53 protein-coding genes and 1 pseudogene (2 of these 54 only partly in view) are annotated in these 57671 nt (G+C 58.7%); 39 read left to right on the forward strand and 15 right to left on the reverse strand.

The features are described from left to right. A protein-coding gene (locus ACYZUD_RS23815; protein WP_462020430.1) for a SulP family inorganic anion transporter crosses the window boundary here: on the forward strand, window positions 1-947 show its 3' portion. 622 nt of this gene lie to the left of the window's left edge; the window shows 947 of its 1569 coding nt (coding positions 623-1569); the start codon falls outside the window, past its left edge; its stop codon occupies window positions 945-947. A gap of 114 nt (window positions 948-1061) precedes the next feature. Here the strand turns inward: ACYZUD_RS23815 and aroE are convergent, their stop codons facing one another. Both aroE and hemF read right to left on the reverse strand, forming a co-directional pair. Beyond that, window positions 1062-1883, reverse strand: coding sequence for a shikimate dehydrogenase (gene aroE / locus ACYZUD_RS23820; protein ID WP_462020431.1), 822 nt, complete (start codon window positions 1881-1883; stop codon window positions 1062-1064). Window positions 1884-1896: 13 nt separating this feature from the next. Beyond that, window positions 1897-2811: an oxygen-dependent coproporphyrinogen oxidase gene (gene hemF, locus ACYZUD_RS23825; RefSeq protein WP_462020432.1), complete on the reverse strand. Its 915-nt coding sequence runs from the start codon at window positions 2809-2811 to the stop codon at window positions 1897-1899. 162 nt (window positions 2812-2973) lie between these two features. Here hemF and ACYZUD_RS23830 point away from each other — a divergent pair, with 162 nt between their 5' ends. Further along, window positions 2974-3951: an NADPH:quinone reductase gene (locus ACYZUD_RS23830; RefSeq protein WP_462020433.1), complete on the forward strand. Its 978-nt coding sequence runs from the start codon at window positions 2974-2976 to the stop codon at window positions 3949-3951. Window positions 3952-4068: 117 nt separating this feature from the next. On the opposite strand, the gene ACYZUD_RS23835 is transcribed toward ACYZUD_RS23830, so the two are convergent. From ACYZUD_RS23835 to ACYZUD_RS23845, 3 genes are all read right to left on the reverse strand, one after another. Then, complete coding sequence (locus tag ACYZUD_RS23835) at window positions 4069-4626, reverse strand: L-threonylcarbamoyladenylate synthase (protein ID WP_462020434.1); 558 nt, start codon at window positions 4624-4626, stop codon at window positions 4069-4071. Between the two features lie 54 nt (window positions 4627-4680). After that, window positions 4681-5781 carry a DNA-processing protein DprA gene (gene dprA, locus ACYZUD_RS23840; RefSeq protein ID WP_462020435.1) on the reverse strand — a complete coding sequence of 367 codons (1101 nt, stop codon included), beginning with the start codon at window positions 5779-5781 and terminating at the stop codon, window positions 4681-4683. Between the two features lie 80 nt (window positions 5782-5861). Next, window positions 5862-6887 carry a LysM peptidoglycan-binding domain-containing protein gene (locus ACYZUD_RS23845; protein ID WP_462020436.1) on the reverse strand — a complete coding sequence of 342 codons (1026 nt, stop codon included), beginning with the start codon at window positions 6885-6887 and terminating at the stop codon, window positions 5862-5864. 170 nt (window positions 6888-7057) lie between these two features. Here ACYZUD_RS23845 and def point away from each other — a divergent pair, with 170 nt between their 5' ends. From def to ACYZUD_RS23870, 5 genes are all read left to right on the forward strand, one after another. Then, a complete protein-coding gene (gene def, locus ACYZUD_RS23850) occupies window positions 7058-7564 on the forward strand; it encodes a peptide deformylase (RefSeq protein ID WP_109627010.1) in 507 nt (168 codons plus the stop codon). Between the two features lie 70 nt (window positions 7565-7634). After that, entirely contained in the window at window positions 7635-8594 is a 960-nt protein-coding gene (gene fmt / locus ACYZUD_RS23855; RefSeq protein ID WP_462020437.1) for a methionyl-tRNA formyltransferase, read from the forward strand. Beyond that, a complete protein-coding gene (gene rsmB / locus ACYZUD_RS23860; protein ID WP_462020438.1) occupies window positions 8591-9901 on the forward strand; it encodes a 16S rRNA (cytosine(967)-C(5))-methyltransferase RsmB in 1311 nt (436 codons plus the stop codon). The genes fmt and rsmB overlap by 4 nt, the downstream gene beginning before the upstream one ends. Before the next feature lie 22 nt (window positions 9902-9923). Beyond that, entirely contained in the window at window positions 9924-11297 is a 1374-nt protein-coding gene (trkA, locus tag ACYZUD_RS23865) for a Trk system potassium transporter TrkA (RefSeq protein ID WP_462020439.1), read from the forward strand. Between the two features lie 179 nt (window positions 11298-11476). After that, window positions 11477-11791: a tetratricopeptide repeat protein gene (locus ACYZUD_RS23870; protein ID WP_462020440.1), complete on the forward strand. Its 315-nt coding sequence runs from the start codon at window positions 11477-11479 to the stop codon at window positions 11789-11791. On the opposite strand, the gene ACYZUD_RS23875 is transcribed toward ACYZUD_RS23870, so the two are convergent. From ACYZUD_RS23875 to tag, 3 genes are all read right to left on the reverse strand, one after another. Beyond that, window positions 11792-12031, reverse strand: a complete 240-nt coding sequence (locus tag ACYZUD_RS23875; RefSeq protein ID WP_462020441.1) for a PilZ domain-containing protein — start codon at window positions 12029-12031, stop codon at window positions 11792-11794. It lies immediately after the preceding gene. A gap of 70 nt (window positions 12032-12101) precedes the next feature. Then, window positions 12102-12989 (reverse strand): lysophospholipid acyltransferase, encoded by an 888-nt coding sequence (locus ACYZUD_RS23880; protein ID WP_462020442.1) that lies wholly within the window; start codon window positions 12987-12989, stop codon window positions 12102-12104. Between the two features lie 40 nt (window positions 12990-13029). Then, entirely contained in the window at window positions 13030-13587 is a 558-nt protein-coding gene (gene tag, locus ACYZUD_RS23885; RefSeq protein ID WP_462020443.1) for a DNA-3-methyladenine glycosylase I, read from the reverse strand. 81 nt (window positions 13588-13668) lie between these two features. On the opposite strand from tag, the gene glyQ reads away from it, so the two are divergent. The 4 genes from glyQ (at window position 13669) to ACYZUD_RS23905 (ending at window position 18076) form a co-directional block, all read left to right on the forward strand. Beyond that, window positions 13669-14622 carry a glycine--tRNA ligase subunit alpha gene (glyQ, locus tag ACYZUD_RS23890; RefSeq protein WP_003213601.1) on the forward strand — a complete coding sequence of 318 codons (954 nt, stop codon included), beginning with the start codon at window positions 13669-13671 and terminating at the stop codon, window positions 14620-14622. Next, window positions 14619-16673 carry a glycine--tRNA ligase subunit beta gene (gene glyS, locus ACYZUD_RS23895; protein WP_462020444.1) on the forward strand — a complete coding sequence of 685 codons (2055 nt, stop codon included), beginning with the start codon at window positions 14619-14621 and terminating at the stop codon, window positions 16671-16673. The genes glyQ and glyS overlap by 4 nt, the downstream gene beginning before the upstream one ends. Before the next feature lie 6 nt (window positions 16674-16679). Next, window positions 16680-17213, forward strand: a complete 534-nt coding sequence (gene gmhB / locus ACYZUD_RS23900) for a D-glycero-beta-D-manno-heptose 1,7-bisphosphate 7-phosphatase (protein ID WP_462020445.1) — start codon at window positions 16680-16682, stop codon at window positions 17211-17213. 83 nt (window positions 17214-17296) lie between these two features. Further along, the gene (locus ACYZUD_RS23905; protein WP_462020446.1) at window positions 17297-18076 is read left to right on the forward strand and encodes a lysophospholipid acyltransferase family protein; all 780 of its coding nucleotides are present in this window, start codon (window positions 17297-17299) and stop codon (window positions 18074-18076) included. Window positions 18077-18363: 287 nt separating this feature from the next. On the opposite strand, the gene gyrB is transcribed toward ACYZUD_RS23905, so the two are convergent. Genes gyrB through dnaA form a run of 4 tightly spaced genes read right to left on the reverse strand, consistent with a single transcriptional unit; the run spans window position 18364 to window position 24574 of the window. Beyond that, on the reverse strand, window positions 18364-20781 hold the full coding sequence (gene gyrB / locus ACYZUD_RS23910) for a DNA topoisomerase (ATP-hydrolyzing) subunit B (protein WP_462020447.1): 2418 nt from the start codon (window positions 20779-20781) through the stop codon (window positions 18364-18366). A gap of 5 nt (window positions 20782-20786) precedes the next feature. Continuing rightward, window positions 20787-21890, reverse strand: a complete 1104-nt coding sequence (gene recF / locus ACYZUD_RS23915) for a DNA replication/repair protein RecF (RefSeq protein WP_462020448.1) — start codon at window positions 21888-21890, stop codon at window positions 20787-20789. A 20-nt stretch (window positions 21891-21910) separates the two neighbouring features. Further along, window positions 21911-23014: a DNA polymerase III subunit beta gene (gene dnaN, locus ACYZUD_RS23920; RefSeq protein ID WP_017341709.1), complete on the reverse strand. Its 1104-nt coding sequence runs from the start codon at window positions 23012-23014 to the stop codon at window positions 21911-21913. Window positions 23015-23053: 39 nt separating this feature from the next. Next, a complete protein-coding gene (dnaA, locus tag ACYZUD_RS23925) occupies window positions 23054-24574 on the reverse strand; it encodes a chromosomal replication initiator protein DnaA (RefSeq protein ID WP_462020449.1) in 1521 nt (506 codons plus the stop codon). Between the two features lie 567 nt (window positions 24575-25141). Between dnaA and rpmH the strand changes: the two genes are divergently transcribed. The 26 genes from rpmH (at window position 25142) to ACYZUD_RS24055 (ending at window position 52659) form a co-directional block, all read left to right on the forward strand. Beyond that, on the forward strand, window positions 25142-25276 hold the full coding sequence (rpmH, locus tag ACYZUD_RS23930) for a 50S ribosomal protein L34 (protein ID WP_003213577.1): 135 nt from the start codon (window positions 25142-25144) through the stop codon (window positions 25274-25276). 16 nt (window positions 25277-25292) lie between these two features. After that, window positions 25293-25694, forward strand: a complete 402-nt coding sequence (rnpA, locus tag ACYZUD_RS23935) for a ribonuclease P protein component (protein ID WP_031319201.1) — start codon at window positions 25293-25295, stop codon at window positions 25692-25694. Further along, complete coding sequence (yidD, locus tag ACYZUD_RS23940) at window positions 25687-25932, forward strand: membrane protein insertion efficiency factor YidD (RefSeq protein WP_010465488.1); 246 nt, start codon at window positions 25687-25689, stop codon at window positions 25930-25932. Before rnpA ends, yidD begins: the two co-directional genes overlap by 8 nt. Before the next feature lie 2 nt (window positions 25933-25934). After that, entirely contained in the window at window positions 25935-27623 is a 1689-nt protein-coding gene (gene yidC / locus ACYZUD_RS23945) for a membrane protein insertase YidC (RefSeq protein WP_462020450.1), read from the forward strand. 79 nt (window positions 27624-27702) lie between these two features. After that, window positions 27703-29073, forward strand: a complete 1371-nt coding sequence (gene mnmE, locus ACYZUD_RS23950; protein ID WP_462020451.1) for a tRNA uridine-5-carboxymethylaminomethyl(34) synthesis GTPase MnmE — start codon at window positions 27703-27705, stop codon at window positions 29071-29073. A 551-nt stretch (window positions 29074-29624) separates the two neighbouring features. Next, window positions 29625-31517 (forward strand): tRNA uridine-5-carboxymethylaminomethyl(34) synthesis enzyme MnmG, encoded by a 1893-nt coding sequence (gene mnmG / locus ACYZUD_RS23955; RefSeq protein WP_462020452.1) that lies wholly within the window; start codon window positions 29625-29627, stop codon window positions 31515-31517. After that, window positions 31514-32158, forward strand: a complete 645-nt coding sequence (gene rsmG, locus ACYZUD_RS23960) for a 16S rRNA (guanine(527)-N(7))-methyltransferase RsmG (protein ID WP_462020453.1) — start codon at window positions 31514-31516, stop codon at window positions 32156-32158. The genes mnmG and rsmG overlap by 4 nt, the downstream gene beginning before the upstream one ends. 18 nt (window positions 32159-32176) lie before the next feature. Then, window positions 32177-32974 carry a ParA family protein gene (locus ACYZUD_RS23965; RefSeq protein WP_027926208.1) on the forward strand — a complete coding sequence of 266 codons (798 nt, stop codon included), beginning with the start codon at window positions 32177-32179 and terminating at the stop codon, window positions 32972-32974. Window positions 32975-32984: 10 nt separating this feature from the next. Continuing rightward, window positions 32985-33857, forward strand: a complete 873-nt coding sequence (locus tag ACYZUD_RS23970; protein WP_462020454.1) for a ParB/RepB/Spo0J family partition protein — start codon at window positions 32985-32987, stop codon at window positions 33855-33857. 148 nt (window positions 33858-34005) lie between these two features. Further along, a complete protein-coding gene (locus ACYZUD_RS23975; protein ID WP_010465473.1) occupies window positions 34006-34413 on the forward strand; it encodes a F0F1 ATP synthase subunit I in 408 nt (135 codons plus the stop codon). Between the two features lie 16 nt (window positions 34414-34429). Next, complete coding sequence (gene atpB, locus ACYZUD_RS23980) at window positions 34430-35299, forward strand: F0F1 ATP synthase subunit A (protein ID WP_010465471.1); 870 nt, start codon at window positions 34430-34432, stop codon at window positions 35297-35299. Window positions 35300-35432: 133 nt separating this feature from the next. After that, window positions 35433-35690 (forward strand): F0F1 ATP synthase subunit C, encoded by a 258-nt coding sequence (gene atpE, locus ACYZUD_RS23985; RefSeq protein ID WP_002555987.1) that lies wholly within the window; start codon window positions 35433-35435, stop codon window positions 35688-35690. A gap of 56 nt (window positions 35691-35746) precedes the next feature. Then, window positions 35747-36217 (forward strand): F0F1 ATP synthase subunit B, encoded by a 471-nt coding sequence (locus tag ACYZUD_RS23990; protein WP_154849492.1) that lies wholly within the window; start codon window positions 35747-35749, stop codon window positions 36215-36217. 12 nt (window positions 36218-36229) lie between these two features. Beyond that, complete coding sequence (locus ACYZUD_RS23995; RefSeq protein ID WP_462020455.1) at window positions 36230-36766, forward strand: F0F1 ATP synthase subunit delta; 537 nt, start codon at window positions 36230-36232, stop codon at window positions 36764-36766. A gap of 21 nt (window positions 36767-36787) precedes the next feature. After that, entirely contained in the window at window positions 36788-38332 is a 1545-nt protein-coding gene (atpA, locus tag ACYZUD_RS24000; RefSeq protein WP_282379785.1) for a F0F1 ATP synthase subunit alpha, read from the forward strand. A gap of 50 nt (window positions 38333-38382) precedes the next feature. Next, a complete protein-coding gene (gene atpG, locus ACYZUD_RS24005; RefSeq protein ID WP_462020456.1) occupies window positions 38383-39243 on the forward strand; it encodes a F0F1 ATP synthase subunit gamma in 861 nt (286 codons plus the stop codon). Between the two features lie 27 nt (window positions 39244-39270). Further along, on the forward strand, window positions 39271-40650 hold the full coding sequence (gene atpD / locus ACYZUD_RS24010) for a F0F1 ATP synthase subunit beta (RefSeq protein WP_008155715.1): 1380 nt from the start codon (window positions 39271-39273) through the stop codon (window positions 40648-40650). Window positions 40651-40695: 45 nt separating this feature from the next. Continuing rightward, window positions 40696-41121, forward strand: coding sequence for a F0F1 ATP synthase subunit epsilon (locus ACYZUD_RS24015; RefSeq protein ID WP_010465460.1), 426 nt, complete (start codon window positions 40696-40698; stop codon window positions 41119-41121). 117 nt (window positions 41122-41238) lie between these two features. Next, entirely contained in the window at window positions 41239-42606 is a 1368-nt protein-coding gene (gene glmU, locus ACYZUD_RS24020) for a bifunctional UDP-N-acetylglucosamine diphosphorylase/glucosamine-1-phosphate N-acetyltransferase GlmU (RefSeq protein ID WP_462020457.1), read from the forward strand. 203 nt (window positions 42607-42809) lie between these two features. Further along, window positions 42810-43586: a DeoR/GlpR family DNA-binding transcription regulator gene (locus ACYZUD_RS24025; RefSeq protein ID WP_462020458.1), complete on the forward strand. Its 777-nt coding sequence runs from the start codon at window positions 42810-42812 to the stop codon at window positions 43584-43586. Between the two features lies 1 nt (window position 43587). Further along, entirely contained in the window at window positions 43588-45420 is a 1833-nt protein-coding gene (gene glmS, locus ACYZUD_RS24030; RefSeq protein ID WP_462020459.1) for a glutamine--fructose-6-phosphate transaminase (isomerizing), read from the forward strand. A gap of 78 nt (window positions 45421-45498) precedes the next feature. Next, window positions 45499-46401, forward strand: coding sequence for a LysR family transcriptional regulator (locus ACYZUD_RS24035; protein WP_462025103.1), 903 nt, complete (start codon window positions 45499-45501; stop codon window positions 46399-46401). A gap of 129 nt (window positions 46402-46530) precedes the next feature. Beyond that, window positions 46531-47157: a glutathione S-transferase family protein gene (locus tag ACYZUD_RS24040; protein ID WP_462020460.1), complete on the forward strand. Its 627-nt coding sequence runs from the start codon at window positions 46531-46533 to the stop codon at window positions 47155-47157. Between the two features lie 63 nt (window positions 47158-47220). Beyond that, on the forward strand, window positions 47221-49251 hold the full coding sequence (locus tag ACYZUD_RS24045; RefSeq protein ID WP_462020461.1) for a pyridoxamine 5'-phosphate oxidase family protein: 2031 nt from the start codon (window positions 47221-47223) through the stop codon (window positions 49249-49251). 110 nt (window positions 49252-49361) lie between these two features. After that, a complete protein-coding gene (locus ACYZUD_RS24050) occupies window positions 49362-50555 on the forward strand; it encodes a DUF3142 domain-containing protein (protein ID WP_462020462.1) in 1194 nt (397 codons plus the stop codon). After that, window positions 50542-52659: a hypothetical protein gene (locus ACYZUD_RS24055; protein ID WP_462020463.1), complete on the forward strand. Its 2118-nt coding sequence runs from the start codon at window positions 50542-50544 to the stop codon at window positions 52657-52659. Before ACYZUD_RS24050 ends, ACYZUD_RS24055 begins: the two co-directional genes overlap by 14 nt. Before the next feature lie 3 nt (window positions 52660-52662). Here the strand turns inward: ACYZUD_RS24055 and ACYZUD_RS24060 are convergent, their stop codons facing one another. After that, the gene (locus ACYZUD_RS24060; protein ID WP_462020464.1) at window positions 52663-53292 is read right to left on the reverse strand and encodes a LysE family translocator; all 630 of its coding nucleotides are present in this window, start codon (window positions 53290-53292) and stop codon (window positions 52663-52665) included. Window positions 53293-53437: 145 nt separating this feature from the next. Here ACYZUD_RS24060 and ACYZUD_RS24065 point away from each other — a divergent pair, with 145 nt between their 5' ends. Next, entirely contained in the window at window positions 53438-53911 is a 474-nt protein-coding gene (locus tag ACYZUD_RS24065; protein WP_462020465.1) for an Lrp/AsnC family transcriptional regulator, read from the forward strand. Between the two features lie 68 nt (window positions 53912-53979). Here ACYZUD_RS24065 and ACYZUD_RS24070 read toward each other — a convergent pair. Together ACYZUD_RS24070 and lpdA are read right to left on the reverse strand one after the other, a co-directional pair. After that, window positions 53980-54941, reverse strand: a pseudogene (locus tag ACYZUD_RS24070) (IS110 family transposase). 251 nt (window positions 54942-55192) lie between these two features. Then, complete coding sequence (lpdA, locus tag ACYZUD_RS24075) at window positions 55193-56593, reverse strand: dihydrolipoyl dehydrogenase (protein ID WP_462020466.1); 1401 nt, start codon at window positions 56591-56593, stop codon at window positions 55193-55195. A gap of 216 nt (window positions 56594-56809) precedes the next feature. Between lpdA and hflK the strand changes: the two genes are divergently transcribed. Next, window positions 56810-57671 carry the 5' end (the start) of a protease modulator HflK gene (hflK, locus tag ACYZUD_RS24080; protein ID WP_462025104.1) on the forward strand. The gene runs 1097 nt beyond the window's last position, so the window shows 862 of its 1959 coding nt (coding positions 1-862); the start codon lies at window positions 56810-56812; the stop codon falls past the right edge of the window.

Genomic DNA, 57671 nt, shown 5'->3' on the forward strand with positions numbered 1-57671 from the left:
CGACGCTATTGATTACGCTGGTCCTGGCCGGGTTGCTGGCCTGGCTCTGGACACCGATGTTCGGCCATGTGGAATTGGTCAACGCGTTTGTCGGGCGGCTGCCACCTTTCAGCCCGCTGCCACTGGATCTGGACCTGATTCTGCGCTTGCTGCCCAGCGCGGTAGCGGTCGGGATGCTCGGGTTGGTGACAAGCCTGTCGATTGCCCGCTCCTTGTCGGCCCGCTCGCAGCAACTGCTCGACGCCAATCAGGAAGTCCGCGCCCAGGGTTTATCGAACATGGTCGGTGCGTTTTTTTCCGGCTCGCTGTCAGCCGGTTCCTTCACCCGCTCGGGCCTGAGCTACGAAGCAGGCGCCTGCTCACCGCTGGCCGGGGTTTTTTCGGCGTTGTGGGTGGCGCTGTTCGCCGTCTTCGGCGCGAATCTGATCGCGCACATTCCGATCCCGGCCATGGCCGGCAGCATTCTGTTGATCGCCTGGGGGCTGGTGGACCATCGAGGCATTCGCGCCTTGTTGCGGGTCAGCCGCGCCGAGTTCCTGGTCATGGCGCTGACCTGTGTCGCCACGTTGCTGCTGGAGTTGCAGACGGCAATTTATGCCGGCGTACTGGCCTCGCTGTTCTTTTACCTCAAACGTACCTCGCAACCGCGGATCCAGCATTGGCGCGACGGCGATGAAGACATTCTGAGGGTGGGGGGGTCGATCTTTTTCGGCGCCAGCCATTATCTGCAAGTGCGCTTGCAACGCCTGCACGGCGCGCGCGTGGTGATCGAGGCGCAGCAGATCAACTTCATCGACTATTCAGGTGTGGAAATGCTGCACCAGGAAGCGCGGCGGTTGCTGAAACAGGATCGCAGCCTGACCTTGCGCCAGGCGCGGCCGCAGGTAGTGGAGGAGTTGAGGAAACTGGAAGGGGCGGAGAAATGCCCGATCCGGTTTGAGGACTGAAACAATGCCCCTGTAGGAGCGAGCTTGCTCGCGAAGGTCGTGAACGATAATGCGTAAACCCAGATGCCCAGCGGCGCTCGTGAGTTTTTCGCGAGCAAGCTCGCTCCTATAGGGTTATGCGGCGAGTTGACGACGAAGTTCGGCCAGCACCGGCGCCGTATCTGGCCGCACACCGCGCCACAGATAAAAGGCTTCCGCCGCCTGTTCGGCCAACATCCCCAAACCATCCATCGCCACTGCCGCGCCATGCTCAGTGGCCCAGCGACAGAACGAGGTCGGCTCCTTGCCGTACATCATGTCGTAGCACACCGTCTTGCCCGGTTCGATCAGGCTGCTGGCAATCGGCGGTACATCGCCTGTCAGGCTCGCAGACGTCGCGTTGATGATCAGGTCTACCGGCTCCCGTAACCAGTCGTAACTGCTGGCCGATACCGGCCCCAGGTCAGCGAATAATTCCGCCAGCAGTTCGGCTTTTTCCACCGTGCGGTTGGCGATGATCACTGAGGCAGGTTGCTCGGCCAGCAATGGCTCCAGCGCACCGCGCACCGCGCCGCCGGCACCGAGTAGCAGGATGCGTTTGCCCTTGAGGCTGAAACCCAGGTTGACCGTCAGGTCCCGCACCAGCCCGGCACCATCGGTGTTGTCGCCCAACAGACTGCCATCGGCCAGTTTGCTCAGGGTGTTCACCGCACCGGCCCGTTGCGCCCGCTCCGTCAGACTGTTCGCCAGGCGATAGGCGTCTTCCTTGAACGGCACCGTCACATTCGCGCCGCGACCTTCGCGGAAAAACGCCTGGGCGCAGCCGGAAAAGTCGTCGAGTGGCGCCAGCAATGTGCTGTAGTCCAGTTTTTGCGCCGTCTGCTCGGCGAACAGACGGTGGATCAGCGGCGACTTGCTGTGGCCAATCGGGTTACCGAATACGACATAACGGTCCATCAGGATTCCTCGTTCAGGCCTCGGCCAACCAATCGCGGTCTTGCAGGAAGTATTCGGTCAGCCGTGCCTCTTCGCTGCCCGGCTCGGCTTTCCAGTCGTAGCTCCAGCGTACTTGCGGCGGCAGGGACATGAGGATCGACTCGGTGCGCCCGCCCGATTGCAGCCCGAACAGCGTACCGCGGTCGTAGACCAGGTTGAATTCGACGTAACGGCCACGGCGGAACTCCTGGAATTCGCGCTGCTTGGCGGTGAACGCATCATTTTTGCGCCGCTGCACAATCGGCAGGTAGGCGTCGATGTACGCATCACCGATGGCGCGCATGAAGGCGAAGCTGGTGTCGAAATCCCACTCGTTCAAGTCATCGAAGAACAGGCCACCGATGCCCCGCGGCTCGTGGCGATGCTTGATGTGGAAGTAGCTGTCGCACCAGGCCTTGTAGCGCGAATAAACGTCGGGACCGAATGGCGCGCAGGCCTGCTCGGCGACGCGGTGCCAGTGCACACAGTCATCGATGTTGCCGTAGTAAGGGGTCAGGTCGAAGCCGCCGCCGAACCACCAGACCGGCTCTTCACCTTCTTTTTCAGCGATGAAAAAGCGCACATTGGCGTGGGAAGTCGGCACATGCGGGTTGTGCGGGTGAATCACCAGTGACACGCCCAGGGCTTCGAAGCCACGGCCGGCCAGTTCTGGCCGATGGGCGCTGGCGGACGGTGGGAGACCGCTGCCGAACACGTGGGAAAAGTTGACGCCGCCCTTTTCGATCACCGCGCCGTTTTCCATCACGCGGGTACGACCGCCACCACCGGCAGGCCGGCTCCAGGCATCTTCGACGAACTGCGTGCCGCCGTCTTCGGCTTCCAGGGCAGCACAAATGCGGTCTTGCAGGTCGAGCAGGTAGGCTTTTACGGCCTCGGTGCGGGTCGTCATGTCATCACCTTGAATCGGGCAAAACTACGCGGCGCTCCATGGGAGCGGGGCCGGCGCAAATGGGCGCGTAGCATAACATCGCAGGCGCACCCGCCGCAGTTGACGAAGATCAAGCTTAGGAGTCCGATAGGGGGCTTCGCAAAAGACCCAAGGAGAAGGCAGATGGCAAAGCGTATCCAGTTCCGTGCTCATGGCGGCCCCGAAGTACTCGAATATGTCGATTACCAGCCCGCCGAGCCCAGCCCGCAGCAAGTGCGCGTGACCAACAAGGCTGTTGGCCTGAACTTCATCGACACCTATTACCGTAGCGGCCTGTATCCGCCACCGGCCTTGCCATCGGGTCTCGGCTCGGAAGGCGCGGGCGTGGTCGAGGCGGTGGGCAGCGAAGTCACCCGGTTCAAGGTCGGCGATCGCGTGGCTTATGGCAGTGGCCCGTTGGGCGCCTACAGCGAAGTTCATGTATTGCCGGAGGCCAATCTGGTTCATCTGCCGGACGCCATCAGCTTCGAACAAGCTGCCGGTGTGATGCTCAAGGGCCTGACCGTGCAGTACCTGTTGCGTCAGACGTATGAACTCAAGGGTGGCGAAACCATCCTGTTTCACGCAGCCGCCGGTGGCGTTGGTTCCCTGGCCTGCCAATGGGCCAAGGCCTTGGGTGTGAAGTTGATCGGCACGGTCAGCTCGGCGGAGAAAGCTGCTTTGGCGAAGGCCAACGGCGCGTGGGCGACCATCGATTACAGCCATGAAAACGTCGCACAACGTGTGCTGGAATTGACTGACGGGAAAAAAGTCCCGGTGGTGTACGACGGCGTAGGAAAGGACACGTGGCTGACGTCGCTTGATAGCGTTTCTCCACGCGGCCTGGTGGTGAGTTTCGGCAATGCTTCTGGCGCGGTGGATGGGGTGAACCTGGGGATTTTATCGGCGAAAGGCTCGTTGTACGTGACCCGGCCGACACTCGCGACTTACGCCAACAACGCTGAAAACCTGCAACGCATGGCGGATGAGCTGTTCGAGATGATCATCAGTGGCAAGCTGAAGGTGGAGATCAGCCAGAAGTATCCATTGGCCGAAGCGGCGAAGGCGCAGACCGAGTTGTCGGCGCGGCGCACGACGGGTTCGACTGTTCTGTTGCCTTGAAGAACGCCATCGCGAGCAGGCTCGCTCCCACACGGGATCGTTGTCGAACACAAAATCTGTGTCCGCTGAAGATCTACTGTGGGAGCGAGCCTGCTCGCGATTGGCAGCGCTGCGGTCTCAATCCGGGCGCAAAACCTTGCCGGTCGCCAGATCTCGGATAACACTCGGATTCCTGCGCCCCCCGAGGTTGCCGCCCAGAATCAGATCCACCTGCCCCCGGAAATACTGCTCCACGCGAATCCGCGTCCGCGCCGCCGGCCGTCCTTGCGGATTAGCCGAGGTAGAAACCAGCGGCCCGACCAACGCACACAAATCCCGCACCTGCGGATGATCGCTGACCCGCAGCGCCACAGTCTCGTGTACGCCAGTGATCCACTGCGGCAACAGATTCTGGTGCGGCACCAGCCAGGTATTCGGCCCCGGCCAAGTGCTGGCCATGCGGTCCATCCACAGTTCCGGAAAGTCTTCGAACAGGAAGTCGAACTGGCGAATGTTGTCGGCCACCAGAATCAGGCCCTTTTCCACAGACCGGCCCTTGATCATCAACAGACGATACACCGCCTCTTCGTCCCACGGATCGCAACCCAGGCCCCAGACCGCTTCGGTTGGATAGGCAATCACTGCCCCTGCGCGAACGGCTTGTGCGGCTTGTTGCACACGCCAACTGTTGACCATGAAAAACTCTCCGGAATAAGGCTCTGCGCAGTTTACCGATCTTCCTTATAAAACCTAGCTCACCCGCGCAAACCAGCGCCCGTTTTCGCAGACGGCCCGGCCGTCCATTTCCAGCTCTGTCAGCGCCGCCAGCACTTTGGGCAAGGCCCAGCCACTGCTGACGGACAATGCTTCACTGGTGTGGGGCGCCGCGTGGAGCAGCTTGAGCAACGGGTGCGTTACCGATGGAGTCTCTGTTGATAACGGCAACCGTTGCCAGCCGCGCAGCGCTTCAAGGATATGTTCAATGGTTTCCACCAGCACTGCGCCGTCGCGGATCAATTGATGACACCCCTTGGCGCCGGGATGATGAATCGATCCCGGAATCGCATACACCTCACGACCTTGCTCCGCCGCCAGCCTCGCGGTGATCAACGAACCGCTGGCGACACTGGCCTCGACCACCAGCACGCCGAGGGACAAACCGCTGATGATCCGGTTGCGGCGCGGGAAGTTACTGGCCGTGGGACCGGCGTCCAGCGGGAACTCCGAAAGCACCGCGCTGCCCGACGCGATCATGGCGTCCGCCAGCTGTCGGTTGCGCTGTGGATAAAACTTTTCAAGTCCCGTGCCAAGTACCCCGACCGTTCGCCCGCCAACATCCAAAGCAGCCTGGTGTGCGGCGGCATCGATGCCCAGGGCCAGACCACTGGTAATCACAAAACCCGCGCTGGCCAAACTGCGAGAAAACGCGGCAGCGGTGTCCATACCCGGCCGGGAAGCGCGTCGGCTGCCGACCATCGCCAACTGCGGTTTTTCCAGAATGCCCGGATCACCTGCGACGAATAACAGCGGTGGTGCATCACTGATCTCCGCCAGCAGTGCCGGGTAATCAGGCTGGTCCCACATCAGTAGATGCTGGTCGGGACGCTCTAACCAGGCCAATGCGTGGCTCGCCCCGTCACGCACTTCACTGCAGCGTCGGGCCTCCGAGCAAGCCATCGGCAAACCCAGCGCACGCCAGGCACTGGCCGGCGCGCTGATGGCTTTGGACGCAGAACCGAAGGCCTCAAGCAATTTCCTGAAACGCGCAGGGCCAAGTTCCGGCAAACGATGCAGACGTAAACGAGCTTCCAGTTCCGCAGGTGAAACCGGTGTAACAGCAGACAGCGACATGGATCATCCTTGATCGTTATGAGCCCCGTTCAAACGGGAATAAGCTGTGGATAACTCTGTTGGTAACTTGTGGAGCAGGCTTACGGATTTCGCACCTTGTCCATCACCGCCAGAGAGCGCGAAGCGTTGAGCACCAGCCCATAGCTGAGCTTGTCGTAAGTGCGGAAAACCATCAGCAAACCAGCGCGCTCATCGGGGATTTTCAGCGGTTGACCGGTGATCCGGTCACGCACGGTTTCGCCGGTTTTCATCACCACCAGCACGTTGCCTTCAGCGAGCCCATCGCGTTGGCCCTTGTTCAGCGTCACCACATCCAGCGCGCCGATCTGGGTCACTCCGCGCGGCACGTCGATGATCAACCCGTTGATCTCGGTTTTTGGTGCACTGGGCATGAAGGTCGAGTTGATCGATCGCTCTTCACCGCTGAACAAGCGATCGCCGAGGCGCACTTCCTGAGTGGTGCGTTGCAGTGCCAACGTGGCGACGTCGCCCTCGATGGCCACGATCTCGCCACCGCCGATATCGTCGGCATTGATCCCCAGAAATTCTTTACTGACCGGATCGGTGTACACCTTACCCTGGCGGAAGATCCCGTAGGCCGGCTGAGCCTGGTCGAAATGGCCGCGGGCGAAGATGCGGTCACCGGTGCCGCTGAGCACTCGTTCGGCATCACCGGCGACGATGTAAGGCGCCTTGTCGAAATCCTCGACCGTGTCGACGATGCGGTTGCTCAGCAGGAAGCTGTTGATCGATTTCAGCGGAATACTCGGGATCGCATCGGCCACCGGCGAGCTACGCACCCGTGGAGAGAGCTTGATGGTGCCCCGGGAAGCGCCGCGATTGAGGGTCAGCCGCGGCTGACCGTTGACGTAGACCAGCGACAGCGAATCGCCGGGGTAGATGAGATTGGGGTTTTCGATCTGTGGATTGGCCTGCCAGAGCTCGAGCCATTTCCACGGCTCACGCAGGAATTTTCCTGATATGTCCCAAAGTGTGTCCCCCGTTACCACTGTGTATTGCTGTGGAAAACCTTCCTTGAGTTGCACTTGCCCGTGCGCCAAACCGGCCGAGGCCAGAAGGAGCAAGGCGAGTAGTGATTTCCTCATGCGGTGAATCCCTTTATTATGTGCATTCGCGTGAAACGCCAGAGCCCTCGTGGCTCGCTCCCGGCTCATTCCTGAAAAGCAGGGAGCTACGTTTCACAACGGTAGCCAGCATCTTCGGACCCGCCAGGCCACCGACCCGACTTTACCTCACACGTGCAGCAATCAAGCTTATGGCCATTTTAGACATCCTCGAATTCCCCGACTCGCGCCTGCGCACTATCGCCAAACCAGTGGCCGTAGTGGACGACGAAGTGCGCCAGTTGGTCGATGACATGTTTGAAACAATGTATGAGGCGCCAGGCATCGGCCTCGCCGCGACCCAGGTCAACGTGCACAAACGTATCGTCGTGATGGACCTCTCCGAAGACCGCAGCGAACCGCGGGTGTTCATCAACCCCGAGTTCGAATCCCTGACCGACGAGATGGAGCAATACCAGGAAGGCTGCCTCTCGGTGCCAGGCTTCTACGAAAATGTCGATCGCCCCCAGAAGGTCAAGGTCAAGGCCCTGGACCGCGACGGCAAGCCCTACGAACTGATCGCCGAAGGCTTGCTCGCCGTGTGCATCCAGCATGAATGCGACCACCTCAACGGCAAATTGTTCGTCGACTACCTGTCCAATCTCAAACGCGACCGAATCAAGAAGAAACTGGAAAAGCTCCATCGCCAGAACGCTTGATGCCCTCCTTTCAAAGGCTTGCCGCGGCAAGCCTTTTTCTTTTGCGACTGCTTTGTAATAGAGAGTTTCCATGACTGAGCCACTGCGCATTGTCTTTGCCGGCACCCCGGAATTCGCCGCCGAACACCTCAAGGCCCTGCTCGACAGCCCCTACGAGATCGTCGCGGTCTACACCCAACCGGACCGTCCGGCGGGCCGTGGGCAAAAGCTGATGCCGAGCCCGGTCAAGCAACTGGCTCTGGAAAACAACATCCCGGTGTTGCAACCGCCGACACTGCGTAACGAAGACGCCCAGGCTGAGCTGGCCGCGTTGAAGCCGGATTTGCTGGTGGTGGTCGCCTACGGCCTGATCCTGCCGCAAGTGGTACTCGATATTCCGCGCCTGGGCTGCATCAACAGCCACGCGTCGTTGCTGCCACGCTGGCGTGGCGCGGCGCCGATCCAGCGTGCCGTCGAAGCGGGCGACAGTGAAAGCGGTGTGACCGTGATGCGCATGGAAGCGGGTCTGGACACCGGGCCGATGCTGCTCAAGGTCATCACGCCGATCACCGGTGAAGACACTGGCGGCAGCCTCCACGACCGTCTGGCGGAAATGGGTCCACCGGCCGTCATCCAGGCGATTGCCGGCCTCGCCGCCGGAACACTGGAAGGCGAAGTGCAGGACGACAGCCTCGCCACTTACGCGCACAAACTGAACAAGGACGAAGCGCGCATCGACTGGGCCCGCCCGGCCATTGAGCTGGAGCGGCGGGTTCGCGCCTTCAACCCGTGGCCGATCACCCACAGCACGCTGAACGGCGAAGCACTGAAAGTGCTGGCCGCAAGCCTCGCCGAAGGGAAGGGTGCACCCGGTGAAATCCTCAGCGCCAGCAAGGACGGCTTGATCGTCGCTTGCGGTGAGCAGGCCCTGTGCCTGACACGTCTGCAATTGCCCGGTGGCAAGGCGCTGAACTTCAGCGACTTGTTCAACAGCCGTCGTGAGAAATTCGCCATCGGCACCGTCCTCGGTCAATCGGCGGACGCTCAATGAATCCACGTCTGGCCGCCGCCAAGGCACTTGCTGCTGTTCTTAACGGAAAAGCCTCACTCAACAGTTCTCTGCCGACACAAATGGACAAGGTCGAAGACCGCGATCGCGGCTTCACCCAAGACCTGGCGTTCGGCACCGCTCGCTGGCAGCCACGTTTGTCGGCGCTGGCGGCCAAGTTGCTGCAGAAGCCGTTCAAGGCTGCAGACGCCGATGTCGAGGCGCTGCTGCTGGTCGGTCTGTATCAATTGCTCTACACCCGCGTCCCTGCCCATGCCGCCATCGGCGAAACCGTCGGCTGCGCCGACAAGCTGAAAAAGCCTTGGGCCAAGGCCTTGCTCAACGCCGTGTTGCGCCGCGCCCAGCGTGAAAGCGAAGCACTGTTGGCCGAGCTGGAACACGACCCGGTGGTGCGCACTGCCCACCCGCGCTGGCTGCAAAAATCCCTGAAAGCTTTCTGGCCTGAGCAGTGGGAAGCCATTTGCGCAGCGAACAACGCGCATCCGCCAATGATTTTGCGGGTCAACCGTCGCCATCACACTCGGGATGCTTACCTAGGATTGCTGACCGACGCCGGCATCGCCGCCACGCCGTGTGTTTACAGTCAGGATGGCATCATCCTCGAAGCCGCCGCCGACGTGCGTAGCCTGCCGGGTTTCGCCGAAGGCTGGATCAGCGTGCAGGACGAAGCGGCGCAACTGGCCGCCGATCTGCTGGACCTGGCGCCAGGCCAACGGGTGCTGGACGCCTGCTGCGCGCCAGGCGGCAAAACCTGCCACATCCTTGAAGCCGAACCAAAACTCGCCGGCGTAGTGGCGGTGGACCTGGAAGCCAAGCGTCTGGTTCGGGTGCGGGAAAACCTCGCACGCCTGGGCCTGAGCGCCGAACTGATCGCCGCCGACGGCCGCGACACCGCGACCTGGTGGGACGGCAAGCCGTTCCAGCGCATCTTGCTGGACGCACCGTGCTCGGCCACCGGCGTGATTCGTCGTCACCCGGACATCAAGCTGACCCGCCAACCCGACGACATCGCCGCACTGGCCGTGCTTCAGGGTGAGTTGCTGGATGCCCTGTGGATAACTCTGGAGGTCGGCGGGATTTTGCTCTACGCCACCTGTTCCACGCTGCCGACCGAGAACACTGAAGTCATCGAAGCCTTCCTCGCCCGCACACCGGGCGCCCGGGAACTGGACATCGCCAGTCAGGCCGGCATCAAGCAGCCGCATGGCCGTCAGTTGCTGGCCCAGGAAGGCGGCCATGACGGGTTCTACTACGCCAAGCTGATCAAGATCGCCGCCGCGCGCGGTTAACCGGTTTTAAGGGAGTGACTGGATGAAAATCATCATCCTCGGCGCAGGACAGGTCGGCGGTTCGCTGGCGGAACACTTGGCCAGCGAGGCCAACGACATCACCGTGGTCGACACCGACGGCGATCGCCTGCGCGACCTCGGCGATCGGCTGGACATCCGCACCGTGCAAGGCCGTGGCTCGCTCCCGACCGTGCTGCGCCAGGCCGGCGCGGATGACGCCGACATGCTGGTGGCCGTGACCAACAGCGACGAAACCAACATGGTGGCGTGCCAGGTCGCCCACACCCTGTTCCACACACCGACCAAGATCGCTCGCGTGCGCGAAGCGGCGTACCTGACCCGTGCCGAACTCTTCGATAACGAAGCGATTCCGGTGGACGTGCTGATCAGCCCGGAGCAAGTGGTCACTAATTACATCAAACGCCTGATTCAACATCCGGGCGCGTTGCAGGTGATCGACTTCGCTGACGGCAAAGCCCAATTGGTGGCCGTTCGGGCGTACTACGGCGGTCCGCTGGTGGGCCATCAATTGCGGCAGTTGCGTGAGCACATGCCGAACGTTGAAACCCGCGTCGCGGCGATTTTCCGTCGTGATCGACCGATTCTGCCCCAGGGCGACACCGTGATCGAGGCGGACGACGAAGTCTTTTTCATCGCGGCCAAGGCGAATATTCGCGCGGTGATGAGCGAAATGCGCCGCCTCGATGAAACCTACAAACGAATCGTCATCGCCGGTGGCGGGCAGATCGGTGAACGCCTGGCCGAAGCCATCGAAAGTCGTTACCAGGTGAAGATCATCGAGATGAACCCGGCGCGCTGCCGCCATCTCTCGGACACTCTCGACAGCACCGTGGTGTTGCAGGGCAGTGCCTCCGATCGCGATTTGCTGATGGAAGAGAACATCGCCGACGCGGATATCTTCCTGGCCCTGACCAACGACGATGAAGCCAACATCATGTCCTCGCTGCTGGCCAAGCGCCTGGGCGCGAAGAAGGTGATGACGATCATCAACAACCCGGCCTACGTCGACCTGATCCAGGGCGGCGACATCGACATCGCCATCAGCCCGCAACTGGCGACCATCGGCACCTTGCTCGCCCACGTGCGCCGCGGCGATATTGTCAGCGTGCACTCATTGCGCCGTGGCGCGGCAGAAGCCATCGAGGCGATTGCCCACGGGGATGAGAAGTCGAGCAAGGTCATCGGCAAGGCTATCGAGAACATTGGTTTGCCGCCGGGCACCACCATTGGCGCGATCATCCGCGACGAAGAGGTAATCATTGCCCACGACGACACCGTGATCGCGGCGGGCGACCATGTGATTCTGTTCCTTGTGGATAAGAAGCATATTCGCGATGTTGAGAAGCTGTTCCATGTTGGGTTGAGTTTCTTCTGATCCGGCGTTTGCGGTGACCGGGCGGGCTCTTCGCGAGCAGGCTCGCTCCCACAGGAGTTCTCGGCTGTACACAACGTTTGTGTTCACTGAAGATCAACTGTGGGAGCGAGCCTGCTCGCGAAGGCAATCTCACTAAAACAGATCCCTCCCTGACACACCTCAACAAGGAATCTACCCCCATGCTCGAATCCCTGGAAAAAATGCTCGCCAAGGGTGTGGATAACTCATTGCTTCGCTTCGGCCTGGGCAAGGGTTATCTGGATCTTGGGGAAAACGCCAAGGCTGCCGAGCATTTCCAGCGCTGCGTCGAGTTTGATCCGAAGTATTCGGCAGCCTGGAAGCTATTAGGCAAGGCTCATCTGGCGCTGGCGAATTTTGCGGCCGCGCGTCAGGCCTGGGAACAAGGCCTGGAAGCCGCCCGCGCCCATGGCGACAAGCAGGCGGAGAAAGAGATGACGGTGTTTCTGAAGAAGCTCGATCGTCAGGCGCACTGATCAGAGGTAACGCAGGCCAATGCCCTCGGCATCCACCAGCACCACTTCCATGCGCACTCGCGGCGCACCTGTGGGCAAGTCCTGCACCTGACCGTAAACCACCGCGCCTTTGGGCAACGCCGACAGGGTCGGGTGCTTGACGTAGACCCCCGTGGTCGAGAGGTTACGGGTCTGGCCCAGGCATACGCCGAAGCTTTCGTGACAGATCTTGATGCGAAACGATTTGCGGTGTTCGGACATCTCTGCGCCCTTGAGTGAACGGTTGTGGATAACCCTAAGTCAACGTTATCCACAGATCATGCCAATCGACTCAATACCAGCGTTCTTCGCCGGGCGGACGCTTCTTGAAGCGCTTCATGCTCCACATGTACTGGCTCGGATACGCCCGCACATAGCGCTCGACCACCTGGCTCATGGCCGCGCAGGACGTCTCGGTATCGGTGCTATACATGGCCTCCGGCGCGGCTTCGAGGATCACTTTGTACCCCGAACCATCCGGCAGGCGCAGGGCATGCAGGAACACGCCGACCGCTTTGCCGCCAGCGAGCATGTTTGGCACGAACTTGCTGGTCAGGGCCTGGGTGGCGAAGAACGGCACGAAGATCCCGGCGGATTCGGACGGTTCCGGGTCAGCGGGAATGCCCACTGCACCACCTTTGCGCACTTCCTTGATGACGCTGAGGATGCCTTCCTTGGTGGACGCGGCAACCTTGTTACCCAGTTGCACCCGCTGTTTGCGCAGCAAATCATCCACCGCCTTCAACTTCGGCGGGCGATAGAAAATGATCGGTTTGCACTGGCTGCAATAGAAGTGATTCAACACTTCCCAGTTACCGAGGTGGCTGGTGATACCGACGACACCTTTGCCAGAGGCAAGGGCGTCCTTCAACACATCGAGACCTTCGACTTCGCGCACCAGATCGATGGAACGCTGAGCCGGCCAGATCCATGCGCAGGCGCTTTCGGTCAGGGACTTGCCGATGTCTTTCAGGCTCTGTCCGACCAGACGCTCGCGCTCGGCCGGGTCCATCTCCGGAAAGCACTTGGCGAGGTTGATCCGCACCACGTCGCGGGAACGGTTGGGGGTTTTCCACATCATCCAGCCGATGGCCGAGCCCACGGCCTGTACTGCCCGCCACGGGAGCAGGGCAAACAGCCGCAGAGCGCCTACCAGCAAGGCGCCTTTCAACTTATCCACAGGTCACTCCTGATCTTGTGCTGTGCGCGAGGTGGCTATTCTAACCGCCGTTCGCAAGAGTCGCGTAGCGATCGCAATCCCGGGTGTGGTCCATGACCATGCCCGAGGCCTGCATCAGCGCGTAGCAAATGGTCGGACCGACGAAGGTGAAGCCGGCCTTTTTCAGGCCTTTGCTCATCTCCACGGCGACCGGCGTAACCGCCGGCACCTCGGTGCGATCCTTGAAATGATTGATCACAGGCTTGCCACCAACGAACGACCAGAGAAACGCCACCGGGTCCTCCAGCGCCAGCCAGGCCTGGGCATTGCGCCGGGCCGCGTTGAGTTTCAGGCGATTGCGAATGATGCCGGGATCGAGCATCAATTCATCGATTTCAGCGTCGCTCATCTGCGCCACGCGCTGTACGTCGAAGCCGAACAGCACCTCGCGATAACGCTCACGTTTGCGCAACACCGTGATCCAGGACAGGCCGGCCTGGAACCCTTCGAGCAAAAGCAACTCGAACAAACCCTGCGCATCGCGTAGCGGCGTGCCCCACTCCTGATCGTGATAAGCCATGTACAGCGGATCTTCGGAACACCAAAAGCAGCGTGGCATAAGGCTCCAGGGGGCGTGCGCAGGACCGAATCGGGTATACTCCCGCTCTTTAAATCGCAGCCCAAGAAACAGGTGAATTTCGTGAGCCAGCCTACGCCAGCCGTGCGTACCTTCCAAGACTTGATCCTCGCCCTCCAGCAATACTGGGCCGAGCAAGGTTGCGTGGTACTTCAGCCCTACGATATGGAAGTAGGCGCCGGGACTTTCCACACTGCCACGTTTCTGCGCGCCATTGGCCCGGAAACCTGGAACGCCGCTTATGTGCAGCCCAGTCGTCGCCCGACTGACGGCCGCTACGGCGAAAACCCGAACCGTCTGCAGCACTACTATCAGTTCCAGGTCGTCCTGAAGCCGAACCCGGACAACTTCCAGGAACTGTACCTGGGCTCCCTCAAGCATGTTGGTCTGGACCCGTTGGTCCACGACATCCGCTTCGTTGAAGACAACTGGGAATCGCCGACGCTGGGCGCCTGGGGTCTCGGCTGGGAAGTCTGGCTGAACGGCATGGAAGTGACGCAGTTCACTTACTTCCAGCAAGCGGGCGGCATCGAGTGCTACCCGGTGACCGGCGAGATCACTTACGGTCTCGAGCGTCTGGCCATGTACCTGCAGGGCGTGGACTCGGTCTACGACCTGGTCTGGGCTGACGGTCCGTTCGGCAAGGTGACCTACGGCGACGTGTTCCACCAGAACGAAGTGGAACAGTCGACCTACAACTTCGAACACGCCAACGTCGAGAAGCTGTTCGAACTGTTCGATTTCTACGAAAGCGAAGCCAAGCGCCTGATCGAACTCGACCAGCCGCTGCCGTTGCCGAGCTACGAAATGGTGTTGAAGGCCTCCCATACTTTCAACCTGCTGGATGCGCGCCGGGCGATCTCGGTGACTGCGCGTCAGCAATACATTCTGCGTGTCCGCACCCTGGCGCGTTCCGTTGCACAAGCCTACCTGCTGGCTCGCGCCAAGCTGGGCTTCCCGATGGCGACCCCGGACCTGCGTGATGAAGTACTGGCCAAGCTGGAGGCTGCACAATGAGTGCTCAAGATTTTCTGGTTGAACTGGGCACCGAAGAACTGCCACCCAAAGCCCTGAACACCCTGGCCGATGCGTTCCTGGCCGGTATCGACAAGGGCCTGCAAGCCGCTGGCCTGAACTACGAGACCAAAACCGTCTACGCCGCGCCACGTCGTCTGGCGGTGCTGATTACCTCGCTGGCTACTCAGCAGCCGGATCGCAGCATCAACCTCGACGGCCCGCCACGTCAGGCCGCCTTCGATGCCGACGGCAACCCGACTCAAGCGGCACTGGGCTTTGCCAAGAAGTGCGGCGTCGACCTGAGCGAAATCGATCAGAGCGGCCCGAAACTGCGCTACAGCCAAAGCATCGCCGGCAAGCCAACCGCGAGCCTGCTGCCGACCATCGTCGAAGATTCCCTGAACGACCTGCCGATTCCCAAGCGCATGCGCTGGGGTGCTCGCAAAGAAGAATTCGTTCGCCCGACGCAGTGGCTGGTGATGCTGCTCGGTGACCAGGTCATCGATTGCACGATCCTCGCCCAGAAGGCCGGCCGCGATTCCCGTGGTCACCGCTTCCATCATCCGGAAAACGTGCGCATCACCTCGCCGGCCAACTACCTGACGGACCTGCGTGCCGCTTACGTACTGGCCGATGCCAACGAGCGTCGCGAGCTGATCAGCAAGCGCACCGAAGAGCTGGCAACGATGCAGGAAGGAACGGCGATCGTGCCACCAGCCCTGCTCGACGAAGTGACTGCACTGGTTGAATGGCCGGTGCCGCTGGTGTGCTCGTTCGAAGAACGTTTCCTCGACGTGCCGCAAGAAGCCCTGATTACCACCATGCAGGACAACCAGAAGTACTTCTGCCTGCTGGATGCCGACGGCAAGTTGCTGCCACGTTTCATTACCGTGGCCAACATCGAAAGCAAAGACCCACAACAGATCATCGCCGGTAACGAGAAAGTGGTTCGCCCGCGCCTGACCGACGCCGAGTTCTTCTTCAAGCAAGACAAGAAGCAGAAACTCGAAGACTTCAACCTGCGTCTGCAAAACGTGGTGTTCCAGGAAAAACTCGGCAGCGTCTACGACAAGGCCGAGCGCGTTTCCAAACTCGCCGCGTTCATCGCTCAGCGCATTGGCGGCAACGCAGCGTGGGCTTCCCGCGCCGGCCTGCTGTCCAAGTGCGACCTGGCGACCGAGATGGTCGGCGAGTTCCCGGAGATGCAAGGTGTCGCCGGTTACTACTACGCCCTCAACGACGGCGAACCGGAAGAAGTCGCCCTGGCGCTCAACGAGCAATACATGCCACGCGGTGCCGGCGCTGAACTGCCGACTACTTTGACCGGTGCGGCCGTGGCCATCGCGGACAAACTCGACACCCTGGTCGGTATTTTCGGCATCGGCATGCTGCCAACCGGTAGCAAAGACCCGTACGCACTGCGCCGTGCTGCACTCGGCGTGTTGCGCATCCTGATCGACAAGAAGCTCGACCTCGACCTGAACGACGCCGTGGCCTTCGCCGTGAATGCGTTCGGTGCCAAGGTCAAGGCCGCCGGCCTGGCCGATTCGGTGCTTGAGTTCGTGTTCGACCGTCTGCGTGCCCGTTACGAAGACGAAGGTGTCGACGTGGCAACCTACCTGTCCGTCCGTGCCCTGAAGCCGGGCTCGGCGCTGGACTTCGACCAGCGCGTACAAGCGGTAGAGGCCTTCCGCAAATTGCCGGAAGCTGCTGCCCTGGCTGCGGTGAACAAGCGTGTTTCGAACCTGTTGAGCAAGGTTGAAGGTTCGGTGCCTTCGGTCGTTGAAGCCAAGTACTTCGACAACGCCAACGAGTTCTCCCTGTACTCAGCGATTCAGCAGGCTGATCAGGCTGTACAGCCGATGGCCGCTGCGCGTCAGTACAGCGAATCGCTGGCGCGTCTGGCTGCCTTGCGCGAGCCGGTGGATGCGTTCTTCGAAGCGGTGATGGTCAACGCTGAAGATGCCAAGGTGCGTGCCAATCGCTATGCGCTGCTGGCGCGTCTGCGTGGCTTGTTCCTTGGCGTCGCCGATATTTCGTTGCTGGGGTAAAACTGTTTGAAACTGCTGATTCTCGATCGAGACGGAGTGATCAATTACGACTCCGACGCTTACATCAAGTCGGTGGAGGAGTGGATTCCGCTCCCGGGTTCGATCGAAGCCATCGCGCAGTTGAGCAAGGCCGGCTGGACGGTAGCAGTCGCTACCAACCAGTCGGGCATCGCTCGCGGCTATTACGACATCGCCACCCTGGACGCCATGCACGAGCGTTTGCGTTGGCTTGTGGCCGAGCAGGGCGGTGAAGTCGGGCTGATCGTCTATTGCCCCCACGGGCCGGACGATGGCTGCGATTGCCGCAAGCCAAAACCCGGGATGTTGAAAACCATCGCCGCCCATTACAACGTATCGCTGACGAATCTATGGTTCGTCGGCGATACTCTCGGTGACCTGGAAGCCGCCAAAGCCGTCGATTCTCAGCCAGTTTTGGTAAAGACCGGGAAAGGCGAAAAGACTCAGGGCAAGACCCTACCGGTAGGCACCTTGATTTTTGACGATCTGGCGGCGATTGCCGCAGAACTTATCCACAATTAGAGTGCTTCGATTTTTTCCTGGCCAAGGATTGATCGGGAGTACGCTTGAATAGGCGGGCAGTGCCCGCAACGGTAAATGTCGCCATGTCGATACTGCAGGCCATCAGATCCTTCCTCTTTTACCTGCTGCTGGGCACCAGCTCATTGCTCTGGTGCAGCCTGAGCTTTTTTATCGCGCCGTTTCTGCCGTTCAAGGCGCGCTATCGTTTTATCAACGTGTATTGGTGCCGTTGCGCCTTGTGGCTGAGCAAGGTATTTCTGGGCATCAGCTACGAAGTGAAGGGCGCCGAGAACGTGCCCGACCAGCCCTGCGTGATCCAGTCGAATCACCAGAGCACTTGGGAAACATTCTTTCTCTCGGCCTACTTCGAGCCATTGAGCCAGGTCCTCAAGCGTGAACTGCTCTACGTTCCGTTTTTCGGTTGGGCCATGGCCATGCTGCGACCGATCGCCATCGACCGCGACAACCCGAAAGCCGCGCTCAAACATGTGGCGAAGAAAGGCGATGAGCTGCTGAAAGATGGCGTCTGGGTACTGATCTTTCCTGAAGGTACGCGGGTTCCTTACGGCACCATCGGAAAATTCTCTCGAGGTGGTACCGCGTTGGCCGTCAACGCGGCACTTCCCGTACTGCCGATTGCACACAATGCCGGCAAATTCTGGCCGAAAACCGGTTGGGCAAAGAAGCAGGGCGTCATCACCGTGATCATCGGCGAGCCAATGTATGCCGAAGGCAGCGGGCCGCGTGCCATCGCCGAGCTGAACGACCGGGTTCAGGCCTGGAACGAACAGATGCAACGGGAAATGGGCTCGCTTCCACCCACACCGCAAGCCCCCGTTGCTACCGATCAAATCGCTGTCTGAGATTCTGTGGATAACCTGTGTACCGTTTTGTTAACATTTGGCGAATTTAGTTTTTATGTTTTTGATTTATATACATATTTCTTAAAAACATAAAATACCGAAAAAGGTGCATAAGTTTTTTTCGGACGTAAAAAAACCGGCTGATATAGCCGGTTTTTTTATGGCTGCGAAAGCGGTGTTTCAGTCGTAGAACATGAGAAGGCTCGATTGGTATCAGCGCACTTACAGGTAATAAAAAAGGCCAACGCTTGAGCGTTGGCCTTTTTTTGTTTGGCAAATCCGAAGGATCAGAAATCCAGGTTGGAAACCGCCAGGGCGTTGCTTTCGATGAAGTCACGGCGAGGTTCGACCGCATCACCCATCAGGGTGTTGAAGATCTGGTCCGCGCCAATGGCGTCTTCGATGGTGACTTTGAGCATCCGGCGCTGGCTTGGGTCCATGGTGGTTTCCCACAGCTGATCCGGGTTCATCTCACCCAGACCTTTGTATCGCTGGATGGTGTGACGCTTGGTGCTTTCGGTCATCAGCCATTCAAGTGCTTCCTTGAACTCGGTGACCGGCTTCTTGCGTTCGCCACGCTGGATGTACGCGCCGTCGTCCAGCAAGGTGCTCAATTGAGCGCCCAGAGAGACAACAGTCTTGTAATCGTTGCTACCGAAGAAGTCGCGGTTGAACGTTACGTAGTTCGACAGGCCGTGGGAGATCAACTCGACCTCTGGCAGCCAGACGTTACGTTCACGGTCTTCACGCAGGCTGGCTTTGTAGACCAGGCCGGACTTCTCGACAGTGCGCAGACGAACTTCGTACTGGGCCATCCAATCCTGCATCGCTGCGTGATCGGACAATTGCTCCAGACTGACGGCTGGCAGGTAAATGAAGTGCTCTGTCAGCTCCTGCGGGTACAGGCGTGACAAACGCTTGAGGGTCTTCATCACCAGACGGAAGTCATTCACCAGACGCTCAAGCGCCTCACCGGAAATGCCAGGAGCTTCTTCGTTCAGGTGCAGGCTCGCGTCTTCCAGGGCCGACTGCGTCATGTACTCTTCCATGGCGTCATCGTCTTTGATGTATTGCTCTTGCTTGCCTTTCTTGACCTTGTACAGCGGTGGCTGAGCGATGTAGATGTAGCCGCGCTCGATCAGCTCCGGCAACTGACGGAAGAAGAAGGTCAGCAGCAGCGTACGGATGTGCGAACCGTCGACGTCAGCATCGGTCATGATGATGATGTTGTGATAACGCAGCTTGTCGATGTTGTATTCGTCGCGGCCAATACCGCAGCCCAGCGCGGTGATCAAGGTGCCCACTTCTTGCGAAGAGATCATCTTGTCGAAGCGCGCCTTCTCGACGTTCAGGATCTTGCCCTTCAACGGCAGGATGGCCTGGGTTCTACGATTGCGTCCCTGCTTGGCGGAGCCGCCAGCAGAGTCACCTTCCACGAGGTACAGTTCGGAGAGGGCAGGGTCTTTTTCCTGGCAGTCAGCCAGCTTGCCCGGCAGACCGGCGATATCCAGTGCGCCTTTGCGACGGGTCATCTCACGGGCTTTACGTGCCGCTTCACGAGCGCGAGCCGCGTCGATCATCTTGCCGACGACCAGCTTGGCTTCGTTCGGGTTTTCCAGCAGGAAGTCGGAGAAGTACTTGCCCATTTCCTGTTCGACCGCGGTCTTCACTTCGGAAGAAACCAGCTTGTCTTTAGTCTGGGAGCTGAACTTCGGATCCGGCACCTTCACCGAGATGATCGCGGTCAGGCCTTCACGGGCGTCATCACCGGTGGTCGCGACTTTGTGCTTCTTCGCCAGACCTTCCGCTTCAATGTAGGTGTTCAGGTTACGTGTCAGTGCGGAGCGGAAACCCACCAAGTGAGTGCCACCGTCGCGTTGCGGAATATTGTTGGTGAAGCACAACAGGTTCTCGTTGAAGCTGTCGTTCCACTGCAGGGCGATTTCCACGCCGATGCCGTCTTCACGCTGGATGTTGAAGTGGAACACCTGGTTGACCGGAGTCTTGTTGGTGTTCAGGTATTCAACGAACGCACGCAGGCCGCCTTCGTACTTGAACAGTTCTTCCTTGCCGCTGCGCTCATCCTTGAGGACGATGCCGACACCGGAGTTGAGGAAGGACAGTTCGCGAATCCGCTTGGCCAGGATGTCCCAGCTGAAGTGGATGTTCTTGAAAGTCAGATCGGACGGCTTGAAGTGAATCTGGGTACCGGTCGTTTCGCTCTCGCCGACGATTTTCATCGGCTCTTTCGGCACACCGTGTATGTAAGTCTGTTCCCAGATCTTACCGCTGCGGCGAACAGTCAAAACCAACTCTTCGGACAGGGCGTTCACAACCGACACACCTACACCGTGCAGACCGCCGGATACTTTGTAGGAGTTGTCGTCGAACTTACCGCCGGCGTGCAGCACGGTCATGATGACCTCGGCCGCCGAGACGCCTTCTTCTTTGTGTACGTCTACCGGGATGCCACGACCGTTGTCGCGAACGGTGATGGATTCGTCCGGGTGGATGATGATACTGATGTCGTCGCAATGGCCGGCCAAAGCTTCGTCGATCGAGTTATCGACCACCTCGAACACCATGTGGTGCAGACCGCTGCCATCGTCGGTGTCACCAATGTACATACCGGGACGTTTGCGTACGGCATCCAGGCCTTTCAGCACTTTAATGCTCGTTGAGTCGTACGTATTTTCTTCGCTCAATGCCTTCACTCCCGATGGTCGTGGGTCTGGGTGATACGGCCCTGTTCCACGTGGAACAGAGCGACTGGCGTTTCCGTCTGCCAGCCTTCCCTCAATAATTCGTGATCTACACAGGTGATAAAGACCTGGCAGCGTAAGTCTTCCAGCAAGCGGCAAAGCGCGCGACGATGGTGCTCGTCCAGTTCGGACGGCAAATCATCCACCAGATAAATACACTGGCCGCGCCGGGCCTGGCTGACCAAATGCCCCTGGGCAATCCGCAGTGCACACACCACCAACTTCTGCTGACCGCGGGACAGAATGTCCGCGGCGTTATGTGCGCCCAATCTAAGACGCAAATCAGCACGTTGTGGTCCAGCCTGGGTATGGCCCATTTGCTGATCCCGCTGAAGGGATCCGGCGAGTACAGCACTCAACTCGCGGTCTTTGTCCCAACCTCGGTAATAGCTGAGCGTTAAGCCCTCAAGCTCAACCAATTCGCTCAAGGTCTGTTCAAAGACTGGTTTCAAGGCTTTGATGTAAGCGCGGCGGTATTCATCGATTTCAGCGCTGGCTTGGCACAGTTCCCTGTCCCAAACCGCTTGCGAAACGGCGTCAAGTGTACCATGCCGCAGCCAAGAGTTTCTCTGGCGCAGGGCCTTCTGCAAGCGCTGCCAAGTGGACATGAATCGCGGTTCCACGTGGAACACACCCCAGTCGAGAAACTGCCGTCGAATCTTCGGCGCGCCTTCCAGCAGACGGAAGCTGTCGGGGTTGATCAACTGCAGTGGCAAGATCTCAGCCAGTTGCGCCGCGCTACGGGCATTCTGACCGTCGATGCGGATCTGGAACTCCCCTTGGCGGTCTCGAGATATCCCCAAGGCACTGTGCCCGCCCTCAGCCAATTCAACTTTGCCAAACACCGTGCACGCCAATTGCTCATACTGAATGACCGGCAACAGGCGGCTGCTACGAAACGAACGGGCAAGCCCCAACAGATGAATGGCTTCCAGAACACTGGTTTTGCCGCTGCCGTTGGCGCCGTAAAGAATGTTGATTCGGGGGGAGGGGGAGAAGGTCACCGGGTGCAGATTGCGCACCGCGGTGACCGAGACGCGACTTAAGGACATCTAGCTTCTGCTGAGCATGATTACAGACGCATCGGCATGACGACGTAGGCCGAGTCGTCGTTGTCGGACTCTTGCACCAGCGCGCTGCTGTTGGAGTCGGACAGGATCAGGCGAACCTGCTCGGTGGTCATCACGCCCAACACGTCGAGCAAGTAGCTCACGTTAAAGCCGATTTCCAGATTGCCGCCGTTGTACTCAACGCCCACTTCTTCTTCCGCTTCTTCCTGTTCCGGGTTGTTCGCCTGGATCTTCAGCTGACCGTTGGCCAGTTGCAAACGAATACCGCGGTACTTCTCGTTGGACAGAATGGCGGTACGGCTAAACGCTTCACGCAGGGCCTGACGGTCGCCGAGTACCAGCTTGTCGCCACCTTTTGGCAGCACGCGCTCGTAGTCCGGGAATTTACCGTCGACCAGTTTCGAGGTGAACGTGAATTCGCCGGTGGTGGCGCGGATGTGGTGTTGACCGAGCACAATGCTGACGATGCCGTCCGGCTCAGTCAGCAGGCGGGCCAGCTCAAGGATACCCTTGCGCGGAACGATGACCTGGTGGCGATCCGGCTGACCGATATCGGCCTGCATCGAGCACATGGCCAGACGGTGACCGTCGGTGGCCACCGCACGGATGATCCCGGCCGAGACTTCCAGCAGCATGCCGTTCAGGTAGTAACGCACGTCCTGCTGGGCCATCGCGAAGCTGGTGCGTTCGATCAGACGACGCAGTTTGCTTTGCTCCAGGCTGCAGGTCAGCGAGCCCGGGCCTTCTTCGACAGTCGGGAAATCGTTGGCCGGCAAGGTCGATAGTGTGAAGCGGCTACGGCCGGCCTTCACGACAAGCTTTTGCTCGTCGACCTTGATGTCGATCAGCGCATCGTTCGGCAAGCTCTTGCAGATGTCCATCAGCTTGCGCGCAGGCACAGTGATGGAACCCGGATCCGCAGGCTCTTCGAGTTGTACACGACCTACCAGCTCGACTTCCAGGTCGGTACCGGTCAGCGACAGTTGCTGGCCTTCGACAACCAGCAGCACGTTGGAGAGCACCGGCAAGGTCTGTCGGCGCTCGACGACGCCTGCGACCAGTTGCAGGGGTTTCAACAGGGCTTCGCGTTGAATGGTGAAATGCATGGTCTAGTCCCTTGCCTTAATAAGCTGCGCTGGAGTTCATCAAGTGGTCAGTGTACGCAGCAGGTTCTTGTAGTCCTCGCGGATGTCCGCGTCGGATTCCTTAAGTTCGTTGATCTTGCGGCAGGCGTGCAAAACAGTCGTGTGGTCGCGGCCGCCAAACACATCGCCGATTTCCGGCAGGCTGTGGTTAGTCAACTCTTTGGACAACGCCATGGCAACCTGACGCGGACGAGCTACCGAGCGCGAACGACGCTTGGACAGCAAGTCGGAGATCTTGATCTTGTAGTACTCGGCGACGGTGCGCTGAATGTTATCCACAGAGACCAGTTTGTCTTGCAGTGCCAACAGGTCTTTCAGGGATTCGCGGATCAGCTCGATGGTGATATCGCGGCCCATGAAGTGCGAGTGGGCGATCACGCGTTTCAACGCGCCTTCCAGCTCACGGACGTTGGAACGAATACGTTGGGCAATGAAGAACGCGGCATCGTGTGGCAGATCGACTTTGGCCTGGTCGGCCTTCTTCATCAGGATCGCTACGCGGGTTTCCAGCTCCGGCGGCTCGACGGCAACCGTCAGGCCCCAGCCGAAACGGGATTTGAGGCGCTCTTCAAGGCCTTCGATTTCTTTCGGGTAGCGGTCACTGGTGAGAATGACCTGCTGGCCACCTTCAAGCAGGGCATTGAAGGTGTGGAAAAACTCTTCCTGGGAACGTTCCTTGCGGGCGAAGAACTGAATGTCATCGATCAGCAACGCATCCACCGAACGGTAGAAGCGCTTGAACTCGTTGATTGCGTTCAGCTGCAACGCCTTGACCATGTCTGCCACGAAACGCTCGGAATGCAGGTATACCACCTTGGCATTCGGATTCTTCTTTAACAGGTGGTTACCCACAGCATGCATCAAGTGGGTTTTACCCAAGCCGACGCCACCATAAAGGAACAACGGGTTGTAACCGTGCTTGGGGTTGTCCGCCACTTGCCAGGCAGCAGCCCGGGCCAGTTGGTTGGACTTGCCTTCTACGAAGTTTTCGAAAGTGAAGGTGCGGTTCAAATAGCTGGTGTGCTTGAGCGCACCTTCAACCTGCACAGTGCGTTGCTCTGAGCGAACCGGGGCCTGTTGCGAGCTGGCACCGGCCATCGGGTCGAAGCTATCACGCGATGGCTCTTCACTGACCTCGACAATTTTTTGCGTCGCACGCTTGGTGTGTGTGGTGGCCGGGGCTGGCGTCGGAGCGCTGATCGGCGCTTGAGCAGCCTGTGCCTGGGACGCAGCAGCGGCCAACGGAGCATTCGGGGCGGCACGCGGTGCCGAACTGCGTTTGCTGCCTATTAATAAGGACAGCACCGGCGCTATACCATTGCCATGCTCATCCAGCAGTTCAAGGACGCGGCCCAGGTACTTTTCATTGACCCAGTCGAGAACAAAACGATTCGGTGCGTAGACACGCAACTCGTCGCCTTCGGCTTCGACCTGTAGTGGACGGATCCAAGTGTTGAATTGTTGGGCAGGCAGCTCATCGCGCAAAAGCTCCACGCACTGCTGCCAAAGTTCCACTGACACGGATATCCCCTAAGTTGAAAGCCGGTGAGGCAAAAACAAGCGGCCATTGTAGCGACCAGACGCCGACTTATCCACACGTAGGTTGATCACTGAGGAAGAAGAATCAACGTTTTATACGCAAAAAAGACGACCAATGGTCTGTGCATAAGCTCTGTGGATAACCGGGTCTAAGGTCGTTGTACAAGTGGGGGCGAAACCCGGTGGGTAACTGGCTTGTGGATAAGTACCCCTTTCACACACAGGTTATCCGACAGCGCAGCACAGGCTGACCACCGTTTTCCACCGTAGTTGTCATTCTCTGTACATCACGGATTATAAGGGCTAAATGCAGTTATCCACAGATGATCGTGACCCTTGCTTTTATAAGCTTTACAGAAAAGCTTTAAATACTTTCCTTCTTTATTTCTATATCTAGCAAAGGTCCTGCCCGCCAGAAAACGTCTGGAGATCTATTTATAAGGAAACGCTGGTTGGAAATTGACCTAGAGGCTTGCTTTCTCTAGAATCCCCGGTCTCTTAAAACGGGGGCCATTCCGGCCCGTTGTGGACGAACCAGGTAACACGACAATGAAACGTACTTTCCAACCAAGCACTATCAAACGCGCTCGTACCCACGGTTTCCGTGCTCGCATGGCTACCAAGAACGGTCGTGCCGTCCTGTCGCGTCGTCGCGCCAAAGGTCGTGCGCGTCTGGCAGTTTGATAATCCGGCACTGGAGGTGAGTCAGGACTTCAGTCGGGAAAAGCGTCTGCTTACTCCCCGGCATTTCAAGGCAGTCTTTGACTCCCCTACCGGCAAGGTTCCGGGGAAAAATCTCTTGCTCCTTGCGCGCAACAACGATCTTGATCACCCCCGTCTCGGGCTGGTTATCGGGAAAAAGAGCGTAAAGCTCTCCGTCGAGCGCAATCGCCTCAAACGTCTGATGCGCGAATCGTTCCGTCTGAACCAGGATTCACTGGCCGGCTGGGACATCGTTATCGTCGCGCGCAAAGGTTTGGGTGACGTAGAAAACCCCGAATTGATTCAGCATTTCGGCAAACTCTGGAAGCGTCTGGCACGCAGCACGCCGGTACCAGCAGTCAAAACCGAAACTGTAGGGGTAGACAGTCCCGATGCGTAAACTGGCACTCGTTCCGATCCAGTTTTATCGCTATGCCATTAGTCCCCTGATGGCCAGTCACTGTCGTTTCTACCCCAGTTGTTCCTGCTACGCGTATGAAGCCATAGAAAATCATGGCCTTCTGCGCGGTGGCTGGCTGACCTTTCGTCGTTTAGGTCGCTGTCATCCGTGGAATCCCGGTGGTTATGACCCGGTTCCACCTATCCCTACCTCCCGTTCTTCTTCGATGGCCGAGTAATCATGGATATCAAACGCACGATCCTGATCGTCGCCCTGGCAATCGTGTCCTACGTTATGGTTCTTAAATGGAACCAGGACTATGGCCAGGCTGCCCTGCCGACTCAGAATGTTGCTTCCAGTACTACCGCACCGGGCCTACCGGATACGGCGACTGGCAATAATGCTTCTGTCAGTGACGACATTCCACGCGCCGCAAGCGATACCAGTGCCACTGCACCTGCCGAAACGCCGGTAGCTGCCGGCAAAGATCTCATCCAGATCAAAACGGATGTGCTCGATCTGGCTATCGATCCACAAGGTGGCGATGTCGCCCAGTTGAAGTTGCCGCTGTATCCACGTCGTCAAGACCATCCGGAAATTCCGTTCCAGCTGTTCGATAACGGCGGTGAACTGACTTACCTGGCGCAAAGCGGTCTGATCGGTACCAACGGCCCGGATGCAAGCCCGGCCGGTCGTCCGGTTTACTCTTCGGAGAAGAAGACTTATCAACTGGCTGACGGTCAGGACCAATTGGTCGTGGACCTCAAGTTCAGCAAGGATGGCGTCAACTACATCAAACGTTTCACGCTGAAACGTGGCCTGTATGACGTAACCGTTTCCTACCTGATCGACAACCAGAGCGCACAGCCCTGGTCTGGTGCGATGTTCGCGCAACTGAAGCGTGACGCCAGCGGCGATCCTTCCTCAACCACCGCCACCGGTACCGCGACTTACTTGGGCGCTGCCCTGTGGACAAGTAACGAGCCGTACAAGAAAGTGTCCATGAAGGACATGGACAAGGCTCAGTTGAAGGAAACCGTCAGTGGTGGTTGGGTTGCGTGGTTGCAACACTACTTCGTGACCGCGTGGATTCCGGCGAAGGGCGAAAACAACGTCGTCCAGACCCGTAAAGACAGCAAAGGCAACTACATCATCGGTTATACCGGCCCGGCAATGAGTGTTGCGCCAGGTGCAAAAGCCGAAACCAGCGCTGTTCTCTACGCCGGTCCGAAAAGCCAGGCCGTGCTGAAAGAGTTGTCCCCAGGTCTGGAACTGACCGTCGACTACGGCATTCTGTGGTTCATTGCCCAGCCAATCTTCTGGCTGCTGGGACACATCCACGCCATCGTCGGTAACTGGGGCTGGTCGATCATCTTCCTGACCATGCTGATCAAAGGGATCTTCTTCCCGCTGTCGGCTGCCAGCTACAAATCCATGGCGCGCATGCGTGCAGTGGCACCGAAACTGGCTGCGCTGAAAGAGCAACATGGTGACGACCGGCAGAAAATGTCGCAGTCCATGATGGAGCTGTACAAGAAAGAGAAGATCAATCCGCTGGGCGGCTGCTTGCCGATCCTCGTGCAGATGCCGGTTTTCCTTTCGCTGTACTGGGTTCTGCTGGAAAGCGTTGAAATGCGCCAAGCGCCGTTCATGCTGTGGATTACCGACCTGTCGATCAAGGATCCGTTCTTCATTCTGCCGATCATCATGGGTGCAACCATGTTCATCCAGCAGCAGTTGAACCCGACTCCTCCGGATCCGATGCAGGCGAAGGTCATGAAAATGATGCCAATCATCTTCACCTTCTTCTTCCTGTGGTTCCCGGCTGGTCTGGTGCTGTACTGGGTAGTGAACAACTGCCTGTCCATCGCCCAACAGTGGTACATCACGCGTAAGATCGAAGCGGCTACCAAAAAAGCCGAGGCGTAACTTACTCTGTGGATAACCACTCAAAACGCCCCCTAGTGGGGCGTTTTGCTATCTGTCACTTTTGTCTGGATTCCGGTTTATGAGCGCTCCTCGTGAAACCATCGCTGCCGTCGCCACCGCTCAAGGTCGCGGCGGTGTGGGTATCGTCCGTATTTCCGGGCCTCTGGCAAGCGTTGCGGCCAAGGCCTTCAGCGGTCGTGAACTGAAACCGCGATTCGCCCACTACGGCCCGTTCCTCGGTAAAAACGAAGAGGTACTGGACCAAGGCATCGCCTTGTATTTCCCGGGACCGAACTCGTTCACTGGCGAAGATGTGCTGGAACTCCAGGGCCATGGCGGCCCGGTTGTTCTGGATATGCTGCTCAAACGTTGCCTGGAACTGGGCTGCCGTCTGGCCCGGCCGGGTGAGTTCAGCGAGCGCGCCTTCCTCAACGACAAACTCGACCTGGCCCAGGCCGAGGCCATCGCTGACTTGATCGAGGCAAGTTCTGCACAGGCTGCACGAAATGCACTGCGTTCCTTACAGGGTGCATTCTCCGATCGTGTGCATAACCTCACCGAACAGCTGATCGGCCTGCGGATCTATGTCGAAGCGGCCATCGACTTCCCGGAAGAGGAAATCGACTTCCTTGCCGATGGCCATGTGTTGAGCATGCTCGATAAAGTGCGCGACGAGTTATCCACCGTACTTCGAGAAGCCGGGCAGGGTGCCTTGCTGCGTGACGGTATGACCGTGGTGATTGCCGGCCGGCCGAATGCCGGAAAATCCAGCCTGCTGAATGCGCTGGCAGGTCGTGAGGCCGCCATCGTGACCGAGATTGCCGGCACCACCCGCGACATTCTTCGCGAACATATCCACATCGACGGCATGCCGTTGCACGTGGTTGATACCGCAGGCCTGCGTGACACCGATGATCAAGTGGAAAAAATCGGCGTCGAACGCGCATTGAAAGCCATCGGCGAAGCAGATCGGGTGTTGTTGGTGGTCGATGCCGCCGCACCGGAAGCGCTTGATCCCTTCGCGTTGTGGCCGGAGTTTCTCGAAACCCGCCCGGACCCGGCCAAGGTTACGTTGATCCGTAACAAGGCTGACCTCACGGGCGAAGCCATTGCCCTGGAGGTCAGCGAAGATGGCCACGTCACCATCAGCCTCAGTGCCAGGTCTGCCGGCGAGGGGCTGGAATTGCTGCGCGACCACCTCAAAGCCTGCATGGGCTACGAACATACGTCGGAAAGCAGCTTCAGTGCTCGCAGGCGTCACCTTGAAGCGTTGCGCCATGCCAGTGCTTCTCTCGAGCATGGACGTGCACAGCTGACCCTGGCGGGGGCCGGTGAGTTACTGGCCGAGGATTTGCGGCAGGCTCAACACGCTTTGGGTGAAATCACCGGTGCATTCAGCTCCGATGACCTGCTGGGACGAATCTTTTCCAGCTTCTGTATCGGTAAATAGTCCTTCCGTTGTCCACAGACAGGCCATTCGTGCCTGTCTGTTCCACTTCTTTTCTTAAATTTCCCTCCAGTGTCGAGCTGATTCTTTCTGCTTGAGCGGTTTTTCCATGCTCCGGATTTACTGAATCAGCGGTTTTCTGTGGATTAAGCTCTGTGAATAACTGCCACTAAGGGCAGTTGATAACAGGGCCTAAAAACTGAAGACAACCGCCTCTGTGGATAACCATCGCTTTCATCCACAGGCTTAACCTGGTTATCCAAGGGCCTCCCTGGCACATGACCACAGGGTTTTGAATCTCTGTACATATTGAATATAAAGGGCTGTATAAATCTATCCACAGAAATGTGGCTCAGTAGAAATAAACATAAAAACAAAGATTTAATAAATTTCTCTCTTTTTAATTTCTATTACCCTGACTTCTCCACAGCTGGTTAAATTTTGTGCAAAGGGTTCTTTAGGAAGGGCGAAGTCCCTATACTTGCCGCCCAGGTCCAAAAACCTGAGCTCAAACTATTCCTGATTACCTAACTGAAGCAGGCACGAGGTGCGTGGTGGATTTCCCTTCCCGTTTTGAAGTGATCGTCATCGGCGGCGGTCATGCCGGTACCGAGGCAGCACTGGCGTCAGCACGCATGGGGGCAAAAACCCTGTTGCTGACGCATAACGTGGAAACCCTCGGTGCCATGAGCTGCAACCCCGCGATTGGTGGGATCGGCAAAAGCCATCTGGTCAAGGAAATCGATGCCCTCGGCGGCGCGATGGCTATGGCTACCGATAAAGGTGGTATTCAATTTCGCGTATTGAACAGCCGCAAAGGCCCAGCCGTACGTGCAACCCGCGCTCAGGCAGACCGGGTTCTCTACAAGGCGGCTGTCCGCGAAACTCTTGAAAACCAGCCGAACCTGTGGATATTTCAACAGGCTGCTGACGACCTGATCGTCGAGCAGGAACAAGTCCGCGGTGTCGTCACCCAAATGGGTCTGCGTTTCTTCGCCGATTCCGTGGTGTTGACCACTGGCACCTTCCTCGGTGGACTTATCCACATCGGGATGCAGAATTTTTCCGGCGGTCGTGCCGGTGATCCGCCATCGATCGCCCTGGCTCACCGTTTGCGTGAATTACCACTGCGTGTCGGTCGTCTGAAAACCGGTACGCCGCCGCGTATCGACGGTCGTTCTGTGGACTTCTCGGTGATGACCGAGCAGGCAGGCGATACGCCGATTCCGGTGATGTCGTTCATGGGTTCCAAAGAGCAACATCCGAAGCAGGTCAGTTGCTGGATTACCCACACCAACGCCCGCACCCACGAAATCATTGCCGCCAACCTTGATCGTTCGCCGATGTATTCCGGTGTGATCGAAGGGATCGGCCCGCGTTACTGCCCCTCGATCGAAGACAAGATCCATCGCTTTGCCGACAAGGAAAGCCATCAGGTCTTCATCGAACCGGAAGGCTTGACGACTAACGAGCTGTACCCGAACGGAATATCCACATCCCTGCCGTTCGACGTGCAATTGCAGATAGTGCAATCGATTCGCGGCATGGAAAACGCGCACATCGTTCGCCCGGGCTACGCCATCGAGTACGACTACTTCGATCCGCGTGACCTGAAGTACAGTCTGGAAACCAAAGTCATCGGCGGCTTGTTCTTCGCCGGGCAAATCAATGGCACCACCGGTTACGAAGAAGCCGGTGCCCAGGGTTTGCTGGCCGGGGCCAACGCTGCGTTGCGTGCACAGGGCAAAGACGCCTGGTGTCCACGTCGCGACGAGGCGTACATCGGAGTATTGGTCGACGACCTGATTACACTGGGTACTCAGGAACCGTATCGGATGTTCACGTCCCGCGCCGAGTACCGCTTGATCCTGCGCGAAGACAACGCCGATCTGCGCTTGACCGAAAAAGGTCGCGAATTGGGTCTGGTCGATGATGTGCGTTGGGCAGCGTTCTGCAAGAAACGCGAAAGCATCGATCTGGAAGAACAACGCCTGAAAAGTACCTGGGTTCGCCCGGGCACCGAGCAGGGCGATGCGATTTCCGAAAAATTCGGTACACCACTGACCCACGAATACAACTTGCTCAACCTGCTGAGCCGTCCGGAAATCGACTACGCTGGTCTGATCTCGGTCACGGGCGGTGGCGCAGAAGATCCACAAGTGGCCGAGCAGGTCGAAATCAAGACCAAATACGCCGGTTACATCGATCGTCAGCAAGATGAAATCGCGCGTTTGCGGGCCAGCGAAGATACAAAACTGCCTGTGGATATCGATTACACGAACATCTCCGGTCTCTCCAAAGAGATCCAGAGCAAGCTCGGTGCGACCCGTCCAGAGACTTTGGGCCAGGCGTCGCGTATCCCGGGGGTAACGCCGGCAGCGATTTCGCTGTTGATGATTCATTTGAAAAAACGCGGCGCGGGCCGTCAGTTGGAGCAAAGCGCTTGAGTTCGTTGGTCACCTCGCAACACGCAGAAGAGTTATCCACAGGTGCTCGCCAGCTCGGTGTCACACTGACAGAGTTTCAGCACGCCCAGCTGCTGGGTTATCTGGCCCTGTTGATCAAATGGAACAAGGCTTACAACCTGACCGCCGTGCGCGATCCGGACGAGATGGTCTCGCGTCACCTGCTCGATAGTTTGAGTGTGATGTCGTTCGTCGAAAACGGTCGCTGGCTGGACGTTGGCAGCGGCGGCGGCATGCCGGGTATTCCGTTGGCCATCCTGTTTCCAGAGTCCCAAGTGACCTGTCTGGACAGCAACGGCAAGAAAACCCGCTTCCTGACCCAGGTCAAACTCGAACTCAAACTGGATAACCTGCAAGTTATCCACAGCCGTGTCGAAGCCTTCCAGCCTGCCCAGCCATTCAACGGGATCATTTCCCGGGCGTTCAGCAGCATGGAGAACTTCAGCAACTGGACACGTCACCTGGGTGACACCGATACACGTTGGTTGGCAATGAAGGGCGTTCATCCGGCTGATGAGCTGGTAGCATTGCCGGCAGACTTCCACCTCGATAGCGAACACGCCCTGGCCGTACCTGGTTGCCAAGGCCAACGCCATCTGCTGATACTGCGCCGCACGGCATGATTGGGAACACAAGCAAGAATGGCTAAGGTATTCGCGATAGCGAACCAAAAAGGTGGTGTGGGCAAGACCACCACCTGCATCAACCTCGCAGCTTCCCTGGTCGCTACCAAGCGTCGGGTGCTGTTGATCGATCTCGATCCACAGGGCAACGCCACCATGGGTAGCGGTGTGGATAAACACGGCCTGGAAAACTCGGTCTACGACCTGTTGATCGGCGAATGCGATCTGGCCCAGGCCATGCACTACTCCGAGCACGGTGGTTACCAACTGTTGCCGGCCAACCGTGACCTGACCGCGGCCGAAGTGGTTCTGCTGGAAATGCAGATGAAGGAAAGCCGTCTGCGCAGCGCGCTGGCGCCCATCCGTGAAAACTACGATTACATTTTGATCGACTGCCCGCCGTCGCTGTCGATGCTGACGCTTAACGCACTGGTCGCTGCTGACGGGGTCATTATCCCCATGCAGTGCGAGTACTTCGCACTCGAAGGCTTGAGCGACCTTGTGGATAACATCAAGCGTATCGCTGAACTGCTGAACCCGAACCTGAAAGTCGAAGGCTTGTTGCGGACCATGTACGACCCGCGCCTGAGCCTGATGAATGACGTTTCGGCCCAGCTGAAGGAACACTTCGGCGAACAGCTCTACGACACCGTCATTCCGCGCAACATCCGCCTGGCCGAAGCGCCGAGCTATGGCATGCCGGCGCTGGCGTACGACAAGACATCACGGGGCGCGATTGCCTATCTGGCATTGGCGGGCGAGATGGTTCGCCGTCAACGCAAAAACTCACGCACCGCCGCTGCTCAGGCAACTTAAAGGAATCCCCATGGCCGTCAAGAAACGAGGTCTCGGACGTGGACTGGATGCACTGCTGAGTGGTCCGACTGTCAGCTCGCTGGAAGAACAAGCGGTGCAAGCCGATCAGCGTGAGCTGCAGCACCTGCCCCTGGACCTGATCCAGCGCGGCAAGTACCAGCCGCGTCGGGACATGGATCCTCAGGCGCTGGAAGAGCTGGCGCAGTCGATCAAGGCCCAGGGCGTGATGCAGCCGATCGTGGTTCGTCCGATAGGCAGCGGCCGCTTCGAAATCATCGCCGGTGAACGCCGCTGGCGTGCCAGCCAACAGGCTGGTCAGGAAACCATCCCGGCGATGGTCCGCGATGTATCGGATGAAACCGCGATCGCCATGGCGCTGATCGAGAACATCCAGCGTGAAGACCTCAATCCGATCGAAGAAGCGGTGGCCTTGCAGCGTTTGCAGCAGGAATTCCAGCTGACGCAGCAACAAGTGGCCGAAGCGGTGGGCAAATCCCGGGTAACCGTGGCAAACCTGCTACGCTTGATCGCATTGCCGGAAGTCATCAAAACCATGCTGTCCCACGGCGACCTGGAAATGGGTCATGCCCGTGCTTTGCTCGGTTTGCCGGAAAATCAACAGGTTGAAGGGGCGCGACATGTTGTCGCACGGGGGCTGACTGTGCGCCAGACTGAGGCACTGGTTCGCCAGTGGTTGAGTGGTAAACAGGAACCCGCTGAACCGGTAAAGCCGGACCCGGATATCGCCCGACTCGAGCAGCGCCTGGCCGAGCGCCTAGGCTCTGCGGTGCAGATCCGACACGGAAAGAAGGGGAAGGGGCAGTTGGTGATCGGTTACAACTCCCTCGATGAGCTTCAAGGTGTGCTCGCACACATCCGCTGAAACATTTCCTCATGTAGCGTGCAGTCGGAAATCACTACCTGACAGTTGAATAGGGGCAGAACCGCCCCTATACTCTGCGCGCATTTTGTCGGCACAAATTATGCCAAGTTATTGAATTCTGGCAGCCGACCATTGGGGAGTAATCGTGATGGAAAGCCGCACGCCAAACCGCTTGCCGTTCCATCGCCTGGCAGTTTTTCCGGTGTTAATGGCTCAATTTGTCGTTTTGCTGATCGCCGCTTTGGCGCTCTGGCAATGGCACGGAGTCGTTGCCGGGTACTCAGGACTTTGCGGAGGCCTGATAGCCTTGCTGCCCAATGTTTATTTCGCTCACAGGGCATTTCGGTTTTCCGGCGCCCGAGCAGCTCAAGCCATCGTCCGATCTTTTTATGCCGGCGAGGCGGGCAAACTGATTTTGACGGCAGTGCTCTTTGCATTGACGTTTGCAGGTGTGAAGCCATTGGCGCCGCTAGCTGTATTCGGCGTCTTCGTGTTGACCCAACTGGTCAGCTGGTTCGCGCCCCTGCTGATGAGAACAAGACTTTCGAGACCTTAGGGCGTTTGAGGCAACCATGGCAGAAACAACCGCTTCGGGCTATATCCAGCACCACTTGCAGAACCTGACCTTCGGGCAGCACCCAACTGGCGGGTGGGGCTTTGCCCACACCGCAGCAGAAGCCAAAGAAATGGGCTTCTGGGCTTTCCACGTCGATACCCTCGGCTGGTCGGTCGCGTTGGGTCTGATCTTCGTTCTTCTTTTCCGCATGGCGGCAAAGAAGGCGACTTCCGGTCAGCCAGGTGCTTTGCAGAACTTCGTTGAAGTATTGGTCGAATTCGTCGATGGCAGCGTGAAAGACAGCTTCCATGGCCGCAGCCCGGTAATTGCGCCGTTGGCACTGACCATCTTCGTCTGGGTCTTCCTGATGAACGCCGTCGACCTGATTCCGGTCGACTGGATTCCTCAGCTGGCCATCCTGATTACTGGTGATGCGCACATTCCGTTCCGTGCCGTATCGACCACTGACCCGAACGCTACCTTGGGCATGGCCCTGTCGGTGTTCGCGTTGATCATTTTCTACAGCATCAAGGTCAAGGGCATCGGCGGCTTCATCGGCGAACTGACCCTGCACCCGTTCGGCAGCAAGAACATCTTCGTTCAGGCCCTGCTGATTCCGGTGAACTTCCTGCTGGAGTTCGTGACACTGATCGCCAAGCCAATTTCCCTGGCACTGCGTCTGTTCGGCAACATGTACGCCGGCGAACTGGTCTTCATTCTGATTGCTGTGATGTTCGGCAGCGGTCTGCTCTGGCTTAGCGGCCTGGGCGTAGTTCTGCAGTGGGCGTGGGCTGTGTTCCACATCCTGATCATCACCCTGCAGGCGTTTATCTTCATGATGCTGACCATCGTTTACTTGTCGATGGCGCACGAAGAGAACCATTAAGACCAGTCTCGACTAGTCTGATGTCCCACTCGGTCAAACGAGTGGGTGCCCGAACAGGGCTATGAAACGATTTGTTTTACCGCTTTAAAATCTAAAAAACCTAAACCATACGACGTAAAAGTCGGGAGGAAAGATGGAAACTGTAGTTGGTCTAACCGCTATCGCTGTTGCACTGTTGATCGGCCTGGGCGCACTGGGTACCGCAATTGGTTTCGGCCTGTTGGGCGGCAAGTTCCTGGAAGGCGCAGCGCGTCAGCCAGAAATGGTTCCAATGCTGCAAGTCAAAATGTTCATCGTTGCCGGTCTGCTCGACGCCGTAACCATGATCGGTGTTGGTATCGCTCTGTTCTTCACCTTCGCGAACCCATTCGTTGGTCAACTCGCTGGCTAATCACTCGAACCTTCGAGTGATTGGTTTGATGTGCAACGAACGAGCGAGGTGTTGGCGTGAACATTAATGCAACCCTGATTGGCCAGTCCGTTGCGTTCTTCATTTTTGTACTGTTTTGCATGAAGTTCGTGTGGCCTCCGGTCATCGCGGCTTTGCACGAACGTCAGAAGAAGATCGCGGATGGACTGGACGCTGCCGCCCGAGCAGCTCGCGACCTGGAGTTGGCCCAAGATAAAGCGGGTCAACAACTGCGCGAAGCAAAAGCTCAGGCAGCCGAAATCATTGAGCAAGCCAAGAAACGCGGTAATCAGATCGTCGAAGAGGCTGTTGAAAAAGCCCGTATCGACGCTGAACGTGTGAAGGTTCAGGCTCAGGCCGAGATCGAACAGGAACTGAACAGTGTCAAAGACGCGCTGCGTGCCCAATTGGGTGCTCTGGCCGTTGGCGGCGCCGAGAAGATCCTGGGTGCCACAATCGATCAAAACGCGCACGCGGAGCTGGTAAACAAACTGGCTGCTGAAATTTAAGCGAGGGCGATCATGGCAGAATTGACCACGTTGGCCCGACCTTACGCTAAGGCAGCCTTCGAGCACGCCCAGGCCCACCAGCAACTGGCCTCTTGGTCAGCCATGCTCGGCCTGGCTGCAGCAGTGTCGCAAGACGACACCATGCAGCGCGTGCTCAAGGCCCCGCGACTGACGAGCGCAGACAAGGCCACCACGTTTATTGACGTGTGTGGCGACAAGTTCGATGCCAAGGCACAGAATTTCATCCACGTCGTTGCTGAAAACGACCGTCTCCCGCTTTTGCCGGAGATCGCCGCTCTGTTTGACCTGTACAAGGCCGAACAAGAGAAATCGGTAGATGTGGACGTAACCAGTGCTTTTGCATTGAACCAAGAACAGCAAGACAAACTCGCCAAGGTTCTCAGTGCACGGCTCGGCCGGGAAGTGCGACTGCACGCTGCGGAGGATGCCACCCTTATTGGTGGTGTCATCATCCGCGCCGGCGACCTGGTAATCGATGGCTCGATTCGCGGCAAACTCGCGAACCTTGCCGAAGCATTGAAATCTTGAGTTTGAAGGGGCAGCAGAGCAATGCAGCAACTCAATCCTTCCGAAATAAGTGAAATTATCAAGGGCCGCATCGACAAGCTCGATGTGACCTCCCAAGCCCGTAACGAAGGCACTGTCGTCAGCGTATCTGACGGTATCGTGCGGATTCACGGTCTGGCCGACGTAATGTACGGCGAGATGATCGAGTTTCCGGGCGGCGTCTTCGGTATGGCTCTCAACCTGGAGCAAGACTCCGTAGGTGCCGTTGTATTGGGGTCCTACCAGTCTCTGGCTGAAGGCATGAGCGCCAAGTGCACCGGTCGCATCCTCGAAGTTCCGGTTGGTAAGGAACTGCTGGGTCGCGTAGTCGACGCACTGGGTAACCCAGTTGACGGCAAAGGTCCGCTGAACAACACCGAGACCGATGCGGTCGAGAAAGTTGCTCCAGGCGTGATCTGGCGTAAGTCGGTAGACCAGCCTGTACAGACTGGCTACAAGGCTGTCGATGCCATGATTCCTGTCGGCCGTGGCCAGCGTGAGCTGATCATCGGTGACCGTCAGATCGGTAAAACCGCTCTGGCGATCGACGCGATCATCAACCAGAAAGACAGCGGCATCTTCTGCGTCTACGTAGCGATCGGTCAGAAACAATCGACCATTGCCAACGTGGTTCGCAAACTGGAAGAAAACGGCGCACTGGCTAACACCATCGTCGTGGCTGCGAGCGCTTCGGAATCTGCAGCACTGCAATTCCTGGCACCGTACTCCGGTTGCACCATGGGTGAATTCTTCCGCGACCGCGGTGAAGACGCGCTGATCGTTTATGACGATCTGTCCAAGCAAGCAGTGGCTTACCGCCAGATTTCCCTGCTGCTGCGCCGTCCACCAGGCCGTGAAGCTTACCCAGGCGACGTGTTCTATCTCCACTCCCGTCTGCTGGAGCGCGCATCCCGCGTTTCGGAAGAATACGTAGAGAAGTTCACCAACGGCGCAGTGACCGGCAAAACCGGTTCCCTGACCGCACTGCCGATCATCGAAACCCAGGCTGGCGACGTTTCCGCGTTCGTTCCGACCAACGTGATTTCCATCACCGACGGTCAGATCTTCCTGGAATCGGCCATGTTCAACTCCGGGATCCGTCCTGCTGTGAACGCCGGTGTTTCGGTATCCCGTGTGGGTGGTGCCGCTCAGACCAAGATCATCAAGAAGCTCTCCGGTGGTATCCGTACCGCTCTGGCTCAGTACCGTGAACTGGCGGCATTCGCCCAGTTCGCTTCTGACCTGGACGAAGCGACCCGTAAGCAACTTGAGCATGGTCAGCGCGTTACCGAGCTGATGAAGCAGAAGCAATACGCACCAATGTCGATCGCTGACATGGCGCTGTCGCTGTATGCCGCTGAGCGTGGGTTCCTGACTGACGTTGAAATCGCCAAGATCGGCAGCTTCGAACAAGCGCTGATTGCTTTCTTCAACCGCGATCACGCCGATTTGATGGCGAAGATCAACGTGAAGGGTGACTTCAATGACGAAATCGACGCTGGCCTGAAAGCCGGTATCGAGAAGTTCAAGGCCACCCAAACCTGGTAAGCCGCAGCGGGAGCCGCAAGGCTCCCGCTTGCTAACCTGATAGGTGTTACATGGCAGGCGCAAAAGAGATTCGCAGTAAGATTGCGAGCATCAAAAGCACGCAAAAGATTACCAGCGCCATGGAAAAAGTGGCGGTCAGTAAAATGCGCAAGGCACAAATGCGCATGGCTGCTAGCCGTCCTTATGCGGAGCGCATCCGCCAGGTTATTGGCCATCTGGCCAACGCCAACCCGGAATACCGCCACCCGTTCATGCTCGACCGTGAAGTAAAGCGCGTCGGTTATGTCGTGGTGAGCAGTGACCGTGGTCTGTGTGGTGGCTTGAACACCAACCTGTTCAAGGCCCTGGTCAAGGACATGGCGGTAAACCGCGAAAACGGCGTCGAGATTGATCTGTGTGTCGTTGGTAGCAAGGGTGCGGCTTTCTTCCGCAACTTCGGCGGTAACGTCGTTGCAGCTATCAGCCACTTGGGTGAAGAGCCGTCGATCAATGACCTGATCGGCAGCGTCAAGGTGATGCTGGATGCCTACCTGGACGGCCGTATTGACCGCCTGTCCGTGGTGTCCAACAAGTTCATCAACACCATGACGCAGCAGCCTACCGTGGAGCAGTTGATTCCACTGGTGGCAACCCCGGATCAAGAACTCAAGCACCACTGGGATTATCTGTACGAACCGGACGCCAAAGAGCTGCTTGACGGCTTGATGGTCCGTTACGTGGAGTCGCAGGTCTACCAGGCGGTGGTCGAGAACAACGCGGCTGAACAAGCTGCGCGGATGATCGCGATGAAGAACGCTACCGACAACGCCGGTGATTTGATCAGCGATTTGCAGCTGGTCTACAACAAGGCGCGTCAGGCTGCGATCACCCAAGAGATCTCGGAAATCGTCGGCGGCGCTGCCGCGGTTTAACGGTTCAAATATTCAGAGGATCCAGCTATGAGTAGCGGACGTATCGTTCAAATCATCGGCGCCGTTATCGACGTGGAATTTCCACGCGACAGCGTACCGAGCATCTACAACGCGCTGAAAGTAGTGAGCGCGGCCGAAACCACCCTGGAAGTTCAGCAGCAGCTGGGCGATGGCGTGGTTCGTACCATTGCGATGGGTTCTACCGAGGGCTTGAAGCGCGGTCTGGAAGTCACCGACTCTGGCGCTGCCATCTCCGTACCGGTCGGTAAAGCGACTCTGGGCCGGATCATGGACGTACTGGGCAACCCGATCGACGAAGCTGGCCCGATCGACACCGAAGAGCGCTGGGGCATTCACCGTCCTGCGCCAACCTTCGCTGAACAAGCGGGCGGCAACGACCTGCTGGAAACCGGCATCAAGGTTATCGACCTGGTTTGCCCGTTCGCCAAGGGTGGTAAAGTTGGTCTGTTCGGTGGTGCCGGTGTAGGCAAAACCGTAAACATGATGGAACTGATCCGTAACATCGCCATCGAGCACAGCGGTTATTCCGTGTTCGCCGGTGTGGGTGAGCGTACTCGTGAGGGTAACGACTTCTACCACGAGATGAAGGATTCCAACGTTCTGGACAAAGTGGCACTGGTTTACGGTCAGATGAACGAGCCGCCGGGTAACCGTCTGCGCGTAGCACTGACCGGCCTGACCATGGCCGAGAAGTTCCGTGACGAAGGTAACGACGTTCTGCTGTTCGTCGACAACATCTATCGTTACACCCTGGCCGGTACTGAAGTATCCGCACTGCTGGGCCGTATGCCTTCCGCAGTAGGTTACCAGCCGACCCTGGCCGAAGAGATGGGTACTCTGCAAGAGCGTATCACTTCGACCAAAAACGGTTCGATCACCTCGATCCAGGCGGTATACGTACCTGCGGATGACTTGACTGACCCGTCGCCAGCGACCACCTTCGCCCACTTGGACGCCACCGTCGTTCTGTCCCGTGACATCGCTTCCCTGGGTATCTACCCGGCGGTCGATCCACTCGACTCGACTTCGCGTCAGCTGGACCCGAACGTGATCGGTCAGGACCACTACGACACCGCTCGCGGCGTACAGTATGTTCTGCAGCGTTACAAAGAACTGAAGGACATCATTGCGATCCTGGGTATGGACGAGCTGTCGGAAGCCGACAAGCAGTTGGTAAACCGTGCTCGTAAGATCCAGCGTTTCTTGTCGCAGCCGTTCTTCGTGGCTGAAGTCTTCACCGGTGCTTCGGGTAAATACGTTTCCCTGAAAGACACCATTGCTGGCTTCAAAGGCATCCTCAACGGTGACTACGACCACCTGCCAGAACAAGCGTTCTACATGGTCGGCGGCATCGAAGAAGCGATCGAGAAAGCCAAGAAACTGTAATCCCGGCGCCCGGCAACGGGCGCTAATTTAGGTTGAGGCAATCAGATGGCTATGACAGTCCATTGCGATATCGTCAGCGCGGAAGGGGAAATCTTTTCCGGCCTGGTCGAGATGGTGGTTGCGCACGGTGCACTGGGTGATCTTGGTATCGCCCTGGGTCACGCGCCGCTGATCACCAATCTCAAGCCGGGCCCGATCCGCCTGATCAAGCAGGGCGGGGAAGAGGAGGTGTATTACATCTCCGGTGGTTTCCTCGAGGTTCAGCCGAACATGGTCAAGGTTCTTGCCGACACCGTGCAACGAGCTGCCGACCTGGACGAAGCCTCCGCTCAGGAAGCCGTTAAGGCTGCCGAGAAGGCCTTGCATGAGCGGGGCGCGGAATTCGATTACGGTTCTGCTGCCGCTCGTCTGGCCGAGGCTGCAGCTCAGCTGCGCACCGTCCAGCAGATCCGCAAGAAGTTCGGCCACTAATAGGCCATCACTTGTTGCGCGATTGATTAAAAAGGGTAGCCTCGGCTACCCTTTTTTCTTTTCCGAATTTAATCACCTTGGTCGCAGCCGCTGACCACCCTGGATTGGTAGCCAGTCATGTCTCTTGAAATCGTTATCCTCGCTGCTGGCCAAGGCACTCGCATGCGCTCGGCGTTGCCGAAAGTTCTGCATCCGATTGCCGGCAACTCGATGCTCGGCCATGTTATCCACAGCGCCCGGCAACTTGATCCACAGCGCATCCACGTGGTGATCGGTCATGGCGCCGACGCCGTGCGTGAGCGTCTGGCCGCTGATGATCTGAATTTTGTCCTGCAGGATAAACAGTTGGGTACGGGCCACGCGGTTGCCCAAGCGGTGCCATTCATTGAGTCCGACACGGTGCTGATTCTCTACGGTGACGTACCGTTGATCGAAGTCGAGACCCTTCAGCGGCTGCTGAAGCAGGTTGCGCCGCAGCAATTGGGATTGCTGACTGTCGAGCTGGACGATCCGACGGGCTACGGGCGCATCGTTCGTGATGCCGACGGCAAGGTCACGGCCATCGTTGAGCAGAAAGACGCCAACGAAGCCGAACGTGCAATCACCGAAGGCAATACCGGTATTCTGGCGCTGCCATTCGCGCAGTTGGGCGGCTGGATGAGCCGTCTCTCCAACAACAATGCCCAGGGCGAGTATTACCTGACCGACGTGATCGCCATGGCAGTCAGCGATGGTCTGGTGGTGGCCACTGAGCAACCGCACGACGCCATGGAAGTGCAGGGCGCCAACGACCGCAAGCAACTTTCCGACCTCGAGCGTCACTATCAGTTGCGCGCGGGTCGCCGTTTGATGGCTCAGGGTGTCACGCTGCGCGATCCGGCCCGCTTCGACGTGCGCGGTGAGATCACCGTTGGCCGCGACGTGCTGATCGACATCAACGTGATCCTTGAAGGCAAGGTGATCATCGAAGACGACGTGGTGATCGGTCCGAATTGCGTGATCAAGGACAGCACCCTGCGCAAAGGTGTGGTGATCAAGGCCAACAGCCACATCGAAGGCGCGATTCTGGGTGAAGGCAGCGATGCCGGTCCGTTCGCTCGCTTGCGTCCGGGCACCGTGCTTGAGGCGCGCGCGCATGTGGGTAACTTTGTCGAGCTGAAGAATGCTCACCTGGGTGAGGGAGCCAAGGCCGGTCACCTGACGTATTTGGGCGATGCCGAGATCGGCGCGCGCACCAACATCGGAGCGGGCACCATCACCTGCAACTATGACGGCGCTAACAAGTGGAAAACCGTACTGGGTGAGGACGTGTTCATCGGCTCCAACAACTCGTTGGTGGCGCCTGTGGATATCTCTTCGGGTGCGACGACAGCAGCCGGCTCGACCATTACCCAGAATGTGGATAACGCTCAGTTGGCGGTAGGTCGTGCACGGCAGAAGAACATCGATGGCTGGAAGCGGCCGGAAAAAATCAAGAAGAGCTGAGTTATACACAGAGCTTCAAGATCAAAAGATCGCAGCCTGCGGCAGCTCCTACACGGGATGTGTATTTCGCCCCTGTAGGAGCTGCCGCAGGCTGCGATCTTTTTAGGTTATCCACAGATATTTTTATCGCGCCACGCTTGACGAAGTTTCAGCGATAGGTTTTGATTGCTTCCGTTATCTTTCGAATCGAAACTTACCAAGTTATGTCGAAACGCAATACACCTCAACGTCGTCACAATATCCTCGCCTTGCTCAATGAGCAGGGCGAAGTCAGTGTGGATGAGCTGGCCAGGCGCTTCGAAACTTCGGAAGTTACGATCCGCAAGGATCTGGCAGCACTCGAAACCAATGGCCTGTTGCTACGCCGTTATGGCGGCGCGATCACCATGCCTCAGGAACTGGTGGCCGATATCGGTCAGCCGGTCTCCAAATACAAACAGGCCATTGCTCGCGCTGCCGTAGCGCGGATTCGCGAGCATGCGCGGATTATCATCGACAGCGGCAGTACAACCGCGGCGATGATTCCGGAACTCGGTCAACAACCAGGTCTGGTGGTGATGACCAATTCCCTGCATGTCGCCAACGCCTTGAGCGAGCTTGAGCATGAGCCGGTGCTGTTGATGACCGGCGGCACCTGGGACCCGCATTCCGAGTCCTTTCAGGGGCAGGTTGCCGAGCAGGTACTACGCTCTTACGACTTCGACCAGTTGTTCATCGGTGCCGACGGCATCGACCTGGTGCGCGGTACAACCACCTTCAATGAATTGCTGGGACTGAGCCGGGTCATGGCCGAAGTCGCCCGCGAAGTCGTCGTGATGGTGGAGGCCGACAAGATCGGCCGCAAGATTCCTAATCTGGAACTGCCATGGAGCAGCGTCCATACCCTTATCACCGATGATCGCCTGCCGCTTGAGGCACGGGATCAGATTCAGGCCCGCGGCATTGCTTTGATTTGCGCGTCTGTCAGTCAGGAGAAATAGCATGTGTGGAATTGTCGGCGCAGTCGCAGAACGTAACATCACCGCCATCCTGCTCGAAGGCCTCAAGCGCCTGGAATACCGTGGCTATGACAGCGCCGGTGTGGCGGTCTATACCAACGATGAAAAACTCGAGCGTCTGCGTCGCCCGGGTAAGGTCAGTGAGTTGGAACTGGCGCTCGAAACCGAGCCTCTGGTCGGTCGCCTCGGCATTGCCCACACCCGCTGGGCCACTCACGGCGCGCCGTGCGAACGCAACGCTCACCCGCATTTCTCCGGCGACCTGGCCGTGGTGCACAACGGCATCATCGAGAACCACGAAGCCCTGCGCGAACAGCTCAAAGCCCTGGGTTACGTGTTCACCTCGGACACCGATACCGAAGTCATCGCCCACCTGCTGAACCACAAACTCAAGGATCTGCGCGATCTGACCGCGGCGCTCAAGGCCACCGTTAAAGAGCTGCACGGTGCTTACGGTCTGGCGGTCATCAGCGCCGATCAGCCGGATCGCCTAGTCGCCGCCCGCAGTGGCAGCCCGCTGGTCATCGGCCTGGGCCTGGGGGAAAACTTCCTCGCGTCCGACCAGTTGGCCCTGCGTCAGGTCACCGACCGCTTCATGTACCTGGAAGAAGGCGATATCGCTGAAATTCGCCGTGACAGCGTGCAGATCTGGGACGTTAACGGCAATGCTGTCGAGCGTGAAGCGGTGCAGTATCGCGATGGTGCCGAAGCTGCCGACAAGGGTGAATTCCGCCACTTCATGCTCAAGGAAATCCACGAGCAACCGGCCGTGGTGCAGCGCACCCTCGAAGGTCGCTTGAGCCAGAACCAGGTGCTGGTGCAGGCATTCGGGCCACAGGCTGCCGAGCTGTTCGCCAAAGTGCGTAACGTGCAGATCGTCGCGTGCGGCACCAGCTACCATGCCGGCATGGTCGCCCGTTACTGGCTTGAAGAGTTGGCCGGCATCCCCTGCCAGGTCGAAGTCGCCAGCGAATTCCGCTACCGCAAGGTCGTGGTGCAGGCCGATACCCTGTTCGTGACCATTTCCCAGTCCGGCGAAACTGCCGACACGCTGGCGGCCCTGCGCAACGCCAAGGAACTGGGTTACCTCGCGAGCCTGGCCATCTGCAACGTCGGCATCAGCTCGCTGGTGCGTGAATCCGACCTGACCCTGTTGACCCAGGCGGGTCGCGAAATCGGCGTGGCCTCGACCAAAGCCTTCACTACCCAATTGGTGGGCCTGCTGTTGCTGACGCTGTCCTTGGGCCAGGTTCGCGGCACGTTGGCCAAAGGTGTCGAAGCCACTCTGGTCGAAGAACTGCGTCGCCTGCCGACTCGCCTGGGCGAAGTCCTGGCCATGGACAGCACTGTGGAGAAAATCGCCGAGCTGTTCGCCGAGAAGAACCATACGCTGTTCCTCGGCCGTGGTGCGCAATTCCCGGTGGCGATGGAAGGAGCGCTCAAGCTCAAGGAAATCTCCTACATCCACGCTGAAGCCTATCCGGCCGGTGAGCTGAAACACGGCCCATTGGCGCTTGTGGATAACGACATGCCAGTGGTGACCGTGGCGCCGAACAACGAGCTGCTGGAGAAGTTGAAATCCAACCTCCAGGAAGTCCGCGCCCGTGGCGGCGAGCTGATTGTCTTCGCCGACGAACAGGCTGGCATGACCAATGGTGAAGGCACTCATGTTGTGCACATGCCGCACATCCACGACATCCTGTCGCCGATCCTCTACACCATTCCGCTGCAGCTGCTCTCTTACTACGTCGCCGTGTTGAAAGGCACGGACGTTGACCAGCCGCGTAACCTGGCGAAGTCGGTGACGGTGGAATAAGTTATCCACAGGTGATCGAACCATTAAAAATCGCAGCCTACGGTTGCGATTTTTTTTATCCGGATTGAGGGCATGTCATTGGACCGATTCCAGGAAATGCAGGTCTTCGTCGCCGTCGCCCAGGAACAAGGTTTCTCGGCGGCGGCGAGGCGATTGGGCATGTCGGCGGCCAGTGTCACCCGCGCCGTGGCCGCGCTGGAGAAGCGAATTGGCACGCTGTTGCTGACGCGCACCACTCGCAGTGTGCATTTGAGCGAGGCGGGTCAGCGGTATCTCGAAGATTGTCGGAGGATTCTCGCTGAGGTGCAGGAAGCGGAGGATTCAGCCGCGGGCAGTCATGCCGAACCCCGTGGGCAACTGACGATCACTGCGCCGGTATTGTTTGGCGAGTTGTTCGTCACGCCGGTGATGGTGGGTTATCTGACTCAGTTTCCCGAAGTCTGCATCAATGGGCTGCTGGTCGATCGCGTGGTGAGCATGGTCGAGGAGGGAATTGATGTCGCCGTGCGCATCGGTGAGTTGCCCGACAGCAATCAGCACGCGATTCGCGTCGGTGAAGTACGGCGGGTGATCTGTGGTTCTCCGCAATTCCTGGCGGCACATGGCAGACCTTTACATCCTGAAGATCTGGCCGGGGCGCCGGTTGTTGCGACGTCCGCTATCGGTCAACTGAGAAGCTGGCCCTTCCTCGAAGCCGGGGAGCCGCTAAGTGTTCGACCTGAACCGCGACTGGTGGTGACGGCGAATCAAGCGGCCATTACCGCCGCGTGCCTGGGTCTGGGATTCACCCGAGTCCTGTCTTATCAAGTCGCGAGCAAAGTGGCGACCGGCGAGCTGGAGATCGTATTGGCGGACTTCGAGCTGCCGCCATTGCCGATCCATGTGGTGTATCAGGGTGGGCGCAACGCCCCGGCGCGAATTCGCAGTTTTGTGGACTTTACCGTCAAAGCGCTGCGGGAACACCCGGCCTTGCAGGGCTAACGGTTATTGCACTGGATGAAACAATGGATTGCGTTTGCTGGTTATTCTGTTGTTTTGGTTGCGGGTGGAAGATAGCTCCCATCGGCGCTGATCTCTCCTGAACGGCGCCACCACCCAGCGGAGTCGACCATGCAAGCGATCAAACTCTACAACTTCCCGCGTTCCGGCCACGCTCACCGTGTGGAGCTGATGCTGTCCCTGCTGAAACTGCCGACCGAGCTGATCTTTGTCGATCTGACCAAGGGCGCGCACAAGCAGCCGGAGTTCCTGGCAGTCAACCCGTTCGGGCAGGTTCCGGCCATTGATGATCAAGGCGTGGTGCTGGCCGATTCCAACGCGATCCTGGTTTATCTGGCGCAAAAGTATGGCAATGGCCGCTGGCTGCCAGCCGACCCGGTCGGTGCGGCGAAGGTTCAGCGTTGGTTGTCAGTGGCGGCTGGGCCGATTGCCTTTGGTCCGGGCAGGGCAAGACTGATCACTGTGTTTGGCGCACCTTACAACGCTGAAGAAGTGATTGCTTACTCCCACGTCTGGCTCAAATTGATCGATCAGGAACTGGCTGATACGGCTTATCTGACTGGCAGCGAACCCACCATTGCCGATGTCGCGGCCTACAGCTACATCGCCCATGCCCCCGAAGGTAACGTGTCGCTTGAGGACTACGCCAACGTGCGAGCCTGGCTGGCGCGCATCGAAGCCTTGCCAGGTTTTGTCGGCATGCCGCGCACCGTCGCCGGCCTGCAAAAAACTGTCTGATGCTTGCGGCCCGGCATTGTCGGGCCGTTCACACTGTGCCCATGGCGCAGGGGAGACGCCGTTATGGACCGTTCACCGTGGCACGCTGGCGAGAAACAGTTACAGGCACACGTAGGTGTTGCCGAACGAATGGAGGCGTTTGGTCGTAGGGTGATTCGCACGGAAATGCCGGACCAGCACCGCACGTTCTATCAGCAACAGCCGTTCATGCTGTACGGCGCGGTGGATGTCGATGGCAACCCGTGGGCCAGTATTCTTGAAGGCCCTCCGGGCTTCGCTCACTCGCCCGAGCCCGGCGTGCTGCAATTCAACAGCCTGCCTGGCGCCGATGATCCCGCGCAGTTAACGGATGGCGCAGCAATCGGTCTGTTGGGCATCGAATTGCACACCCGGCGTCGCAACCGCATCAACGGTCGCGTCGGCGCAATGACGGCGAACGGCTTCGGTGTGACGGTGGAACAGTCATTCGGCAACTGCCCGCAATACATTCAGTTGCGGCAGTTTCGCTCGGTGCCGCTGGCGGATCCGTCGACCCGTATCGCGCAGCACTTCGATGGGCTGGATGAAACGGCCAGGGCCATGATCAGTGGCGCCGATACCTTTTTTGTCGCCAGTTATGTGGATGTCGATGGCGAGCGTTCGGTGGACGTGTCTCACCGCGGCGGCCAGGTCGGTTTCGTACAGGTCGACGGTAATCGCCTGACCATTCCGGATTTCGCCGGCAACCTGCACTTCAATACCTTGGGCAACCTGCTGCTCAATCCCCGGGCCGGTTTACTGTTTATCGACTTCAACTCCGGAGACCTGCTGCACCTCAGCGGTCGCACCGAAATCATTCTTGAAGGCCCGCAGATCGAGGCGTTTCAAGGGGCGGAGCGTCTGTGGACATTTGAAGTGGAAAGCGCGGTGCGTCGGCCCGCAGCGCTTGCTCTGCGCTGGCGCTTTGATGGGGTTTCGCCCACCAGTTTGTTGACCGGCACCTGGGAGCAGGCCAACGCCCGTCTGCAAGCCCAGGCCTTGGGTGATCAGTGGCGGCCGCTGCGGGTGGTGCGGATCGAAGCGGAAAGCCACAACATCCGCTCGATTTATCTGGAGCCTGCCGATGACGCCGGGTTGCCGGTGTTTCAGGCCGGGCAGCATTTGCCGCTGCGGTTCAACATCGGGGGTGAGGTGCATATCCGCACTTACAGCCTGTCGAGCGCGCCGTCCGATGATTTTTTCCGCATCAGCGTGAAGCGTGAGGGGTTGGTGTCTTCACATTTGCACGAACAGATTCGGGTTGGTGATGTGTTGGAGGCTCGCGCGCCTCAAGGGCATTTCACCGTGGCGCCCCACGAGCGTCGGCCGTTGGTGTTGTTGGCCGCGGGTGTAGGCATTACGCCGCTGCTGTCGATGCTGCGGGAGGTGGTTTACCAAGGCCTGCGTACTCGGCACATTCGGCCTACATGGTTTTTCCAGAGTTCGCGCACATTGGCCGATCAACCGTTTAGTCCTGAGGTGGATCGTTTGCTGGATGGCGCAGGTGATGCTGTCAGGGTGTTGCGTCTGCTGAGTCAACCGGAAGCCGAGGCCCGAGAGGGTGAAGACTTCGACCTGAGCGGACGGATCGATGCCGCGTTGCTCAAGACCATTCTCGAAGTGGAGGACTACGATCAGCTGGATTTTGTCCTCTGCGGGCCGGGAAGTTTTACCCAAGGTCTGTACGACAGCCTGCGGGAACTGGACATCCGCGACTCAAGGATTCACGCCGAAACCTTCGGCCCATCGACGTTGCGTCGTCAGCCGGACCCCGATGCGGTGGTCATCGAACAACCGCCAGCCGCTACCACGTCGGTGCCGGTGGTGTTCCAGCGCTCAGCCAAAGAGGCCCGCTGGCAGCCGGACGGCGGCAGTTTGCTGGAGTTGGCGGAAAGCCGTGGATTACACCCGGAGTTCAGTTGCCGCGGCGGTTCCTGCGGGACCTGCAAGACTCGCCTGATCAGCGGCCAGGTCAATTATCCACAGCCACCGGCGGAGGTCCCGGACGAAGGACACGTGCTGATTTGTTGTGCGATTCCGGCGCAGGGGACGCAGCCTTTGGTCCTGGATATCTGATGAATCAGTGCCGGTGATCATTGCCCGCAAGCCAATGGCTCAGTAGGGTAGCGAGCAGAGCGAAAAAGGGCCTTGAGAGGCCCTTTCTGCATTTCAGGGATAAGGTTTTGATGGTTTTCTTCACTCGCTTGATCGGCTTGCTGGTGGTGGTGGTGCTCAACGGCTGCGGGCGCCAGGACGTACCGCCGCTCGATCAGCAACTCTACGTCTGGCAACGACAATGGACGCCGGCCCACGACGCCGCGCTCACTGATAGCCGCGCCGATTTTTCGACCCTGCGGGTGTTGGCATTACAGGCATTCCCCCAGGCGGGTTGGAGCCGGGCGCGGATTGACCCGGCACTGCTCAAGCGTGACGGTCGGCCGTTGATTGCGGTGATTCGCCTCGATGGCCAGCTCAAGTCACTGGATCGGGATGAGGTAACCGCGCAAATCCAGCAGGTGCTTAGCGATTGGCAAGGGCTGGGGCTGAATCTCTCTGGCGTGGAAATCGACCACGATGCGGGTAACGCTCGGCTACCGGCCTATCGTGAATTTCTTACGCATCTACGCGCCGTTCTGCCGAGCTCAGTTGCGCTGAGTATCACGGCGTTGCCGGCCTGGCTCGACAGTCCTGAATTGCCGGCGCTGTTATCCACAGTCGACAGCAGCGTGTTGCAAGTGCATGCGGTGAGTGATCCGCGTCGCGGCTTGTTTGACGCGGATCAGGCCGGGAAATGGGCGCAGGCCTGGGGCCGCATTACTTCGAAACCTTTCTATCTGGCGCTGCCCGCCTATGGCGTGGCGTTGTTGCCGCAGGACAGCGGCGCACCGATCGTGGAAAGCGAAGTACCTATCGAGCGGGGTGGCGAGCGTCGGGAATTGCTGGCCGATCCGCAGCAACTGAGCACACTCGGCACCGAGTTGCGCAACGATCCGCCGGCTCATCTGGCGGGACTGATCTGGTTTCGCCTGCCGCTGGCCAATGATCGCCGGGCGTGGAGCCTGACGACCTTGCGCGCTGTAGCGCGCGGCGATGCCCTCGACAGTCGCCTTGTGTTGAAACTCTCTGCGCAGGAAGGCCTTTATGACATCAGCCTCAGCAATCAAGGCAACCTCGACAACGTCTGGCCCGCACGCCTGACGCTCGCGGTTCAGGGCTGTGAAGGCGCGGATGCCCTGGCCGGTTATGCGTTGCAGCAAAGCCCGGATGTGCTTACCTTCACCCGCCTGCGCGATGGTCGGATACCGGCCGGCGGGCAGCGCGCCATCGGTTGGGCGCGCTGCGCAAACATTGATCAAGGAGGTTCGAATGTTCACCCGTAACTGGCCCCGCCATCTGTTCTGCCTGAGCCTCAGCTTACCGCTGGGTTCGGCGCTGGCCTGCGGGCCGGATTTCCCCATGCGTCTGCTCGACAACCGTGGCCAGTCGCTGGCGGAGCTGCCGGAAGGCAACTTCCAGTTCGAGGTCAATCGCCTTGGGCATGCAATCGCGGGTTTGAAAAGCGTCACCGAAGTCGTCTACAGCCTGGACGCGCCCGACTATGCAGAGCAGCGGGACAACGCCGAGCAGGCTGGTTTGACGGCGGAGCAGCAAGCGCTGGTAAAACAGCTGCGCACGTTGACCGATGCGCATCAGGTCGAGACTCAAGGCGCGAGCCTGCCGACCGAGCTCAGGTTCTATCTGGCGGGCGCCGTGGCATTCAACGCGGGTGACCATGGACTGGCCGCCGAATACTTCGAGAAAGTGTTGGCGTTGCCTGTGGATCAACGGCCACTGCGCAGCACCTGGGCCGTGTATTCGCTGGGCCGGGCGTTGTTTGCGATGAGCGCCGAAGCGGACGCAACGCCCGACCGGCTGGCACAGTCGCGAAAAGCCTTCGAGCAGGCCCGTCAACTGAGCATCGACGGCTTCAGCGACCCGCTGGAACTGGGCGTTGCCAGCCTCGGCGAAGAAGCACGAGTGGCGCGCACGGCGGGTGACTGGAACAGCGCCATCGAGCTTTACGCCACGCAAAATCTCCACGGCTCGGCGGTGGGCTACACCTCGCTGAAACTGTTGATGGCCGATCTGGCGGCACTGCCTGAAGATCAACTCGCGGTGCTGCTAAAGGGCAAACCGGTGCAACAACTGGTGGCCGCGTCGTTGCTCAGCCGACTGGGTTGGTCATTCGGTGATCAACCACCGAACGAATTGAAATTGATCAAACTGTTGCAAAACAGCACCCGAGGCAGCCTCGATAACGCTGATCGTCTGGCGGCGGTGAATTATCAACAGGGTGACTACGCCAGCGCCAAGGCCTTCCTCGAACACGCGGGCGAGGGTGGTCTGGCATGGTGGTTGCGGGCCAAACTGGCGATGCGTGATGGCGACAAAACTGCCGCCGCCGCAGCGTACGCCAAGGCTTCCCAGGCCTTCCCGCAGAATGAATCCTGGGGCGAGCGACGGACCCCCGACTGGGATTTCGAAACAGTTCAGCCCAAATGCCGGGTCGAAGGAGAAAGCGCGATCCTGGCCCTGCAACGCGGGGATTACCTGCAAGCGTTTGATCAGCTCTATCGTAGCCAAGACATCTATTGGTTCGATGCGGCCACCGTCGCCGAGCGGGTGCTGACTGTCGATGAGCTCAAGCATTACGTCGACACTCAAGTGCCAGCACCACCGCCGCTGACCCAGCAGGATCGCGATAACTATGTGCCGTTGCCGGTGGCGGCGAAGCTGCGTAATTTGCTTGGGCGGCGGATGTTGCGCGAAGAGCGTTACGACGAAGCGCCGCAGTACTTCGACAGGGTTGAGTTGCAGCATAAGGCCAGGTGGTATGGGCAGTTGCGCCACGACGCCGAATCGAAATGGTGGCCGACCAAACGGGCATTCGCTTATTACTATGCTGCGACGGTGGCCCGTTTCGACGGTCTGGAACTGTTGGGTTACGAGATGTCTCCGGATTACGCCACCTTCGGTGGCAATTACAGTCTGGAAACGCCCGAACTCAAAGTCGGACCGCTGATGGCCTCGGGTGAAGTGGAGCGTCAGCGAGCCACAGTGGCGCAACCTGATGAGCGTTTCCATTACCGTTTTGTCGCCACAGTCCTGGCGAGCAAGGCCGCTGATCATCTGCCCCACAGCAGTCAGGCTTTTGTTGCGGTGCTATGCAAAGCTTCGTCATGGGGGACGAGCCTGCAAGAGCAAAGCGCGTTCTACCGTCGTTATGTCGAGGAAGGCCCGTATGTGAACTGGGCCGGCGACTTCGGTCATCAATGCCAGGAACCGGACTTCCAGAACGCCGACAAGCGCTATGTAACTCAGGTCACCGACGCTGCGCGGGCTCAACTGCGGCCCTACAAGAAACCGTTGCAGTTCGGCGGTGTGATAGCGGTTACGGCAGCGGCGTTGTTGCTGATCAACCGCCGTCGGCGAAAGGCACAGTAAGGCTCATGCCTGTTGAACAAACGTCAGCCGCACCGCAAAGCCGATCAACAGGCTGCCAAACAACCACTGCTGCAGGCGCTGGGCCGAAGGACTGCGTTGCAGCCAGCGGCCCAGCGCAGCACCGGCCAATGCGTACGCGCTGTCGAACAACAGACCCACACCGACCAGCACCACGCCCAGGATCGCAAATTGTGCAAGCACCGGCCCGGCGTGAGGATCGATGAACTGCGGCAACAGCACCGAGCAAAACAGAAGCGCCTTGGGGTTAAGCAGGTTGGTCAGCAAACCGCGCTGGATTGCTGCGCGCCAGTGAGCTTTTTCGCTGGTGGTTTCTGCATCGTTCAAATTCGGCAGCATCGTGGTTCGCAGGCACTGAATGCCGATCCACAACAGGTACGCGGCACCGGCCAGGCGCACCACGTCGAAGGTCCAGGGCGCTGCCTTGAACAGCGCCGCGAGCCCCAATGCCGCCAACGCCACATGACAACCCCGGGCAATACCAAGACCCACCGCTGTGGCCAATGCCGCGCCTTTGCCCTGACGGGCGCCGGTCTGTAACAGCAGGATCATGTCTGGGCCCGGCAACAGATAAACCACCGCCAGCGCCATGAAAAACAGCCAGAGTCCTGCCACGTTGCACCCCATTCGTTGTCGATTCGGTACCGCCAGTCTAGGGCTGAAGGGCAGGGCAGGTGGTTGCGTAGTTCACTTCTAAAACGCCGTGGGTTGGCATAACCTGCTACGAAATTGCACGTTAACCATCAGGATCTACCGAATCATGAAGCTGGACGCCTACGACCGCAAAATTCTCGCGGCCCTGCAACGGGACGGTCGCCTGAGCAACGTGCAACTGGCTGAGGAAATCGGCCTGTCCGCATCGCCCTGTTTGCGTCGGGTACGGATGCTCGAGGAAGCCGGGGTTATTCGCGGTTACCAGGCCAATCTGGATCGCGACGAAGTGGGGCTTGGGCTGACGGTGTTTGTCGGGGTCAAGGTCGAACGCCACAACGATGAACAGGCGGAATCCTTTCGCTTGGCCGTGACGGCGTTGCCCGAGGTGATTTCGGCGTTTCTGGTGTCAGGGGAATCGGATTTTCTGCTGCAAGTGGTGGTGCCGGATCTGCGCGCCTATGACCGCTTTCTCACCGGACGGCTGCTGAAATTGCCAGGCGTGAGCGACATTCGCAGCAACTTCGCGATTCACACGGTGAAGACGCCGGGGGCGTTGCCTTTGGAGCATTTACCGCTTTAGACCGGGTCGACAGCATCGCGAGCAGGCTCGCTCCCACAATGGACGCCGCAGATCACATGTGGGAGATTCTATGTTGTAGGGCAACCCTGCAACTTCAGGCCGGTTGGTATTCACCCTGATTTTTCATCAGGGCAAATGCCACCCGGCAGAGTTTCCGGGCAAGGGCCACCAGTGCCTGGGTTTTTGAGAGGCCTCTTGCCAGGTGCGCCTCATAAAACGGTTTCCATTTAGGTGAGCGACAGGCTGCCATTGCCGCGTTGTACGCCAACCGGCGTACTTCCGGGTCGCCTTTTTTGGTCAGGTGCCGGGGAGAGTTTTTCTTCCCGGAATCATCCACCGTCAGGTCCATCCCCAGATACGCGATGAACGCGTCGCTATTGGCGAAATCACCGCGCATAAAGGTGGTTGCCAACCCGGTTGCGGTTAGTTCGCCAACGCCTTCGATGGCTTTGCAACGGTCGATATTCGCTTCGATACCCGCCTCTTTGCTGACCTTACGCAGCAGTTTCTGAATGGCCTGATCCGCTTGCTTGAATGCCTTCTGCTGAGCGACCTGCACTTTCTTCAACAAGGGTTCATTGGTCCAGCTCAGCATCAGACCGGTGTGGTTCTGGATCAGCGTTGCCCGTCTGTGGAGCAAGCTTTTCAGTGAGGTGTAGGCCTTGGGTGGCGGGTTCCAGATCCGCAGTCCGTCTTGTTCATTCGTTAAATAGCGCGCCAGCAACCGGGCATCGCAGGGATCATTCTTGGCGCGTTGGCCGATGCCGCGGCGATAGTTACTGACCCGATAAGCATCCACGACATAAACCTGATGGCCCATCGCATGAGCCAGATCGACGGTGTCCAGGTGGTAGATGTTGGTGGCTTCAACGGCGATAGCACTTCGGGCAGGCAATGTTTTAAGCCAGCGTTTGAGGGCTGCTCGGTCGTTTTTGATGGCTTCAGTGGTTTGCAGATCGGCGCGATAGACAACTATTTCGGCCTTGGCGATATCGATGCCAACAACCGTCGGCGAAGTAAGGATTGTTATGACGAATCCTCGGAGCTAGGGTTTAAGAGCTTGTCGGGGTCTACCGTTGCGCTGGCTTGCCTCTATCGTCGGTTTTACCGATGAATTCCTTATCGGCGCTTTGGGTAGAAAGGGCGGGAGAGAAGTCTCCCACGGTCCGTACTGGCAAGAGTCGGAATCGAGCCTTTAGTCCCGCCCACCCCTTCAAGTCTAAACATACAAGCGAGCCTGCTCGCGATGGCGATGGATCCGCCGCAGCAAATCCCCGAGCCCTACATCTGCGTCGCCATCCCTTCCACATTCATCGCCGCCTGGCGCAACGCCTCGGAGCGGGTCGGGTGTGGATGGCAGGTCAGGGCAATGTCTTCGGCGGAGGCGCTGAACTCCATGGCCACGCAGTATTCGCCAATCATTTCACTGACGCTCGGGCCCACCAGATGCACGCCGAGAATTTCGTCGGTGCGCTCATCGGCCAGCACTTTGGCGAAGCCTTCGGTTTCGTGGTTGATCTTCGCCCGGCTGTTGGCGGTAAAGGGGAATTTGCCGACTTTATACGCGCGACCTTCAGCCTTGAGCTGCTCTTCGGTCTTGCCGACGCTGGCCAGCTCCGGTTTGGTGTAAATGACGTTGGGAATCAGGTCGTAATTGACCTCGCCAGCCTTGCCGACAATTTGCTCGATGCAGGCCATGGCTTCGTCTTCAGCCTTGTGCGCAAGCATCGGCCCGGAGGTCACGTCGCCAATGACCCAGACACCGGCAGCTTCGGTGCGGTGGCCCTTGTTGGCGAGCATGCCGCGTTTGTCCGTCGCGAGGCCGACGTTGTCCAGCCCCAGACCCTGGGTGTAAGGCCGGCGCCCGATGGCCACCAGCACGTAGTCGGCTTCAAGCAATTCGGCCGTGCCGCCGGCCGCAGGTTCGACGCTGAGCTGAACGCCGGTTGCAGAGGTCGTGGCGCTGGTGACTTTCGAACTTAACTTGAAGCTAATGCCTTGTTTGCTCAACGAGCGTTGCAGCGTTTTACCGGCTTCACCGTCCACACCGGGGCAGATCCGGTCGAGAAACTCGACCACGGTCACCTGAGCGCCCAATCGCCGCCACACCGACCCCAGCTCCAGGCCGATGACGCCGGCGCCAATCACCACCAAGTGCTTGGGCACTTCGGCCAACGACAGCGCGCCGGTTGAGTCGAGGATACGTTTGTTATCGATGTCCACGCCCGGCAGGGGAGTTGGTTCGGAACCGGTGGCGATGACGATGTCCTTGGCGTTCAGTTCGGTCTTGCCGCCTTGGCTATCAGTCACCGTGACTTTGCCCGGCCCGTCGATGTGGCCCCAGCCCTTGATCCAGTCGACCTTGTTTTTGCGAAAGAGAAACTCGATACCCTTGGTCAGCCCGGTAACGCTTTCATCCTTCTGCTTCATCATCTGGGCGAGGTTGAGGGTGGGTTTGACTTCGATCCCCAGGTTGGCGAATTCCGCGCCCATGGCCGCGTCGTAGAGTTCGGAGGCGTGCAGTAATGCCTTCGACGGCATGCAACCGACATTCAGGCAGGTGCCACCGAGGGTGGCGCGCCCTTCTACGCAAGCCGCTTTCAGGCCCAGCTGGCCGGCGCGTATGGCGGCGTTATAACCGCCGGGGCCTCCGCCCAGAATCACGACGTCATAAGTGCTCATGGTTGTACTCCTGGATTGAAAGGGATCGGGCTGGATAAAAGTAGCCTTTGAATAAAATTACGGACGTAATATGTGCGTTCCGACGCATTTCGGTCAAGGCTTCAGCCAAGCGACAGGTCGGGCATCTTTGAATAAGGCAAATCAGTACGAAAATTTCACCGATTTCGTTATATCGTAACGGATTGCGACGTGAGCAAAGACAAACACTGGGGTGGTATGCAAGTCGATCTCGATGTTGATGGGGCAGAGGTAACAGGGCTGCCGCGCTTTCAGCAGGCTGTCTTTCAAGGGCGGCGATTGCGACAGTTCGCAATCGGCCTGGGCGCGCTTGCGGCAACAGGTTGGGTGCTGGCATTTTTTGTCGGGCTGTTTGCGCCGCTGTCACTTTGGCCAGCCTTGCTGGTCAATCAGAGCGCGGGGTTGCTGGTACTGGTTGCCGGTCTGCAATCGGCCTGGTGGGTGACGCAATGGCGTGCACGGGCGATGACGCCCTCGGTGCCAGTGGTCCTGACTGACGAAGTCGTGGCTCCGGACGGCTGGTACGAACGGCTGCTGGATCGGATCAGTCGGCGATGGTTGCGAATACTGGTGCAGATCGGCACCCCGACGCTGTGGCTGGGCGGTTGGGCGTTGTTGACGTTGTTCAGCGTCAACCAGGTCTGGAACCTTGCACTACCGCCTGCCGCGCTGGGCCTTTCTGCCAGTGTCGGTGCTGCGTTGTCGTTGCTGCTGGCTTTCGGTTTGCTGGTGCTGGAGCGTCAACTGGCCCAGGAAAACATGGCCCAATGGCCTGAAGCAGGGTCGTTGGGGCAGCTGTCCCGTGTGGCAATTATCTGTCTGGTGTTAAGCGCCTTTTGCCTGTTATTCGCCAACGAGATCTCGGTCTGGCCGGTGCGTCTGGCCGTACTGATAGGTTTGCTGCCGGGGCTCGTCGCGATCGAGATGCTGCTGCGCGCCGCGTTGTCATTGTTCAGTCCCCGGCGGGAGCGCGTCGAACCAGCATTGCTGGCGCGAAGTTTCGTCGCCGACATGCTGCGCTGGCCGCCACAACCGTTGCTGGCGTTGCAGCACGAATTGC

This window comes from Pseudomonas sp. XS1P51 (assembly GCF_054897845.1).

Bases quoted from the DNA above. Each gene is read 5' to 3' on its own strand.
- glmS (WP_462020459.1), top strand. From the start codon at position 43,588: ATGTGTGGAATTGTCGGCGCAGTCGCAGAACGTAACATCACCGCCATC.
- ACYZUD_RS23970 (WP_462020454.1), top strand. From the start codon at position 32,985: ATGGCCGTCAAGAAACGAGGTCTCGGACGTGGACTGGATGCACTGCTG.
- rsmB (WP_462020438.1), top strand. From the start codon at position 8,591: ATGAATCCACGTCTGGCCGCCGCCAAGGCACTTGCTGCTGTTCTTAAC.
- ACYZUD_RS24045 (WP_462020461.1), top strand. From the start codon at position 47,221: ATGGACCGTTCACCGTGGCACGCTGGCGAGAAACAGTTACAGGCACAC.
- fmt (WP_462020437.1), top strand. From the start codon at position 7,635: ATGACTGAGCCACTGCGCATTGTCTTTGCCGGCACCCCGGAATTCGCC.
- ACYZUD_RS23845 (WP_462020436.1), bottom strand. From the start codon at position 6,887: ATGAGGAAATCACTACTCGCCTTGCTCCTTCTGGCCTCGGCCGGTTTG.
- ACYZUD_RS24040 (WP_462020460.1), top strand. From the start codon at position 46,531: ATGCAAGCGATCAAACTCTACAACTTCCCGCGTTCCGGCCACGCTCAC.
- ACYZUD_RS24050 (WP_462020462.1), top strand. From the start codon at position 49,362: ATGGTTTTCTTCACTCGCTTGATCGGCTTGCTGGTGGTGGTGGTGCTC.
- dprA (WP_462020435.1), bottom strand. From the start codon at position 5,781: ATGTCGCTGTCTGCTGTTACACCGGTTTCACCTGCGGAACTGGAAGCT.
- ACYZUD_RS23870 (WP_462020440.1), top strand. From the start codon at position 11,477: ATGCTCGAATCCCTGGAAAAAATGCTCGCCAAGGGTGTGGATAACTCA.
- recF (WP_462020448.1), bottom strand. From the start codon at position 21,890: ATGTCCTTAAGTCGCGTCTCGGTCACCGCGGTGCGCAATCTGCACCCG.
- mnmE (WP_462020451.1), top strand. From the start codon at position 27,703: ATGAGCGCTCCTCGTGAAACCATCGCTGCCGTCGCCACCGCTCAAGGT.
- atpB (WP_010465471.1), top strand. From the start codon at position 34,430: ATGGCAGAAACAACCGCTTCGGGCTATATCCAGCACCACTTGCAGAAC.
- lpdA (WP_462020466.1), bottom strand. From the start codon at position 56,593: ATGAGCACTTATGACGTCGTGATTCTGGGCGGAGGCCCCGGCGGTTAT.
- ACYZUD_RS23875 (WP_462020441.1), bottom strand. From the start codon at position 12,031: ATGTCCGAACACCGCAAATCGTTTCGCATCAAGATCTGTCACGAAAGC.
- ACYZUD_RS23830 (WP_462020433.1), top strand. From the start codon at position 2,974: ATGGCAAAGCGTATCCAGTTCCGTGCTCATGGCGGCCCCGAAGTACTC.
- ACYZUD_RS24015 (WP_010465460.1), top strand. From the start codon at position 40,696: ATGGCTATGACAGTCCATTGCGATATCGTCAGCGCGGAAGGGGAAATC.
- ACYZUD_RS23975 (WP_010465473.1), top strand. From the start codon at position 34,006: ATGGAAAGCCGCACGCCAAACCGCTTGCCGTTCCATCGCCTGGCAGTT.
- ACYZUD_RS23965 (WP_027926208.1), top strand. From the start codon at position 32,177: ATGGCTAAGGTATTCGCGATAGCGAACCAAAAAGGTGGTGTGGGCAAG.
- hemF (WP_462020432.1), bottom strand. From the start codon at position 2,811: ATGACGACCCGCACCGAGGCCGTAAAAGCCTACCTGCTCGACCTGCAA.
- glmU (WP_462020457.1), top strand. From the start codon at position 41,239: ATGTCTCTTGAAATCGTTATCCTCGCTGCTGGCCAAGGCACTCGCATG.
- atpG (WP_462020456.1), top strand. From the start codon at position 38,383: ATGGCAGGCGCAAAAGAGATTCGCAGTAAGATTGCGAGCATCAAAAGC.
- rpmH (WP_003213577.1), top strand. From the start codon at position 25,142: ATGAAACGTACTTTCCAACCAAGCACTATCAAACGCGCTCGTACCCAC.
- ACYZUD_RS24025 (WP_462020458.1), top strand. From the start codon at position 42,810: ATGTCGAAACGCAATACACCTCAACGTCGTCACAATATCCTCGCCTTG.
- ACYZUD_RS23905 (WP_462020446.1), top strand. From the start codon at position 17,297: ATGTCGATACTGCAGGCCATCAGATCCTTCCTCTTTTACCTGCTGCTG.
- aroE (WP_462020431.1), bottom strand. From the start codon at position 1,883: ATGGACCGTTATGTCGTATTCGGTAACCCGATTGGCCACAGCAAGTCG.
- dnaN (WP_017341709.1), bottom strand. From the start codon at position 23,014: ATGCATTTCACCATTCAACGCGAAGCCCTGTTGAAACCCCTGCAACTG.
- ACYZUD_RS23835 (WP_462020434.1), bottom strand. From the start codon at position 4,626: ATGGTCAACAGTTGGCGTGTGCAACAAGCCGCACAAGCCGTTCGCGCA.
- ACYZUD_RS23995 (WP_462020455.1), top strand. From the start codon at position 36,230: ATGGCAGAATTGACCACGTTGGCCCGACCTTACGCTAAGGCAGCCTTC.
- atpE (WP_002555987.1), top strand. From the start codon at position 35,433: ATGGAAACTGTAGTTGGTCTAACCGCTATCGCTGTTGCACTGTTGATC.
- atpD (WP_008155715.1), top strand. From the start codon at position 39,271: ATGAGTAGCGGACGTATCGTTCAAATCATCGGCGCCGTTATCGACGTG.
- yidC (WP_462020450.1), top strand. From the start codon at position 25,935: ATGGATATCAAACGCACGATCCTGATCGTCGCCCTGGCAATCGTGTCC.
- yidD (WP_010465488.1), top strand. From the start codon at position 25,687: ATGCGTAAACTGGCACTCGTTCCGATCCAGTTTTATCGCTATGCCATT.
- trkA (WP_462020439.1), top strand. From the start codon at position 9,924: ATGAAAATCATCATCCTCGGCGCAGGACAGGTCGGCGGTTCGCTGGCG.
- ACYZUD_RS24055 (WP_462020463.1), top strand. From the start codon at position 50,542: ATGTTCACCCGTAACTGGCCCCGCCATCTGTTCTGCCTGAGCCTCAGC.
- glyS (WP_462020444.1), top strand. From the start codon at position 14,619: ATGAGTGCTCAAGATTTTCTGGTTGAACTGGGCACCGAAGAACTGCCA.
- ACYZUD_RS24065 (WP_462020465.1), top strand. From the start codon at position 53,438: ATGAAGCTGGACGCCTACGACCGCAAAATTCTCGCGGCCCTGCAACGG.
- def (WP_109627010.1), top strand. From the start codon at position 7,058: ATGGCCATTTTAGACATCCTCGAATTCCCCGACTCGCGCCTGCGCACT.
- tag (WP_462020443.1), bottom strand. From the start codon at position 13,587: ATGCCACGCTGCTTTTGGTGTTCCGAAGATCCGCTGTACATGGCTTAT.
- atpA (WP_282379785.1), top strand. From the start codon at position 36,788: ATGCAGCAACTCAATCCTTCCGAAATAAGTGAAATTATCAAGGGCCGC.